Source organism: Enterobacter sp. BNK-29, from assembly GCF_048684785.1.
Taxonomy (GTDB): domain Bacteria; phylum Pseudomonadota; class Gammaproteobacteria; order Enterobacterales; family Enterobacteriaceae; genus Enterobacter; species Enterobacter cloacae_M.
Genome location: NZ_JBLQTU010000004.1, coordinates 1 through 55,769, shown reverse-complemented (window position 1 = coordinate 55,769; position 55,769 = coordinate 1). Strand labels below are relative to the sequence as shown.

Annotated in this window: 58 protein-coding genes and 5 pseudogenes (1 of these 63 running past the window's edge); 22 read left to right on the top strand and 41 right to left on the bottom strand. The window is 53.0% G+C overall.

The genetic code is table 11. The annotated features are described in order from the left end of the window. Window positions 1-39, bottom strand: partial view of a LysR family transcriptional regulator gene (locus tag ACMGGX_RS19900; protein ID WP_420298823.1) — the 5' portion only. Its footprint begins 846 nt before the window's first position; the window shows 39 of its 885 coding nt (coding positions 1-39); it begins with the start codon at window positions 37-39; its stop codon lies beyond the left edge, outside the window. 135 nt (window positions 40-174) lie between these two features. Between ACMGGX_RS19900 and ACMGGX_RS19895 the strand changes: the two genes are divergently transcribed. Continuing rightward, window positions 175-1,155: an NAD(P)H-dependent flavin oxidoreductase gene (locus ACMGGX_RS19895; RefSeq protein ID WP_420298822.1), complete on the top strand. Its 981-nt coding sequence runs from the start codon at window positions 175-177 to the stop codon at window positions 1,153-1,155. 40 nt (window positions 1,156-1,195) lie between these two features. Here ACMGGX_RS19895 and ACMGGX_RS19890 read toward each other — a convergent pair whose 3' ends face one another. Continuing rightward, window positions 1,196-2,251, bottom strand: a complete 1,056-nt coding sequence (locus tag ACMGGX_RS19890) for an SDR family oxidoreductase (protein ID WP_348561015.1) — start codon at window positions 2,249-2,251, stop codon at window positions 1,196-1,198. A gap of 97 nt (window positions 2,252-2,348) precedes the next feature. On the opposite strand from ACMGGX_RS19890, the gene ACMGGX_RS19885 reads away from it, so the two are divergent. Then, complete coding sequence (locus ACMGGX_RS19885; protein ID WP_420298821.1) at window positions 2,349-3,236, top strand: LysR family transcriptional regulator; 888 nt, start codon at window positions 2,349-2,351, stop codon at window positions 3,234-3,236. A gap of 83 nt (window positions 3,237-3,319) precedes the next feature. Then, a complete protein-coding gene (locus ACMGGX_RS19880) occupies window positions 3,320-3,589 on the top strand; it encodes a hypothetical protein (RefSeq protein ID WP_029740278.1) in 270 nt (89 codons plus the stop codon). A gap of 12 nt (window positions 3,590-3,601) precedes the next feature. Here ACMGGX_RS19880 and umuC read toward each other — a convergent pair whose 3' ends face one another. Together umuC and umuD are read right to left on the bottom strand one after the other, a co-directional pair. Next, window positions 3,602-4,864 carry a translesion error-prone DNA polymerase V subunit UmuC gene (umuC, locus tag ACMGGX_RS19875; RefSeq protein WP_085841737.1) on the bottom strand — a complete coding sequence of 421 codons (1,263 nt, stop codon included), beginning with the start codon at window positions 4,862-4,864 and terminating at the stop codon, window positions 3,602-3,604. Continuing rightward, complete coding sequence (gene umuD / locus ACMGGX_RS19870) at window positions 4,848-5,282, bottom strand: translesion error-prone DNA polymerase V autoproteolytic subunit (protein ID WP_023311486.1); 435 nt, start codon at window positions 5,280-5,282, stop codon at window positions 4,848-4,850. The genes umuC and umuD overlap by 17 nt, the downstream gene beginning before the upstream one ends. 330 nt (window positions 5,283-5,612) lie before the next feature. Here umuD and ACMGGX_RS19865 point away from each other — a divergent pair, with 330 nt between their 5' ends. Next, the gene (locus ACMGGX_RS19865) at window positions 5,613-5,813 is read left to right on the top strand and encodes a hypothetical protein (protein WP_023311485.1); all 201 of its coding nucleotides are present in this window, start codon (window positions 5,613-5,615) and stop codon (window positions 5,811-5,813) included. 45 nt (window positions 5,814-5,858) lie between these two features. On the opposite strand, the gene ACMGGX_RS19860 is transcribed toward ACMGGX_RS19865, so the two are convergent. Next, window positions 5,859-6,725 (bottom strand): aldo/keto reductase family oxidoreductase, encoded by an 867-nt coding sequence (locus tag ACMGGX_RS19860; RefSeq protein ID WP_039262712.1) that lies wholly within the window; start codon window positions 6,723-6,725, stop codon window positions 5,859-5,861. Between the two features lie 144 nt (window positions 6,726-6,869). On the opposite strand from ACMGGX_RS19860, the gene tcp reads away from it, so the two are divergent. Continuing rightward, entirely contained in the window at window positions 6,870-8,531 is a 1,662-nt protein-coding gene (tcp, locus tag ACMGGX_RS19855) for a methyl-accepting chemotaxis citrate transducer (RefSeq protein ID WP_420298820.1), read from the top strand. A gap of 27 nt (window positions 8,532-8,558) precedes the next feature. Here tcp and smrA read toward each other — a convergent pair whose 3' ends face one another. Both smrA and ACMGGX_RS19845 read right to left on the bottom strand, forming a co-directional pair. Further along, a complete protein-coding gene (gene smrA / locus ACMGGX_RS19850) occupies window positions 8,559-9,122 on the bottom strand; it encodes a DNA endonuclease SmrA (protein ID WP_023311482.1) in 564 nt (187 codons plus the stop codon). Between the two features lie 354 nt (window positions 9,123-9,476). Continuing rightward, window positions 9,477-10,388 (bottom strand): LysR family transcriptional regulator, encoded by a 912-nt coding sequence (locus tag ACMGGX_RS19845; RefSeq protein ID WP_420298819.1) that lies wholly within the window; start codon window positions 10,386-10,388, stop codon window positions 9,477-9,479. A 175-nt stretch (window positions 10,389-10,563) separates the two neighbouring features. Here ACMGGX_RS19845 and ACMGGX_RS19840 point away from each other — a divergent pair, with 175 nt between their 5' ends. The 7 genes from ACMGGX_RS19840 (at window position 10,564) to uspE (ending at window position 17,733) form a co-directional block, all read left to right on the top strand. Further along, on the top strand, window positions 10,564-11,874 hold the full coding sequence (locus tag ACMGGX_RS19840; RefSeq protein WP_420298818.1) for a M20 family metallo-hydrolase: 1,311 nt from the start codon (window positions 10,564-10,566) through the stop codon (window positions 11,872-11,874). Then, window positions 11,874-13,319: a M20 family metallopeptidase gene (locus ACMGGX_RS19835; RefSeq protein ID WP_420298817.1), complete on the top strand. Its 1,446-nt coding sequence runs from the start codon at window positions 11,874-11,876 to the stop codon at window positions 13,317-13,319. Before ACMGGX_RS19840 ends, ACMGGX_RS19835 begins: the two co-directional genes overlap by 1 nt. Window positions 13,320-13,355: 36 nt before the next feature. Next, on the top strand, window positions 13,356-14,882 hold the full coding sequence (gene abgT, locus ACMGGX_RS19830) for a p-aminobenzoyl-glutamate transporter (RefSeq protein ID WP_420298816.1): 1,527 nt from the start codon (window positions 13,356-13,358) through the stop codon (window positions 14,880-14,882). Between the two features lie 10 nt (window positions 14,883-14,892). Beyond that, complete coding sequence (gene ogt, locus ACMGGX_RS19825; RefSeq protein ID WP_193804490.1) at window positions 14,893-15,408, top strand: methylated-DNA--[protein]-cysteine S-methyltransferase; 516 nt, start codon at window positions 14,893-14,895, stop codon at window positions 15,406-15,408. Between the two features lie 183 nt (window positions 15,409-15,591). Continuing rightward, complete coding sequence (fnr, locus tag ACMGGX_RS19820; protein WP_006174991.1) at window positions 15,592-16,344, top strand: fumarate/nitrate reduction transcriptional regulator Fnr; 753 nt, start codon at window positions 15,592-15,594, stop codon at window positions 16,342-16,344. A gap of 146 nt (window positions 16,345-16,490) precedes the next feature. Beyond that, window positions 16,491-16,673, top strand: a complete 183-nt coding sequence (locus ACMGGX_RS19815; RefSeq protein ID WP_014883604.1) for a hypothetical protein — start codon at window positions 16,491-16,493, stop codon at window positions 16,671-16,673. 109 nt (window positions 16,674-16,782) lie between these two features. Beyond that, on the top strand, window positions 16,783-17,733 hold the full coding sequence (gene uspE / locus ACMGGX_RS19810) for a universal stress protein UspE (protein ID WP_063440042.1): 951 nt from the start codon (window positions 16,783-16,785) through the stop codon (window positions 17,731-17,733). A 120-nt stretch (window positions 17,734-17,853) separates the two neighbouring features. On the opposite strand, the gene pntB is transcribed toward uspE, so the two are convergent. Then, complete coding sequence (pntB, locus tag ACMGGX_RS19805; protein WP_024909329.1) at window positions 17,854-19,242, bottom strand: Re/Si-specific NAD(P)(+) transhydrogenase subunit beta; 1,389 nt, start codon at window positions 19,240-19,242, stop codon at window positions 17,854-17,856. 10 nt (window positions 19,243-19,252) lie between these two features. Continuing rightward, window positions 19,253-20,782: a Re/Si-specific NAD(P)(+) transhydrogenase subunit alpha gene (pntA, locus tag ACMGGX_RS19800; RefSeq protein WP_023311474.1), complete on the bottom strand. Its 1,530-nt coding sequence runs from the start codon at window positions 20,780-20,782 to the stop codon at window positions 19,253-19,255. A gap of 535 nt (window positions 20,783-21,317) precedes the next feature. Between pntA and ydgH the strand changes: the two genes are divergently transcribed. From ydgH to folM, 3 genes are all read left to right on the top strand, one after another. After that, window positions 21,318-22,262, top strand: coding sequence for a DUF1471 family protein YdgH (ydgH, locus tag ACMGGX_RS19795; protein ID WP_045356963.1), 945 nt, complete (start codon window positions 21,318-21,320; stop codon window positions 22,260-22,262). A gap of 185 nt (window positions 22,263-22,447) precedes the next feature. Next, window positions 22,448-23,830: an amino acid permease gene (locus ACMGGX_RS19790; RefSeq protein ID WP_063440040.1), complete on the top strand. Its 1,383-nt coding sequence runs from the start codon at window positions 22,448-22,450 to the stop codon at window positions 23,828-23,830. Window positions 23,831-23,869: 39 nt separating this feature from the next. Continuing rightward, the gene (folM, locus tag ACMGGX_RS19785; protein WP_063440033.1) at window positions 23,870-24,592 is read left to right on the top strand and encodes a dihydromonapterin reductase; all 723 of its coding nucleotides are present in this window, start codon (window positions 23,870-23,872) and stop codon (window positions 24,590-24,592) included. Here folM and ACMGGX_RS19780 read toward each other — a convergent pair. Further along, the gene (locus tag ACMGGX_RS19780; RefSeq protein ID WP_023311470.1) at window positions 24,589-24,924 is read right to left on the bottom strand and encodes a GlpM family protein; all 336 of its coding nucleotides are present in this window, start codon (window positions 24,922-24,924) and stop codon (window positions 24,589-24,591) included. The genes folM and ACMGGX_RS19780 overlap by 4 nt on opposite strands. 128 nt (window positions 24,925-25,052) lie before the next feature. Here ACMGGX_RS19780 and rstA point away from each other — a divergent pair, with 128 nt between their 5' ends. The 3 genes from rstA (at window position 25,053) to ACMGGX_RS19765 (ending at window position 27,378) form a co-directional block, all read left to right on the top strand. Continuing rightward, window positions 25,053-25,769 (top strand): two-component system response regulator RstA, encoded by a 717-nt coding sequence (gene rstA, locus ACMGGX_RS19775; protein WP_021241154.1) that lies wholly within the window; start codon window positions 25,053-25,055, stop codon window positions 25,767-25,769. Window positions 25,770-26,020: 251 nt separating this feature from the next. After that, a complete protein-coding gene (locus ACMGGX_RS19770; RefSeq protein WP_202769918.1) occupies window positions 26,021-26,281 on the top strand; it encodes a hypothetical protein in 261 nt (86 codons plus the stop codon). A 422-nt stretch (window positions 26,282-26,703) separates the two neighbouring features. Further along, the gene (locus tag ACMGGX_RS19765) at window positions 26,704-27,378 is read left to right on the top strand and encodes an SOS response-associated peptidase (protein ID WP_400453925.1); all 675 of its coding nucleotides are present in this window, start codon (window positions 26,704-26,706) and stop codon (window positions 27,376-27,378) included. A gap of 51 nt (window positions 27,379-27,429) precedes the next feature. Here the strand turns inward: ACMGGX_RS19765 and cspF are convergent, their stop codons facing one another. After that, on the bottom strand, window positions 27,430-27,642 hold the full coding sequence (cspF, locus tag ACMGGX_RS19760) for a cold shock-like protein CspF (RefSeq protein ID WP_400454406.1): 213 nt from the start codon (window positions 27,640-27,642) through the stop codon (window positions 27,430-27,432). A gap of 287 nt (window positions 27,643-27,929) precedes the next feature. On the opposite strand from cspF, the gene ACMGGX_RS19755 reads away from it, so the two are divergent. Further along, complete coding sequence (locus tag ACMGGX_RS19755) at window positions 27,930-28,148, top strand: cold shock domain-containing protein (RefSeq protein WP_042719078.1); 219 nt, start codon at window positions 27,930-27,932, stop codon at window positions 28,146-28,148. Window positions 28,149-28,389: 241 nt separating this feature from the next. Here ACMGGX_RS19755 and ACMGGX_RS19750 read toward each other — a convergent pair whose 3' ends face one another. Further along, window positions 28,390-28,554 carry a YnfU family zinc-binding protein gene (locus tag ACMGGX_RS19750; RefSeq protein WP_213729873.1) on the bottom strand — a complete coding sequence of 55 codons (165 nt, stop codon included), beginning with the start codon at window positions 28,552-28,554 and terminating at the stop codon, window positions 28,390-28,392. Window positions 28,555-28,701: 147 nt separating this feature from the next. Here ACMGGX_RS19750 and ACMGGX_RS19745 point away from each other — a divergent pair, with 147 nt between their 5' ends. Next, window positions 28,702-28,929: a phage protein gene (locus ACMGGX_RS19745; protein WP_047652164.1), complete on the top strand. Its 228-nt coding sequence runs from the start codon at window positions 28,702-28,704 to the stop codon at window positions 28,927-28,929. 172 nt (window positions 28,930-29,101) lie between these two features. Next, a complete protein-coding gene (locus ACMGGX_RS19740) occupies window positions 29,102-29,440 on the top strand; it encodes a hypothetical protein (RefSeq protein WP_420298815.1) in 339 nt (112 codons plus the stop codon). A 373-nt stretch (window positions 29,441-29,813) separates the two neighbouring features. On the opposite strand, the gene ACMGGX_RS19735 is transcribed toward ACMGGX_RS19740, so the two are convergent. Both ACMGGX_RS19735 and ACMGGX_RS19730 read right to left on the bottom strand, forming a co-directional pair. Continuing rightward, window positions 29,814-31,082: a Y-family DNA polymerase gene (locus tag ACMGGX_RS19735; protein WP_420298814.1), complete on the bottom strand. Its 1,269-nt coding sequence runs from the start codon at window positions 31,080-31,082 to the stop codon at window positions 29,814-29,816. A 2-nt stretch (window positions 31,083-31,084) separates the two neighbouring features. Then, entirely contained in the window at window positions 31,085-31,504 is a 420-nt protein-coding gene (locus tag ACMGGX_RS19730) for a translesion error-prone DNA polymerase V autoproteolytic subunit (protein ID WP_063440027.1), read from the bottom strand. A gap of 354 nt (window positions 31,505-31,858) precedes the next feature. Here ACMGGX_RS19730 and ACMGGX_RS19725 point away from each other — a divergent pair, with 354 nt between their 5' ends. Further along, window positions 31,859-32,392, top strand: a complete 534-nt coding sequence (locus ACMGGX_RS19725; RefSeq protein ID WP_063440026.1) for a DUF2778 domain-containing protein — start codon at window positions 31,859-31,861, stop codon at window positions 32,390-32,392. Window positions 32,393-32,678: 286 nt separating this feature from the next. Here ACMGGX_RS19725 and ACMGGX_RS19720 read toward each other — a convergent pair whose 3' ends face one another. The 27 genes and pseudogenes from ACMGGX_RS19720 to ACMGGX_RS19590 form a co-directional block, all read right to left on the bottom strand. Further along, the gene (locus ACMGGX_RS19720; RefSeq protein WP_420298796.1) at window positions 32,679-34,082 is read right to left on the bottom strand and encodes a tail fiber domain-containing protein; all 1,404 of its coding nucleotides are present in this window, start codon (window positions 34,080-34,082) and stop codon (window positions 32,679-32,681) included. A gap of 56 nt (window positions 34,083-34,138) precedes the next feature. Continuing rightward, the gene (gene cor, locus ACMGGX_RS19715; protein WP_074166715.1) at window positions 34,139-34,378 is read right to left on the bottom strand and encodes a phage exclusion lipoprotein Cor; all 240 of its coding nucleotides are present in this window, start codon (window positions 34,376-34,378) and stop codon (window positions 34,139-34,141) included. 104 nt (window positions 34,379-34,482) lie between these two features. Continuing rightward, on the bottom strand, window positions 34,483-35,160 hold the full coding sequence (locus ACMGGX_RS19710) for a hypothetical protein (RefSeq protein WP_074166714.1): 678 nt from the start codon (window positions 35,158-35,160) through the stop codon (window positions 34,483-34,485). Continuing rightward, entirely contained in the window at window positions 35,160-35,462 is a 303-nt protein-coding gene (locus tag ACMGGX_RS19705; protein ID WP_063440020.1) for a hypothetical protein, read from the bottom strand. The genes ACMGGX_RS19710 and ACMGGX_RS19705 overlap by 1 nt, the downstream gene beginning before the upstream one ends. After that, entirely contained in the window at window positions 35,462-38,647 is a 3,186-nt protein-coding gene (locus ACMGGX_RS19700; protein WP_420298795.1) for a host specificity protein J, read from the bottom strand. Before ACMGGX_RS19700 ends, ACMGGX_RS19705 begins: the two co-directional genes overlap by 1 nt. Window positions 38,648-38,709: 62 nt before the next feature. Then, window positions 38,710-39,276 (bottom strand): hypothetical protein, encoded by a 567-nt coding sequence (locus ACMGGX_RS19695; RefSeq protein WP_420298794.1) that lies wholly within the window; start codon window positions 39,274-39,276, stop codon window positions 38,710-38,712. A 60-nt stretch (window positions 39,277-39,336) separates the two neighbouring features. Beyond that, window positions 39,337-39,927 carry a tail assembly protein gene (locus tag ACMGGX_RS19690; RefSeq protein ID WP_063440014.1) on the bottom strand — a complete coding sequence of 197 codons (591 nt, stop codon included), beginning with the start codon at window positions 39,925-39,927 and terminating at the stop codon, window positions 39,337-39,339. Further along, entirely contained in the window at window positions 39,927-40,649 is a 723-nt protein-coding gene (locus ACMGGX_RS19685; RefSeq protein WP_088205518.1) for a C40 family peptidase, read from the bottom strand. The genes ACMGGX_RS19690 and ACMGGX_RS19685 overlap by 1 nt, the downstream gene beginning before the upstream one ends. Window position 40,650: 1 nt before the next feature. Continuing rightward, window positions 40,651-41,406 (bottom strand): phage minor tail protein L, encoded by a 756-nt coding sequence (locus tag ACMGGX_RS19680; RefSeq protein ID WP_317454781.1) that lies wholly within the window; start codon window positions 41,404-41,406, stop codon window positions 40,651-40,653. Next, window positions 41,403-41,750 (bottom strand): phage tail protein, encoded by a 348-nt coding sequence (locus ACMGGX_RS19675; protein WP_420298793.1) that lies wholly within the window; start codon window positions 41,748-41,750, stop codon window positions 41,403-41,405. The genes ACMGGX_RS19680 and ACMGGX_RS19675 overlap by 4 nt, the downstream gene beginning before the upstream one ends. Window positions 41,751-41,805: 55 nt before the next feature. After that, window positions 41,806-42,609: a DUF6694 family lipoprotein gene (locus ACMGGX_RS19670; RefSeq protein WP_313148659.1), complete on the bottom strand. Its 804-nt coding sequence runs from the start codon at window positions 42,607-42,609 to the stop codon at window positions 41,806-41,808. Between the two features lie 75 nt (window positions 42,610-42,684). After that, window positions 42,685-45,597 carry a phage tail tape measure protein gene (locus ACMGGX_RS19665; protein WP_420298792.1) on the bottom strand — a complete coding sequence of 971 codons (2,913 nt, stop codon included), beginning with the start codon at window positions 45,595-45,597 and terminating at the stop codon, window positions 42,685-42,687. Further along, window positions 45,594-45,857: a DUF1799 domain-containing protein gene (locus ACMGGX_RS19660; protein ID WP_370552061.1), complete on the bottom strand. Its 264-nt coding sequence runs from the start codon at window positions 45,855-45,857 to the stop codon at window positions 45,594-45,596. Before ACMGGX_RS19660 ends, ACMGGX_RS19665 begins: the two co-directional genes overlap by 4 nt. 47 nt (window positions 45,858-45,904) lie before the next feature. Then, window positions 45,905-46,216, bottom strand: coding sequence for a phage tail assembly chaperone (locus tag ACMGGX_RS19655; RefSeq protein WP_420298813.1), 312 nt, complete (start codon window positions 46,214-46,216; stop codon window positions 45,905-45,907). Between the two features lie 64 nt (window positions 46,217-46,280). Further along, entirely contained in the window at window positions 46,281-46,952 is a 672-nt protein-coding gene (locus ACMGGX_RS19650) for a phage tail protein (RefSeq protein WP_025913016.1), read from the bottom strand. Between the two features lie 66 nt (window positions 46,953-47,018). Beyond that, window positions 47,019-47,429: a DUF4128 domain-containing protein gene (locus ACMGGX_RS19645; protein WP_063944176.1), complete on the bottom strand. Its 411-nt coding sequence runs from the start codon at window positions 47,427-47,429 to the stop codon at window positions 47,019-47,021. Continuing rightward, window positions 47,426-48,010, bottom strand: coding sequence for a hypothetical protein (locus tag ACMGGX_RS19640; protein ID WP_420298791.1), 585 nt, complete (start codon window positions 48,008-48,010; stop codon window positions 47,426-47,428). Before ACMGGX_RS19640 ends, ACMGGX_RS19645 begins: the two co-directional genes overlap by 4 nt. 1 nt (window position 48,011) lies before the next feature. Further along, window positions 48,012-48,395, bottom strand: a pseudogene (locus ACMGGX_RS19635) (hypothetical protein). Window positions 48,396-48,467: 72 nt separating this feature from the next. Then, window positions 48,468-48,857, bottom strand: a pseudogene (locus tag ACMGGX_RS19630) (DnaT-like ssDNA-binding protein); the annotation flags it as partial. A 36-nt stretch (window positions 48,858-48,893) separates the two neighbouring features. Further along, window positions 48,894-49,103, bottom strand: a complete 210-nt coding sequence (locus tag ACMGGX_RS19625; protein ID WP_420298812.1) for a hypothetical protein — start codon at window positions 49,101-49,103, stop codon at window positions 48,894-48,896. A gap of 75 nt (window positions 49,104-49,178) precedes the next feature. Then, complete coding sequence (locus ACMGGX_RS19620; protein ID WP_420298811.1) at window positions 49,179-49,463, bottom strand: major capsid protein; 285 nt, start codon at window positions 49,461-49,463, stop codon at window positions 49,179-49,181. Then, window positions 49,420-50,139, bottom strand: a complete 720-nt coding sequence (locus ACMGGX_RS19615; protein WP_420298810.1) for a major capsid protein — start codon at window positions 50,137-50,139, stop codon at window positions 49,420-49,422. Before ACMGGX_RS19615 ends, ACMGGX_RS19620 begins: the two co-directional genes overlap by 44 nt. 11 nt (window positions 50,140-50,150) lie before the next feature. Further along, window positions 50,151-50,927, bottom strand: a pseudogene (locus ACMGGX_RS19610) (hypothetical protein). Window positions 50,928-51,007: 80 nt separating this feature from the next. Beyond that, window positions 51,008-52,102 (bottom strand): annotated as a pseudogene (locus tag ACMGGX_RS19605) (phage minor head protein). Between the two features lies 1 nt (window position 52,103). Next, window positions 52,104-53,491: pseudogene (locus ACMGGX_RS19600) on the bottom strand (DUF4055 domain-containing protein). Between the two features lies 1 nt (window position 53,492). Next, window positions 53,493-54,800: a terminase large subunit domain-containing protein gene (locus ACMGGX_RS19595; protein ID WP_420298787.1), complete on the bottom strand. Its 1,308-nt coding sequence runs from the start codon at window positions 54,798-54,800 to the stop codon at window positions 53,493-53,495. Continuing rightward, window positions 54,778-55,769: terminase small subunit (locus ACMGGX_RS19590; RefSeq protein ID WP_420298809.1), on the bottom strand; the 992-nt coding region annotated here is incomplete at its 5' end. The genes ACMGGX_RS19595 and ACMGGX_RS19590, both read right to left, overlap by 23 nt.

Here is a 55,769-nt window from a genome sequence, read left to right as displayed (position 1 = left end):
AATAAAAATTCGAATAGATTCAAAGAGGTTTATTTGCATAAGGAATGCTTTTGCCGCGAGCAGGATAATGTGATTGTTATTAATTTTATAACAGTGATGAATATTTTTAGCTATTTTTCCTAACAATCCTGCGCCCTACACTCTTCCCCATTCAAACGTAAGGGAGAGTCTGCTATGAAAAATAACCGTATTTGTCAGATCCTGGGCATCGAAAAACCTGTTATTCAGGGGCCGTTATCCTGGCTCACGGATGCCCGTTTAGTTGCTGCGGTCAGCAATGCCGGAGGGCTCGGCGTGCTGGGGCCCAATGCCGGTTTAACCGCCGACACCGCGGTCTCCACGCCGGAAGAGACCGCCGAAAAAATGCGCGAAGAAATTCGTAAAACCAAACGGCTGACCGAGAAACCGTTTGGCGTGAACCTGATCCCCACGGCCGTTAATGACGTCTGGACAGGGCCTATTCTTCAGGTGGTGAAAGACGAAGGCGTCAGGGCCGTGGTGTATACGGGCTACGGGGAAGGCAGCATTATTCCCGCCCTGTTCAGCGAGTTAAAAGAGGCGGGTATCGCCATTATCTACCGCGACATCAACCCAACGCCGGAGAACACCCGCCTCGCAGAAGAAATGGGGGCTGACATTATCGTCGCCACCGGTTTTGATGAGGGTGGAACGTTACCCGCAACGGCGCTTGGCACCTTTTCCATCGTGCCGCTGATTGCCGATGCCGTGAAGCACATTCCGGTGATGGCCGCGGGCGGCATTACCGATAACCGCACCGCCAGAGCGGCGCATGCATTGGGCGCGGAAGGCGTGTTTGCCGGTTCAGTGTTTATCAGCACGGAAGAAAGCCGCGTGCCGCAGGGCGTCAAAGAGAAAATCGTTGCCGCCAACGGCCTCGATTTGCTGCTTTTCCGCACTGTGCCCCATTACTACCGCTCTCTTCCCGGCAAGCTGGCGGAAAAACTGGCGGCGATGGATAAAGCAGGCGCAAGCAACGACGCGCTGGGCAAGGCGATGGGGGGATTACGGGGCCTGCGTCTGGGCATGCTCGAAGGCAACACCGATGAGGGCTATATCGCGCTCGGCACGGGGATTGGGAATATTCACAGCGTGAAAAGCGTGGCCGAGGTTGTGAATGCGTTAACGGTTGAGTAAGCACCCGGCGTCCTGGGCTGCCCCAGGACGCCCAGGCTCATCAGGGAATAATCCGCGCGGCTCTCAGCTGCGCGAACAGGCTGAAAAACATCTCATCGGTCGCCTGCATTTGCGTAAAGCCCGCCCTGCGCAGCTTGCTCCCGTCACCAAACATGTCGTAATTCCAGCCAAAGACAAAATCGGCAAAATGGCCGTCGCTCAGCTGCAAAATATCCGCTTCTACCAGCCCTTCCCCGGCAAGCTCGCGCCATACGCCGCGATAGTCGTTAAACAGCTGATGAAATGACAGCCTCACCGGCGGCGCAGAGTCCAGTTCAAACCAGCGTGCGATGCGCGGCCACAGCTCGCTCCAGCGCCAGATATCGCCATTGTTTACGTTGAAGGCCTGATTCTGTGCCGCAGGTGACGCGGCGGCCCACAGCGTGGCCTCGGCCAGCAGCCCGGCGTCGGTATGGTCAACGATGCTGTGCCAGGCCTGTTCCGAACCGGGAAAACGCAGCGGTAACCCCAGCGCCCTGCACAGGGAGGCGTACAGGGCGATGCTGAGCGCAAGGTTCATGGCATTACCCGGTACCGGGCTCCCCACCACGCCCGGCCTGATGGCATTCCAGTGCCAGCCTTTCCCCCGCTGAAACTGGCTGAGCCACGCGAGCTGCGCGGCGTTAAATTCGGCACCCGGCACGCCGGGATCGCTTTCCCGCGCCGGGGTTTTAAACGGTCCCAGATGCGCACCATAGACTTTGTACCCCTGCATCAGGCTTACCGTCTGCAAAGGCGCTGTTTTTTCGAGGGTGCTGACCAGATTACGCAGCATGGTGACGTTCGGCTCAACCATGTCCGTCCAGTTCGCCGCATTCGCCCAGGCGCTGTAAAAGATGTGGGTGACACCGTTCAGGGCGTGCAGCGCCCGCGCGGTGTCCTGCGCGTCCAGTAAATCGACGTTCACCACGGGAATGCCGTCCGGGTGGGTTACCTCGCGGCGACTGAGGCCAATCACCTCCCACTGATGGTGCAGGAGCGTATTGACCAGCTGTCTGCCGACAATGCCGCTGGCGCCCGCGACCAGGGCGACGTTGTGTTGCTGCATCTTATTCATGGTGTTTCTCCGGAAAGGGTGACAGACGCAGTGTGATCTATTATTTTTTCTGGAGATATCCCCTGAAACCGATGGCACTTATAAGCAGAATCATTAAATGAATAATAAGCTCACCGCCATTTCGACCTTTCTACGCGTCGCTGAAGCGGGCTCGTTTTCAGCGGCCGCCCGTCAGACCGGCATTAAGCAGTCCGCCGTCAGTCAACAGATCGCGGCGCTTGAGGATGAGCTTGGCGTGGTGCTGCTGCACCGTACGACGCGTACGATGAAGCTGACCGAACAGGGTGAACGTTACCGGCGAGATATGCAGCTTGTTCTGGACGCTATGGGGGAAGCGGAAAGGCGTTTACATCCTGCCGATCATCGCGTTCAGGGACGCGTCCATGTCCAGTTGCCGAGCGGCCTGGGGCAGATCATTTTGCCGCATCTGCTGGCGCTACAGCGCCTGCATCCCGAACTGCAGCTGATGATTTCCCTGGATGACCGCCTTGCCGATCTGGTGACGGAGGGCGTGGATGTCGCGATACGGCTGAGCAGTGAGCCTCCGCAGGCGCACGCGGCTCGCGTGCTGGCGCGTATTGAAGCCGCGCTGTTTGCCGCTCCCGGTTTTCAGGCGGTACACGCCGTCAGCGAGCTGGCGACGCTGCCACACGTACGGTTCAGCGGTATTCCGCTGGATGCCCCCCTGCGCCTGATTTCCGACGAGGAAACGGTTGAGATCAATGTGAATACCGTTTTCCGTGCCAACACCAGCGACGCGCTGCTGCAGGCGCTGGAGTCAGGCATCGGTATCGGCGGCATGCAGCGACCGCTCGTGGCCAGGGCGCTGCAGGCGGGCACGCTGATACCGGTGCTGCCCGAGTGGCGGTTACCCGATCGCTACCTCTATGCCGTCTACCCTGACGCCCGCTTTATTCCGCAGCGCGTCAGAAAGGTCGTTAGCGTGATTGAGCAGTTGTTGCCTGAAATACTGAAGAAAAACTGATTGTTTCCGCCGTAAATGACGTGCATTTTTTAACCGCCAGGAATAGAGTGTTTTTACCGTATCCTCCTCTTTCTGGAGCACTTATGCCGGATTACTGTTTTTTTCAAAAAGGCCCGAACCTCATTGCGATCGAGAGCGCAAACACCGATGCGGCCGCTCAGCTCATCGCTCAGGGGTTTGAAAAACAGTTTGAGGAGATTGGCGCCGCGGATGAAAAAGAGGCGCTTACCCGCCTTGCGGATATCCGTAAAAATAATGAGATCGATCGCTATAACTTCCTGGCCGGAGCGGGCGAAATGCCGCTGATCGGCGCGCTGGCGGCTGCGGCAACCTGGTTGGTGCAAAAGAAATAACGCAACCATCTTCTACTTCGCCACCGGCAAATCGGCGTACCGCGTCGTATAGGCCGGTGACAGCATCTCACGCTTCATCGCCCAGGATTTCTCAATACCCTGCCCGGCGAACCATATCTTCCCTTTACCGGAATGATTTACGCTGTCCATCATCTCCATCAGCGCCGCGCTGTTGGCGCGCAGGCGATTATCGTCAAACAAATTAAGCTGGGCCACGCCGCTGCTGAAAAAGTCCGCCAGCATGACCCCGGCTTTCATATAGCGATAGCCGTCGAGCCATATACGCCCCAGCGCCTCCGTGGCGGCGCGGATGATATCGCGCGAGTCATTGGTAGGCGTCATCAGGGTGACAGAAGCCTGATTGCCGTAATAAATTTCATTGTCCGCGTGCGGACTGGTGCGCACAAACACGCTGATAAAACGACAGTATTGATGCTCGCCGCGCAGTTTTTCCGCAGCGCGTTCCGCGTAGGCGCAAATAGCCTGGTGCATCTCTTCATATTGGGTAATACGGTGTCCAAACGAACGGCTACAGATGATTTGCTGCTTGGTGGGGGTGAACTCCTCCAGATCAAGACAGGGCTCACCGCGCAGCTCGCGGGCCGTACGCTCCAGTACCACGTTGAAATGTTTGCGGATGACCCAGGACGACGCTTCCGCCAGCTCCAGCGCCGTGGTGATCCCCATAGCGTTGAGCTTTTTCGTGATGCGCCGCCCTACCCCCCACACCTCCTCTACCGGAACCTTTTCCAGCAGCTTACGCTGCCGCTCGCGGCCTGAGAGATCGACCACGCCGCCAGTGCCGGACCACCGTTTCGCCGCATAGTTGGCCAGCTTCGCCAGCGTTTTGGTCGGAGCAATACCGACGCCAACGGTTAGGCCCGTATTTTTAAAGACCTCTGTGCGCATCTGGTGACCGAACGCTTCCAGCGACAGGCAGTGGCTGACCCCTGAAACGTTCACGAACGCCTCATCAATGGAGTAAATCTCGATTGCCGGGGCGAGATCGGTCAGCGTCTGCATGACCCGACTGCTGAGATCGGCATACAGCGCATAGTTCGAGCTAAATACGTAAACTTTTGAAGGATATAGCTTTTCTTTGAATTTAAAATACGGCTCACCCATTTTTATGCCGAACTGCTTTGCCTCCCGCGACAGCGAAATAATGCAGCCGTCGTTATTGGACACCACCACGATGGGTTTCCCCTGCAGATCGGGGCGGAAGACCCGCTCGCAGGAGGCGTAAAAGCTATTCACATCAACCAGCGCGAACATGTTTATGCGTTTTGAGAGTGTGGGTGACGACGCCGAAGATCTGCAGCTCCTCTTCGGACTGAAAGGTAATCGGCTGATAGCGGGCATTATGCGGCAGAAGTCTCAGAACCGGGCGGGTCTGTAGCTCTTTCACCGTAAACTCACCGGCGACCGACGCCACGACGATATCCCCGTGTTCGGCATTTAACGAACGATCGACCACCAGCAGATCGCCGTCGCCGATCCCCGCTCCAATCATGGAGTCTCCACTCACCTTGATAAAATAGGTCGCACTGGGGTGTCTGACTGCCAGCCGGTTAAGATCGAGACGATCCTCCACATAATCCTGCGCCGGGCTGGGAAAACCACAGGCAACGCGTTCTAAAAACAAAGGTAATTCAATGTTTTGTTTTGGGTGATAAGAAAAGAGAGTGTCCATAATGCCTTTCTCGCCAGATACTGTATATAAATACAGTATTACGAATTATGGACAAGGATCAAGGTCATTTCCAAAGGCGAACCCAAACGCGTTGAAGTTTGAGCGGTTTTAATTTAGCAACGTTGCCCGCCGATAACCCGCCCCACGGTTCTCCCCGGAATGCGTTAAGAGACGCGCCAATATAAGTCATGAAAAAGTCATATAGCAAATACTTCACAATGACTTATTTGGAAATTGAATCACTATCCAATCACTGCATATTGACTTTTAAGTCAGATAAAAGCATATTTTACCGAACGAATTAACAAGACTTACTGGAGAATATTTTCAATGCCAGCCCGTGACTATCCAGACAAGCGTGTTGCACGCGGTCTGGCAAAGGAGGCCGATCTCAGGATGTTGAGCGCCCGCATCGATCCCGATCTGATGGAGTACATCAGAACCACCGCCTTTGAGACGCGTAAGAGCAAGCAGGAGATTGTGGCGGAAGCATTAGCGCTGCACAGGCAGAAAAGTCAGACAGGAGCCTAAGCGCGCAAAGCCGGAAGCATCCTTCAGGCTTTGCGCGTGTCACTTTTAATCCCTCAGCGAATTCAGCGTTTCCAGCGCTTCAGGCGGCAAACGCAGCTCCCCCGCCGCGAGGTTTTGCCGTAAATGCGCTACGGAAGAGGTGCCAGGGATCAGCAGAATATTCGGGGAACGTTGCAGCAGCCATGCCAGCGCAACCTGCATTGGCGTGGCGCCAAGTGAATCCGCGACGGTCTTCAGCCCGGAAGATTGCAGTGGCGTAAAGCCGCCCAGCGGGAAGAACGGCACATACGCGATCCCCTGCTGCGCCAGCAGATCCACCAGCGCGTCGTCACCCCGGTTCACAATGTTGTACATGTTCTGCACGCACACCACCGGAACCATCTTCTGGGCTTCCGCAACCTGAGTGGCCGTGACGTTGCTCAGGCCAATATGACGCACCAGACCCTGCTGCTGTAATTCGGCCAGGGTGGAGAGCGGTTCAGCAATTGACCCTTCCGCCGGCCCGTGTGCGCTAAACATGATCCGCAGATTCACCACGTCCAGCACGTCCAGCTGCAGATTACGCAGGTTGTCATGCACCGCCTGAGTCAGTTCCTGCGCGGAAAAGGCCGGCAGCCAGGCACCTTTGTCGTTGCGGCGGGCGCCAATCTTGGTGACGAGCGTCAGATCGTCCCGGTACGGGTGAAGCGCCTCGCGGATCAGCTGGTTAGTGACATGAGGACCATAAAAATCACTGGTATCAATGTGGTTCACCCCCGCCGCCACCGCTTCGCGCAGCACGTCCAGCGCGGCCTGCTTATCCTTCGGTGGACCAAAGACGCCCGGCCCGGCGAGCTGCATCGCACCGTAGCCCAGTCGTTTTACCGTCCGCGTCCCGAGCGCGTACGTCCCGCTTTTATCAATGCTGCTCATGTTAACCTTCCTCATAAAAATGATCCGGATTTACAACAGGTTCCTCACCGGAGCCCTTAGTTAAGCGCGAGTTAAATTAAAGTTTAAATTCTATACGACGATAGTATTGGTGTACCTCTGCATCCTTTCTAACGGACGACCGCTATGCTGAAAAATTTGCACGTGATTACCGGTATTATCTTTGCCCTCACCATATTCTGTCTGCTGCAAGTTGTCACGGGAGGGTTGTTCTACTCTGCCGTCAGCAACGATCGCCATAACTTCCAGAATTCCGGCGTACTCAATGCCCAGCAGGAGAGCCTGAGCGACAGCGTGAACACGCTGGTGAAAACGCGCGTCACCGTCACCCGCGTGGCGATCCGCTACCTGAAAAACCAGCGCGACCCGGCTTCCCTTGCGGCGATCAATAAACTGCTTGGCACCGCAGCCGACTCGCTGGCAAAAGCCGAAGCCTATAACAAAGAGTGGCAGAAGCTGCCGCAGGTTAACGGCCAGGAGGCGGCATTAACCGACGAGATGCAGAAGTCCTGGAACCAGATGCACGAAGTGATGCGCTTATCGATTGAGTATCTGCGTGCCGACAACTACCAGGCCTATGGCGATCTGGACGCGCAGCAGGCGCAGGACGAGATGGAAGCGGTCTACAACCGCTGGCGCGCCGAAAACAACACCCTGCTGAAGGCCGCAACCGAAGAGAACCAGAGCAGCTTCACGCAGATGCAGTGGACCCTGGCGGCTATTCTGCTGGCCGTTATCGCGGTTCTGGTGGTCATCTGGCAGGGTTTACAACATCTTCTGTTAAAACCCCTCCACTCCATTATGGACCATATTCGCGCCATTGCAGGGGGCGACCTGACGCAGGAGATCGCTATCTCCGGTCGCAATGAGATGGGCCAGCTGGCCGCGGGCCTGCATGAGATGCAGCAGTCGCTGGTGACCACCGTCAGCGCCGTACGGGGAAGTACGGATTCCATCTACACCGGCGCAGGCGAAATTGCCGCAGGGAGCAACGATCTTTCCGCCCGCACCGAGCAGCAGGCCGCCTCGCTCGAAGAGACCGCCGCCAGCATGGAAGAGCTGACCGCGACGGTTAAACAGAACTCCGATAATGCCCGTCAGGCCACGCTGCTGGCGAAAAACGCCTCTGAGACGGCCGCTCGCGGCGGTCACGTCGTGGATAACGTGGTTCGCACCATGAACGAAATCGCCGACAGTTCGCAGCAAATTGCGCATATTACCGGCGTGATCGACAGCATCGCGTTCCAGACCAACATTCTGGCGCTTAACGCAGCGGTGGAAGCGGCACGCGCCGGGGAACAGGGCCGTGGTTTTGCGGTTGTTGCAGGTGAAGTCCGTACGCTGGCGAGCCGCAGCGCGCAGGCGGCGAAAGAGATCAAAGGGCTTATCGAGAACTCCGTCAGCCGGGTGAATACCGGTTCTGAGCAGGTCAGCGAGGCTGGCACCACCATGAAAGAAATTGTCGCCGCCGTGACCCGCGTGACCGATATTATGGGTGAGATTTCATCTGCCTCTGACGAGCAGAGCCGCGGTATTGAGCAGGTGAGCCTGGCCGTTTCGCAGATGGACAGCGTGACGCAGCAAAACGCCGCGCTGGTGCAGGAGTCCGCCACGGCGGCTGCGGCACTGGAAGATCAGTCCGAGCAGCTGCGCCAGGCGGTAGCGGCGTTTCGCCTGAACGGCAAAGAAAAAGCGGTCGCCCCTCGCCCCGCCAGTCTGAAAACGCCACAGCTGCTGCGCCCGGCGACGACTACCGCCTCCACCGACAGCAACTGGGAAACGTTCTGAGTCACCGGCGGGCGAGGAGATCGCCCGCTAGCGGCTGCGCTTGGCGTGCCGCTCCCAGTTTTCCTGTTTTGCCTCATCCGATTTTCGCAGTGAAACATAACATGCCCCGCTGCCGCCGTGATGCGGCAGCGCCACGCAGAAGGCCTGCACTTCCTCGAACTCGGTTAACCAGCGCGCAAGATAGCTGCGCACCACATTGGGATGCGAGTTCTGCTCGCGCCCTTTCCCGTGAATGATAATCAGATTGCGTAACCCGTCTCGTCCGGCCTGGCGAATAAAAGAATAGAGCATCTGACGGCAGCGTTCGGCGGGCTGGCGCAGGAGGTTTAAGCTGGCCTGGCGGGCGTATTTACCCGTGCGCAGCTTATCAATAACGCCCTGCTGTACCCCTTCGCGCTGGAACGCCAGCGGTTCTTCCAGGGGAAGCACGTCAAGAAAATCCAGCGTCAGGAAGTTATCCAGCTGTTCGCTATCCACTTCCTCGCGCGTCCGCGTATTGCGGCTGGGCTGCCAGTGAATATCCGCGCAGCGCTTCAGGGGCTGGACATCTTCCATGGCGTCAAGAAAAAATGATTTGTCGTCAGGGTTCATGGACATCCTCCGGCTACATCTGAGGACTGTACTATACCTGCGCCAGAGACCGGCCTCAATCACCGTTACAGGGCGATGCGTGGCAATAATATTAACCTGATGAATATATATAGTAATTATTAAATAAACTTAAATCAGACTTAACTAAAATTTCAGCAAAGGTAAAATACGTGATTTATGTTAAAATTTCATGAAATCAATCACTCGCCCGCCTTTCATTTTTCGGGAAAGGTGTTATACATAAATATACCTGCCTCATGGAAATAATACTCAGGATTGGCGAAAGGACGTACTGCTGTGTGTACTATAGGGTCTGTCTGATGTCGGGCAGATCCTGTTTTTTTAATCTGTATTTCACGCGACGACTATTTTCCTCACCTCCCTTCTGAACTGCGTAATTAATGACTCAGCAAGGGGAGTCTGACGTGAATCACGGCGCTGAATTAAATAATAGGTTGCTTTAGGAAGCGATTCGACAACCGGCAGCATGACCAGACGGTGTGCCAGCAGCGGGTCACAGCCTAGCTCCTGCGGCAATATGCTTAAAAAATCACTTTGCGCGACCAGGCTAATACAGGAAGAAAATGTTTCGCAAACCACACCAATTCGCGGTATTTGCGAACGATCGCTAAATACCTCCTCTAATTGCTTATAATAACTTCCCCGCGGCGTCGGCATTGTCCAGTTATAATGCAGAAGTTCATTAATTGACGTTGCCCCCGTTGCCGGGTGACCTTCCCGACAAAATACCGCAAACGGTTTTTCGAAGAGCTTTTCAAACGTAAATTCCTGGTCGTAAGGCCCCTGATAATAGGTGTTGATGGTGAAGTCCAGCTCGCCCTGGCGTAATTCATTGATCATCGACACCAGCTGCCCTTCCATAATCCGCACCTTGACCTGCGGATGCTGCGCATGAAAGCGGGTGATAACGGCGGGCATCAGCGTGCGTGAAACGCTGGCCCCCATCCCGATGTTGATCTGCCCGGCCAGCTCCCCCTGCCGCTGACGGATATCATCCTGCGCCGCGCGCAGCTCTTCCAGAATCAACCTGGCGCGCTGGTAAAAGCCCTCACCGCATTCGGTCAACGCGACGCCCTTACTCCTGCGCACGAAAAGCTGCGCCGCCATGCCCTCCTCCAGCTCTTTGATGGATTTGGTCAGCGCCGGCTGGGAAAGATTCAGCGTCCTGCTGGCACCGCGAATGCTGCCCTGACGCGCAACCTCAACAAACGCCCGGATTTGATGAAATTTAATCTGGAATGTCATAGCCCGACCGATAACCGTTGTTTATCAGAGTAAAGAAACTGTCATCTACTTTAATGGAAAGGGATGTGCGAGGGTAATTCCTGAACGGTTAAAACTGTGAAAAATCGGTTAGTGATAAGTAAAAACTATCACAGCGTGAAGCAGTTCACATATTTTAATGATGACAGGAACAGATATGGACACACTGGCGCAGTACATCCAGACATTATCCCCGCAGCTGAGCGCATGGCGTCGCGATTTTCACCATTTCGCGGAATCCGGCTGGGTAGAGTTTCGAACGGCCGCGAAAGTCGCGGAAATCCTCGATTCGCTGGGTTACGAACTGGCGATGGGCCGCGACGTCGTCGATGCCGAAAGCCGGATGGGGTTGCCCGATGCCGCTACCCTGGCGCAAGAGTTTGCCCGCGCGCGGGCGCAGGGCGCGCCAGAGAAATGGCTGGCGCCGTTTGAAGGCGGGTTTACCGGCATTGTGGCGACCCTCAATACCGGCCGCCCTGGACCGACCCTGGCGTTTCGCGTCGACATGGATGCCCTTGATTTAAGCGAAGCGCTGGATGAAAGCCATCGCCCGTTCCGCGACGGGTTTGCCTCCTGCAACGCGGGCATGATGCACGCCTGCGCGCACGACGGCCACACCGCTATTGGTCTGGGGCTGGCGCAGGTGCTTAAGCAGAATGACGCGCAGCTCAACGGCACCATCAAGCTGATCTTCCAGCCAGCCGAAGAAGGCACCCGCGGGGCGCGCGCCATGGTTGCCGCCGGGGCGCTGGACGACGTGGACTATTTTACGGCCATCCATATTGGTACCGGCGTCCCTGCCGGAACGGCGATCTGCGGCAGCGATAACTTTATGGCCACCACCAAGTTCGACGTGAACTTTACCGGCGTTGCCGCACACGCGGGCGGTAAGCCGGAGGACGGACGTAACGCCCTGCTCGCCGCCGCGCAGGCCGCCCTCGCCCTGCACAGCATCGCTCCGCACAGCGACGGCGCCTCCCGGGTGAACGTCGGGGTGATGCAGGCGGGTAGCGGACGCAACGTGGTGCCCGCGAATGCCCTGATAAAGGTTGAAACGCGCGGCGAAAGCGAAGCGATTAATCAGTATGTCTTTGAACGCGCGCAGGCGGTTATTACCGGCGCAGCGGCGCTCTACGGCGTGCGCGCCGAGATGCGCCTGATGGGCGCCGCAACCTCCAGCGCGCCGACACCGGCGTGGGTTGATTACCTGCGCGAACAGGCGAGCCAGGTTTCCGGGGTTGTCCACGCCATCGATAAGGTGAAGGCGCCAGCGGGTTCCGAAGACGCCACGCTGATGATGGCCCGCGTGCAGGAGAACGGCGGCATGGCGTCCTATATGGTGTTCGGCACGGATTTGAGCGCCGGACATCACAACGAAAAATTCGACTTCGATGAGCAGGTCATGGCCATCGCCATTGAAACGCTGGCGCGAACTGCGCTCAATTTCCCGTGGACGCGAGGTGTGTAATGCAGGAGAACTACGCTTTTATTACCGATGCGATCGACACGCGATGTCGGACGTTAACCGATATTGCCGACGCGATCTGGGATCGTCCTGAAACCCGCTTTGAAGAGTTCTGGTCCGCCGAACGGCTGGCCAGCGAGCTGGAGGCCGAGGGCTTCACGCTGACGCGCGAGGCCGGCGGTATTCCAAATGCCTTTATCGCCAGCTTCGGCAGCGGGAAACCGGTCATCGCCCTGCTGGGCGAATACGACGCGCTGGCAGGATTAAGCCAGCAGGCGCACTGCGCGACGGCGCAATCCGCCACGCCGGGAGCCAACGGCCACGGCTGCGGGCATAACCTCTTAGGCACCGCGGCGCTTGCGGGCGCGGTGGCGGTGAAAAGCTGGCTGGAGCAGCACGGCGGCAGCGGAACGGTGCGTTTTTATGGCTGTCCCGGCGAGGAAGGTGGCTCCGGGAAAACCTTTATGGTGCGCGAAGGCCTGTTTGATGACGTTGATGCCGCCGTCACCTGGCACCCGGAAGCCTTCGCCGGGATGTTTAACGTCAGCACGCTGGCGAATATTCAGGCCGCCTGGCGTTTTCACGGCGTGGCGGCACACGCGGCCAACTCCCCCCATCTGGGACGCAGCGCGCTCGACGCCGTGACGCTGATGACCACCGGCACCAACTTCCTCAACGAACACATCATTGAGAAAGCGCGCGTCCATTACGCCATCACCGACACCGGCGGGATTTCGCCCAACGTGGTGCAGGCGCAGGCCGAGGTGCTGTACCTGATCCGCGCCCCGGAGATGGCCGATGCGCAGCAGATCTACGAACGCATCGAGAAAATTGCCCAGGGCGCGGCGATGATGACCGAAACCACCGTCGAGTGTCGCTTTGATAAAGCCTGCTCCAGCTACCTGCCGAACCGCACGCTTGAAGCGGCGATGTATCGCGCGTTGCAGCACTACGGCACGCCGCTCTGGACGGAGGAAGAACGCGCCTTCGCCCGCGAGATCCGCGCCACCCTGACGCCCAACGATCTGCAAAACAGCCTGAAAAATATTGCCGCGACGGGCGGTGATGCGGGTAAAGCCTTTGCCCGTCGTCATCAGGAGACGCTGCTGGTGGATGAAGTCGCGCCCTATGCCATCACCGACAACGTGCTGGCGGGTTCAACCGACGTGGGCGACGTCAGCTGGAAAATGCCGGTCGCCCAGTGCTTCAGCCCCTGCTTTACCGTCGGCACGCCGCTGCACACCTGGCAACTGGTGGCTCAGGGACGTACCTCCATTGCCCACAAAGGCATGCTGCTGGCCGGAAAAGTGATGGGAGCGACCGCACTCAATCTGCTGCAGGACGCGGCGCTGCTGAAAAAATGCCGTGAGGAGTTCGAACAACAAATACAAGAAAAACCGTACGTGTGTCCGATCCCACAGGGCGTGACACCGTCACCTTTAAAATAAAAAAACACAACAACACAACACTCCCGAGGAACGCCCATGAGTATGTCATCCATACCTTCGCATTCCCCATCCGGTAAGCTCTATGGCTGGGTTGAAAGGATCGGCAATAAAGTGCCGCACCCTTTCCTGCTGTTTATCTATCTGATTGTGATTTTAATGGTCGCCACCGCCGTGCTCTCCGCCTTTGACGTGAGCGTGCGCAGCCCGGCCGACGGCAGCCTGGTGGCGGTAAAAAACCTGCTCAGCGTTGACGGGCTGCACTGGTTTTTACCCAACGTCATCAAAAACTTCAGCGGCTTCGCCCCGCTGGGCGCCATTCTGGCGCTGGTTTTGGGTGCCGGACTGGCTGAACGCGTGGGCTTGCTGCCTGCATTAATGGTGAAGATGGCTTCCCACGTCAGCGCGCGTTACGCCAGCTATATGGTGCTGTTTATCGCCTTCTTCAGCCATATCTCCTCCGACGCCGCGCTGGTGATCATGCCGCCGATGGGGGCGCTGATTTTCCTCGCCGTCGGGCGTCATCCCGTGGCGGGCCTGCTGTCGGCGATTGCGGGCGTGGGCTGCGGATTTACCGCTAACCTGCTGATCGTCACCACCGACGTGCTGCTGTCCGGCATCAGCACGGAGGCGGCAAAGACCATCGATGCGGCAATGCACGTCAGCGTGATCGACAACTGGTACTTTATGGCCAGCTCGGTGATTGTCCTGACGATTGTTGGCGGGCTGATTACGGATAAAATCATCGAGCCGCGGCTGGGTAAATGGGAAGGCCGTAGCGATGAAAAGCTGGAGACCCTGAGCAAAGAGCAGCGCTGCGGCCTGCGCGTAGCGGGCGTTGTCTCGCTGGCCTTTATCGCGCTGGTGGCGCTGATGGTGGTGCCGGAAAACGGCATATTGCGCGATCCGGTTAAACATACCGTCCTGCCGTCGCCGTTTATTCAGGGCATCGTGCCGCTGATTATCCTCTTTTTCTTTGTCGTTTCGCTCGCCTACGGTATCGCTACCGGCAAAATCCGCCGCCAGGGCGATCTGCCGCAGCTGATGATCGAGCCGATGAAAGAGATGGCGGGCTTTATCGTGATGGTGTTCCCGCTGGCGCAGTTTGTGGCGATGTTTAACTGGAGCAACATGGGCAAGTTTATGGCCGTGGGCCTGACCGACGCGCTGGAGGCGGCCGGGCTAAGCGGCGTACCGGCGTTTGTCGGCCTGGCGCTGCTGTCATCCCTGCTGTGCATGTTTATCGCCAGCGGCTCCGCCATCTGGTCGATTCTGGCCCCGATCTTCGTACCGATGTTTATGATGCTGGGTTTTCATCCTGCGTTTGCCCAGATCCTGTTCCGCATCGCGGACTCCTCGGTGATTCCGCTGGCGCCGGTTTCGCCGTTTGTTCCGCTGTTTTTAGGCTTCCTGCAGCGCTATAAACCCGAGGCCAAACTGGGTACCTACTATTCGCTGGTTTTACCCTACCCGCTTATCTTTTTAGGGGTATGGCTAGTGATGCTGGTGGCATGGTATCTTGTCGGCCTGCCGATTGGGCCGGGGATATACCCGAGGCTGAACTAAAGGAATGAGGATGCTGAGATTACTCGAAGATAAGATTGCGACGCCGCTCGGGCCGCTGTGGGTGATCGCGGACGAGCAGTTCTGCCTGCGCGCCGTCGAATGGGAAGAGCACAGCGACCGGATGGAAGAACTGCTCAATGTTCACTACCGATCGCAGGGGTATGAACGTATCCGCGCCACCAACCCGGGCGGGCTGAGCGACAAGCTTGCGGCCTACTTCGAAGGCGATCTCAGCATCATCGATACTCTGCCGACCGCCACGGCAGGCACGCCTTTTCAGCGCCAAGTTTGGCAGGCGCTGCGGTCGATTCCGTGCGGGCAGGTGATGCATTACGGCCAGCTCGCGGAACAGCTAGGCCGCGCAGGCGCCGCACGCGCGGTGGGTGCCGCTAACGGCTCTAACCCGGTCAGCATCGTGGTGCCCTGCCATCGCGTCATTGGCCGCAACGGTACCATGACAGGCTATGCCGGCGGCGTGCAGCGCAAAGAGTGGTTGCTGCGTCACGAAGGGTATCTCCTGCTCTAGCTTCCAGGCTTTTTGTGCTTAATTTTCTTCCGGTTAGGCTAAAAATCCATAATCAAGCTGTGGAATTTCAAGAAGATGGCGACACATTGCCGTCTCTTGTCCTTATTGAGGGTTTGTCAGGCTTACGTACTTACCAAAAAGATGTTAAAATTGACCAATATCAATTAAGGCTTGAGCAAACCTATGATCCCGGAAAAGCGAATTATACGACGCATTCAGTCTGGCGGTTGTGCTATCCATTGCCAGGATTGCAGCATCAGCCAGCTCTGTATCCCGTTTACCCTGAATGAGCATGAACTCGATCAGCTTGATAATATCATCGAGCGCAAAAAGCCTATTCAGAAAGGGCAGACGCTGTTTAAAGCGGGAGACGAACTGAAATCGCTCTATGCTATCCGTTCTGGCACCATCAAGAGCTACACCATCACCGAACAGGGTGATGAGCAGATCACCGGCTTCCATCTGGCGGGCGACCTGGTGGGCTTTGATGCCATCGGCACGGGCCATCACCCGAGCTTTGCTCAGGCACTCGAAACCTCAATGGTTTGCGAAATCCCGTTTGAAACTCTGGACGATCTGTCCGGTAAGATGCCAAACCTGCGTCAGCAGATGATGCGTCTGATGAGCGGTGAGATCAAAGGCGATCAGGACATGATTCTGCTGCTTTCTAAAAAGAACGCAGAAGAGCGCCTGGCCGCGTTTATCTACAACCTCTCCCGCCGCTTCGCCGAGCGTGGCTTCTCGCCGCGTGAATTCCGTCTGACGATGACGCGTGGCGATATCGGCAACTACCTGGGCTTGACCGTGGAAACCATCAGCCGTCTGCTGGGCCGTTTCCAGAAAAGCGGGATGCTGGCCGTTAAAGGTAAATACATCACTATCGAAAACGGTGAAGCGCTTGCCGTTCTTGCCGGACACGCCCGCAACGTGGCGTAACTCTCCGCGTGTTGATGACCAGACTGATAAATTCTTGTGATTTATTGGTCTGGTATAATCACTTCCGTTTCAAGATATTTTCACCGTAGCACGTCCCCACACAGCGCCCGAAAGGTTCTCGTTGAGGTTATGAATTGAGAGAAAGTTTGTTTTTCGTTTCAGTCGTGATTGCCTCTGTGACCTTTATCTTCATCTGGATCATGCTCGTCGGCCCGATGAAGGGGGAAGAAAAAACCTACGTCCAGGACTCCACGACCTTTGCGATAGCGGTGATGGTGCTGCTGTTTATTGCGTTTATCGCGGTGACGACCACGGTACTTTTCCTCTGATAAATTTTCATGAAATATTGATCTGGCAAAACCTCCCCTCTGTTTCATTCAGGATATATAGGTTACTCTTTTAATTACAGACTGTGGTGACAGTAGTAAGGAGACCTGTATGGCCAAGTATCAAAACATGCTGGTAGCTATCGATCCGAATCAGGACGATCAGCCGGCATTACGACGTGCTGTGTATTTACATCAACGGATTGGTGGCAAAATCAAAGCGTTTTTGCCGATCTATGACTTCTCGTATGAGATGACCACCCTTCTGTCGCCTGACGAGCGCACCGCTATGCGTCAGGGCGTCATCAGCCAGCGTACCGCGTGGATCCGTGAACAGGCGAAGTATTATCTGGAAGCGGGTGTACCTATTGATATTAAAGTGGTCTGGCATAACCGACCTTTCGAAGCCATCATCCAGGAAATTGTCGCCGGCGGGCACGACCTGCTGCTGAAGATGGCGCACCAGCACGACAAGCTGGAGTCCGTGATTTTCACCCCGACCGACTGGCACCTGCTGCGCAAATGTCCTTGCCCGGTCTGGATGGTGAAAGACCAGCCGTGGCCTGAAGGCGGGAAAGCCGTTGTGGCGGTAAACCTCGCGAGCGAAGAGGATTACCACAATTCGCTGAACGAGAAGCTGGTGAAAGAGACCATCCAGCTTGCCGATCAGGTGAATCATACCGAAGTACATCTGGTTGGCGCCTATCCGGTCACCCCGATTAACATTGCCATTGAGCTGCCTGAATTTGACCCGAGCGTGTACAACGACGCGATCCGCGGTCAGCATCTGCTGGCCATGAAAACGCTGCGTCAGAAATTCAGCATCGATGAGAAAATGACCCACGTGGAAAAAGGGCTGCCTGAAGAGGTGATCCCGGACCTGGCGGAACACCTGCAGGCGGGGATTGTGGTGCTGGGCACCATTGGTCGAACAGGTATTTCTGCCGCGTTCCTCGGCAATACCGCCGAACAGGTGATCGACCATCTGCGCTGCGACCTGCTGGTCATTAAGCCGGATGAGTATCAGACGCCGGTTGAGCTGGACGATCCTGAAGACGATTAACGCCTGACGCCCGGCGGCGCAGGCTTGCCGGGCCTACAAAACCGTAGGCCGGGTAAGCGTCAGCGCCGTCCGGCAATAAAAAAACCGCCGAATTCGGCGGTTTTTTCGTTTCAACGCAACTTACAGTGATTTCAGAATCGCATCCACGCTGGCTTTGGCATCGCCAAACAGCATGTGGGTGTTCTCTTTGAAGAACAGCGGGTTCTGAACCCCGGCATAGCCGGTATTCATGGAGCGTTTAAACACAATCACGTTCTGCGCCTTCCACACTTCCAGAACAGGCATACCGGCGATTGGGCTACCCGGGTCGTCCTGTGCAGCAGGGTTAACGGTATCGTTGGCGCCAATGACCAGCACGGTGTCGGTGTCGGCGAAATCATCGTTGATCTCATCCATTTCCAGCACGATGTCGTAAGGCACTTTCGCTTCCGCCAGCAGCACGTTCATGTGGCCAGGCAGACGCCCTGCCACCGGGTGAATACCAAAGCGAACCTTGATGCCCCGCGCGCGCAGCTTCTCGGTGATTTCCGCAACCGGATACTGCGCCTGCGCCACCGCCATGCCGTAGCCCGGAGTGATGATCACGGAGTGCGAGTTTTTCAGCATGTCTGCGGTATCTTCCGCAGAAATTTCACGGTGCTCACCCACTTCTTCATCCGCACTGGAAGAAGACCCATCGGTCCCGAAACCACCGGCGATAACGCTGATAAACGAGCGGTTCATCGCCTTACACATGATGTAAGACAGGATCGCACCGGACGAGCCCACCAGCGCACCGGTGACGATCAGCAGGTCGTTACTCAGCATAAAGCCTGCCGCCGCTGCCGCCCAACCGGAGTAGGAGTTCAGCATGGAGACCACCACCGGCATATCCGCACCGCCGATGGACGCCACCAGGTGCCAGCCAAACGCCAGCGCGATGATGGTCATCACCAGCAACGCCAGTACCTGCAGGCCCACGCTTTCGGTACGCACGAAGACCACCAGCAGAACAAACGACACAACCAGCGCCGCGAGGTTCAGCTTGTGGCGGTTTGGCAGCATCAGCGGTTTAGAGGAGATCTTCCCGCGCAGCTTGCCGAACGCGACAATAGAGCCGGTGAAGGTCACCGCACCGATGAAGATACCGAGGAACACTTCCGTCAGGTGGATGTTCACCAGAATCGGTTCCAGACCCGGTTCGTGATACAGGTAGCTGTTGAAGCCCACCAGCACCGCGGCCAGACCCACGAAGCTGTGCAGAATGGCAACCAGCTCCGGCATCTCGGTCATTTCAACGCGTTTTGCCAGGCGAATACCAATTGCGCCGCCGATGATCATCGCCACCAGGATCCACGCCACGTTGCCGGTATCCGGCCCGAAGATGGTGGCAATCAGCGCAATCGCCATCCCGGCGATACCAAAGTTATTACCCTGCTGAGACGTTTCGTGTTTGGAAAGCCCCGCCAGACTGAAAATAAACAGGATTGCAGCAACAATGTATGCGGCTGTCACTAATCCTCCAGACATATGCTACCCCTTAGCCTTTACGAAACATTTTCAGCATGCGCTGAGTCACGGTGAAACCACCGAAAATATTGATACTGGCGATCAGCACCGCGATAAAGCTCAGGAAGCTGATCCAGCCGCCGTGACCAATCTGCAGTAACGCCCCCACCACGATGATCCCGGAGATGGCGTTGGTTACCGACATCAGCGGCGTATGCAGCGCATGGGAGACGTTCCACACCACGTAGTAGCCCACGACGCAGGAGAGCGCGAAGACGGTAAAGTGGCCGAGGAACTCTTTTGGTGCGACGTCAGCCAGCCAGCCGAACAGAATAATCACCAGCGCCATGATCGCGTATTTGCGCCACGGAGAAGCCGGTTTGGCGGGTTCTTTTGGCTCAGGTGCCGCTTTTGTTGCCGCCTGAGGCTGAGCAGAAACCTGAATAGGCGGCGCAGGCCAGGTAATTTCACCTTCACGAACCACCGTGACGCCGCGCACAACAACATCGTCGAAATCAACGGTGACGTTGCCGTCTTTCTCTTTGCAGAGCAGCTTCAGCAGGTTGACCAGGTTAGTGCCGTAGAGCTGAGAAGACTGCGTTGGCAAACGGCCCGGCAGATCGGTATAGCCGATCACCTTCACGCCGTTAGCGGTCGTGGTTACCTGATTTGGAACGGTATATTCACAGTTACCGCCGTTTTGGGCGGCCAGGTCGACAATCACGCTGCCCGGCTTCATGGAGTCAACCATCTCACGGGTAATCAGCTTCGGCGCCGGTTTACCCGGGATAAGCGCGGTGGTGACAATAATGTCGACATCTTTCGCCTGGGCGGCGAAGAGTTCCATTTCGGCTTTGATAAAGGCTTCGGACATCACCTTCGCGTAACCATCGCCGCTGCCTGCCTCTTCCTTGAAATCCAGCTCAAGGAATTCGGCGCCCATACTCTGGACCTGTTCCTTTACTTCAGGACGGGTGTCAAAGGCGCGTACGATAGCGCCCAGGCTGTTTGCCGCACCGATTGCGGCAAGGCCCGCTACGCCTGCGCCAATCACCATCACTTTCGCCGGAGGGACTTTACCCGCGGCGGTGATTTGACCGGTAAAGAAGCGACCAAACTCGTGGGCCGCTTCAACAATGGCGCGATAGCCGGCAATGTTTGCCATGGAGCTTAAGGCATCCAGCGACTGCGCGCGCGAAATGCGCGGCACGGAGTCCATCGCCATCACGGTCACGCCGCGGGCCGCCAGCTTCTCCATCAGCTCCGGGTTTTGCGCAGGCCAGATGAAGCTCACCAGGGTCGTTCCCGGATTCAGCAGCGCAATCTCACTCTCTTCCGGTGCGTTGACCTTCAGAATCACCGGCGACTGCCAGACGTCAGCACCGTCGACCACTTCCGCGCCGGCCTGGATAAAGGCCTCGTCATCGAAACTCGCCAGTTTGCCTGCGCCGCTTTCAACCGCGACCGTAAAACCCAGTTTAAGCAGTTGCTCCACCGTTTTCGGTGTTGCCGCTACGCGGGTTTCATTGGCTAACCGTTCTTTTGGTACCCCAATACGCATAGTTTTCCCTTCCATCGGTTTTTGATGATGGTTTATCGATAAATGCCCGCGGTTTGTATCAATTTTCGCCATCGCGCGAGCGACGAGAGATGATTAACCCCGGAAAATAAAACAGTAACAAACTGTCTATAACCTACTGAAAATAGCGCCCGTGATCTACCGCCAGAAAACACTATTTCTTACTTTATCTGTGAAAAATAAGCGATCGGCGTCACTGACAGTGATATTTACCTTAAATTCACTGCCAGAACCGATAAAACGCGCAAGCGAAGCGGTAAAAACATGATATAGCGCCATAAGAGAACAACTTGTTAACATTAAATTAACTTGTAAAAGTCATATGCTTTATCAGTTTTACTTGTCAAACGCGTGTTTTTTCAACATATCACTAAATGTTATCGAATTCGGTGATTCAGTAAGCACAGGCAGTGAAAAATGGCGCAGACAGCGACGGGTTTTAAATGCAATAATCGGGACCGTCTCAAATTAACAACAATACCAGTACATGGTTTGCGCAAGGCGAAGGATCATTTTTATGAAGCTTAAGAACACACTCCTGGCGTCCGCACTTCTTTCCGCGACCGCCCTGTCTGCGAATGCCGCAACAGAGTTAACGCCGGAGCAAGCGGCAGCGTTAAAACCTTTTGACCATACGGTCATTGTGGGTCGTTATAATTCTATTGGCGACGCCGTCGCCGCTGCATCAAAAGCCGCAGATAAAAACGGGGCGGCCTCGTTTTATGTCGTTGACCAGTCCGATTACGGCAACAGCGGTAACCAGCGCGTGACCATTGCGCTGTTCAAAGACAATGCGCCAAAAGCTGACGCACCAAAAAACCGCGTGATCAACGGTGTTGTTGAACTGCCGAAAGATCAGGCGATTGAGCTGGAACCTTACGACACCGTCACCGTTCAGGGCTTCTATCGCAGCCAGCCTGAAGTGAACGATGCCATCACCAAAGCCGCGAAAGAGAAAGGGGCCTACTCTTTCTTCATCGTGCGTCAGGTCGATGCTAACCAGGGTGGCAACCAGCGTATTACCGCGTTCATCTATAAAAAAGATGCGAAAAAACGTGTTCTGCAGAGCCCGGATGCCATCCCGGCGAATTCAGAAGCAGGTCGCGCGGCGCTAGCGAAAGGCGGCGAAGAAGCGAAGAAAGTTGAAATTCCAGGCGTAGCAACGACCGCTGCTCCAAGCGCTGAAGTGGGCCGTTTCTTCGAAACGCAGTCCACAAAAGGTGGCCGTTACTCCGTTACGCTGCCGGACGGTACCAAAATTGAAGAGTTGAACAACGCCACTGCAGCGCAGATGGTGCCGTTCGACAGCATTAAGTTTACCGGCAACTACGGCAACATGACGGAAGTCTCTTACCAGGTCGCGAAGCGTGCGGCGAAGAAAGGGGCGAAGTACTACCACATCACCCGCCAGTGGCAGGAACGTGGTAACAACGTGACCATCAGCGCCGATCTGTACAAGTAACAACATCGTTTACGAAAGGCGGCGCAATGCCGCCTTTTTTTGTTACTTTTTTTGAATTTCTGCCTCACGTCATTGCATGCATTCGTTACACTCCGTAAAATCCCGCGCCTTAGTGTGATCCACCATTTTTATGCGCCTGAGCGAAATAATTATTCTGGATTTTGACCTTTCATAACAGGAAGCCAATGGAAAAGAAACTTGGCCTGAGTGCTCTGACTGCACTCGTTTTAAGCTCAATGCTGGGTGCAGGCGTATTCAGTTTGCCGCAAAATATGGCCGCCGTCGCCAGCCCTTCCGCGCTCATCATTGGCTGGGGCATTACGGGTGTCGGCATACTGCTGCTGGCCTTCGCGATGCTGCTGCTCACCCGCATACGCCCGGATCTCGACGGCGGCATTTTCACCTATGCGCGTGAAGGTTTCGGCGAGCTGATTGGCTTCTGTTCCGCTTGGGGATACTGGCTGTGTGCCGTTATCGCCAACGTCTCTTATCTTGTAATCGTCTTCTCGGCGCTCAGTTTCTTTACCGATACGCCTGAGCTGCGCCTCTTTGGCGACGGGAATACCTGGCAGTCTATTGTGGGCGCCTCGGTGCTGCTGTGGTTCGTCCACTGGCTGGTGTTGCGTGGCGTACAAACGGCCGCCAGCATCAACCTGGTGGCGACGCTGGCGAAACTGGTTCCGCTCGGCCTGTTTATCGTTCTGGCCTTTGTTGCGTTCCGTATGGACGTTTTCAAGCTTGATTTCAGCGGCGTTGCGCTGGGCGTTCCCGTCTGGGAGCAGGTGAAAAACACGATGCTGATTACCCTGTGGGTGTTCATCGGCGTTGAAGGCGCGGTCGTAGTTTCTGCCCGGGCCAGGAATAAACGCGATGTGGGCCGCGCCACGCTGCTGGCCGTACTGGCCGCGCTGGGGGTCTATCTGCTGGTGACGCTGCTGTCGCTGGGCGTGGTGGCGCGTCCTGAGCTGGCTGAAATGCGTAACCCATCAATGGCAGGCCTGATGGTGAAAATGCTCGGTCCCTGGGGCGACGTGGTGATTGCCGCAGGGCTGATCGTCTCCGTCTGCGGCGCTTACCTGAGCTGGACCATCATGGCGGCTGAAGTGCCGTTCCTGGCCGCGACGCACAAGGCGTTTCCACGCCTGTTCGCCCGTCAAAACCAAAACAGCGCGCCGTCGGCATCGCTCTGGCTGACCAACATCAGCGTTCAGGTCTGTCTGGTGCTGATCTGGCTCACAGGTTCAGACTATAACACCCTGCTGACCATCGCCTCCGAGATGATTCTGGTACCCTATTTCCTAGTGGGTGCGTATCTGTTAAAAATTGCCACACGCCCGGCGCATTATGTCGTAGGTGTCGGAGCCTGTATTTACGGCCTGTGGTTGTTGTATGCTTCCGGGCCTATGCATCTGCTGCTGTCGGTAGTGCTGTACGCACCGGGTCTGCTGGTGTTTATCTACGCCCGCCGCACGCATCAGCTGGAGAACGCGCTGAAACGCCGTGAGATGGCATTAATTGGACTGTTACTGGTTGCTGCCCTGCCGGCAACCTGGATGTTAATGGGTTAGCATCGCCTTTCCCATTGTTGAACTGTAAAGGAGAATACGATGGGAAATGCACCGCTTCGCCCAATACTGATTACCGGTGGAGGCCGCCGTATCGGCCTCGCCCTCGCCCATCACTTTCTCAACCTTCGCCATCCGGTCATTGTCAGCTACCGTACGGAATACCCGTCGATTGAAGGGTTACGCAAAGCCGGGGCGGTCTGCATTCAGGCTGATTTTTCAACCGATGAAGGCATTCTGGACTTTGCCGACAAGGTAAAAGCCACCACGACGGGACTGCGCGCCGTGATCCATAACGCAAGCGCATGGTGTGCCGAAAAACCGGGTACGTCACTCAGCGACACGCTCTCCGCCATGCTGCAGATCCACGTCAATGCCCCTTATCTGCTTAACCACGCTCTGCAGGATCTGCTGCGCGGCCATGGGCACGCGGCGGGCGACATTATTCACTTCACCGATTATGTGGTGGAGCGAGGCAGCGACAAGCACATCGCCTACGCGGCCAGTAAAGCCGCACTGGATAATATGACACGCTCGTTCGCCCGCAAGCTCGCGCCCGAGGTGAAGGTAAACGCCATCGCCCCGGCGATGATTTTGTTTAACGAAAACGATGATGCGGAGTATCGCCAGCAGGCCCTGAATAAGTCGCTCATGAAAATCGCTCCGGGCGAGAAAGAGGTGATCGACCTTGTGGATTACCTGCTCACCAGCTGCTACGTCACGGGCAGAACCTTTGCCGTGGACGGCGGCCGCCCGCTGCGCTAGTGAAAGCGGCTCCAGAAGAAAATTAACACCCAGGCGCTGAGTCCCCAGCAGACCACCGCCCCGCTCAGCGCCAGGGGAAGACGCAGAAAACCGGTGAAATACCACAGCGAAAGCAGGTAGAGAAAATACGGAATGATAGACCACATGCCAAACACAATGGTCGTGCGTAACGCTTCCGTGCCCCGCTCAGAAGCCACGATATAGTGGGCAATCAGCGCAAAGGTCGGGAACAGCGGGATTAGCCCGGCAATGTAGTAGTTTTTCGTTTTTGCCAGAATGCCAATCAGTAACACCACCAGCGCGCCCAGTGCGGCTTTGATCGCCAGCCCCATACTTTTCCCTATAACAATCAAATAAAAATAAGAGCCAGAATAACGGAACCGGCGTTAATTTTGAAAGATTAATGGAAGGTTAAGGTTCCGCGGTGTATGTTGGCTTTTTTCACGAAAACAGACGCTGTATGAATAAGATTGTTTATGTTGAAGACGAACCCGAGGTCGGGCAGCTGATCGCCGCCTATCTGGGTAAACATGATATGGACGTCATTGTTGAACCTCGCGGCGATCGTGCCGAAGAGGTGGTCGTCCGTGAAAACCCGGATCTGGTACTGCTGGATATTATGTTGCCAGGCAAAGACGGCATGACGCTCTGCCGTGACCTGCGCGCCCGGTGGGAGGGCCCTATCGTCCTGCTCACCTCACTGGACAGCGATATGAACCACATTTTGTCGCTGGAGATGGGCGCAAATGACTACATTCTGAAAACCACACCGCCTGCCGTCCTGCTTGCCCGCCTGCGCCTGCATTTGCGCCAGCACGCCAGCATCGAACGCGAAGCACCCGCGCCGTCTCTGACGCCGCACAAAGCGATGCGCTTCGGTACGCTGTCTATTGACCCCATTAACCGCCAGGTGCTGCTCTCCGGCGAGCTTATCGCCCTCTCCACCGCAGACTTTGACCTTCTGTGGGAGCTGGCAACGCACGCCGGGCAAATCATGGACCGCGACGCGCTGCTGAAAAACCTGCGTGGCGTGAGCTATGACGGAATGGACCGCAGCGTTGACGTGGCGATTTCGCGTCTGCGCAAAAAGCTGCAGGATAACGCTACCGAGCCCTACCGCATTAAAACCGTGCGTAACAAGGGTTATCTGTTTGCCCCGCACGCCTGGGAAACCTGATTCCGTTATCTGGTTAGCATAACGTGCGCGAAATGAAGGCATTACACGGTGATGTCCTCTCTTTCGCGCGTTTATTTTTACGTTTGCGCAACAATTAACTTGCTAAGCACGCGAACTATTCCATAATTAAAACTACTCCTTCCTTTTCTTCGCCCGTACCGCCCCGGCTACATCCATATTTCTGTTCACCGTGAAGCTCTCACGAAACATCGCTCATAAAATCTTGAAATGAGGATTTAAGCTCATGCATTATGTATAGCTACTATGAAGTAGAGGCCATCAAAACCAATCTTGAATGGATTGTTAATCAGGCTGCGCTTAGCCATTCCTCCCCCTCACGCGCCGATCAAAAAGCGCTCTTTGATCTCCTTGAGCTCATCCAGACTTACGAAATACTTCTGGATTTGATTAACGAATTCGGTACCGATGTGATTGATATGCACATTGCGGAAGGACTGGCCGTAACGGAAACACTCATCGCTAAGGTAAAAAACAGCGCGAATGCCATGTAACGCGCTTCACAGACATGAAAATATCGACGGTTTTTCATGTATATTCTGCACAAAGCGTTTCTTCGGTGAGATCCAATGAAAAAGCTGTTTGTGCAGTTTTAGTGTGCAGAAAAAACCCAACTCATTGAAATGGATATACTTATTATTTTTTCAATAAGTTAGCCCGAAACGTTTAACGGACATCTACGGACATTCACGGTCTTTTTTGTGCCCCTTTTGGTGTCCCTTCCTTCAAAATGCCCCAAAATTTGCCCCCAAAATCCCCCTCTTTTGCATAGCTCCTTCCAGTTTCGTAACACACCGCTGTACGCACTCCATTCTCTTCAGGAGAATCGCCCCGAATACGTTTGTAAGACTTAACCAGCGCGCTACTTTTTCTCCCTGCCCTATAATACTTTCAGTATGACTAACTGGAGGTTTCTATGTGTGGACGTTTTGCACAAGCACAAACACGTGAAGAATATCTGGCTTACCTGGCCGACGAAGCCGATCGTGACATTGCCTATGACCCGGAACCTATTGGCCGGTACAACGTGGCGCCAGGTACTAAAGTCCTGCTGCTGAGCGAACGCGACGAGCAATTACACCTCGATCCGGTATTCTGGGGCTATGCGCCCGGGTGGTGGGATAAGCCGCCACTGATTAACGCGCGCGTCGAAACTGCGGCCACGAGTCGAATGTTTAAACCTTTGTGGGAACATGGCCGGGCGATCTGCTTTGCCGATGGGTGGTTTGAATGGAAGAAAGAAGGCGACAAGAAACAGCCCTACTTCATTCACCGGGCAGACGGTCAGCCTATTTTCATGGCTGCAATCGGCAGCACGCCGTTCGAGCGCGGCGATGAATCGGAAGGTTTCCTGATAGTGACATCTGCAGCTGACAAAGGCCTGGTGGATATTCATGACCGCCGGCCACTGGTTTTGTCAGCAGTAGCAGCAAGGGAATGGATGCGTCAGGACGTTGGAGGGAAAGAAGCTCAAGAGATAGCGGCCGACGGCGCTGTACCAACCGACAAGTTTATCTGGCATGCGGTGGCCCGTGATGTTGGAAATGGAAAAAATCAGGGGAGAAAATTGATAGAACAAACAGATATATAATCTGCAGTTCTTTTGATGCGCACTTTATATTTGGCTCAATATTATCTTACTTTAAGAAAGAAATATATTTGCAGCCATCGGACCACTAAGTCCATTTATACGATAAAATTCAACACGAACACCTGGCTTTAACGTTTGGCTTTCACTATTACTTATTGCAGAAACATGCAAAAAAACATCTTTTCTGCCATCTGATGGGATAATCAATCCCTTTCCGCTCTTGAAGTCAAAACTTTTGACAATTCCTGTCATTTTACGAGACAAATATTTTCCTAATGGTAATCCAGATTTCACTATACAGGATCAGTTAATAATAGCTAACACTATTTTAACGGCCTTCTAGAAGGCTAAGATAAAATTTGCTTAATCATTCAACACGTGCCTTAATGGTTTGGCTGATTCGGTGCGATGATGAATCTAACTTTTCCAAAAGCCGTTCTCATAACTAGGTGTTATCTCTGATATCCCTCCTCTTGAGTCCATACATATACCAGCATACGTTTCTTATCATGAGTTTGCTTGTCAGTTTGAAATGTTCAAACGGAGTTTGTATGTCATCTAAAATCATAGGTCTTGTTAAGTGGTTTAACGAAGATAAGGGGTTTGGCTTTATCTCCCCACTCGATGGAAGTAAAGATGTTCTTGTTCACACTTCTTCCCTGCTGGGAGAAACATTTAATACTCTTTTTGAAGGACAAAAAGTCAAATTCGCTATCATAGCTGGAACTAAAGGTCCAATCGCTGCCAATGTAACACTTTGCGATAGATAATTTTTAGATGGTTTGCTTAAGCCAGCATGACTTTATCAGTGAAAGGTGATGTTCGGTTACTCACATCATTACAACAGGCCAGCATATTTACTTACCATCAAGTTTGCTGACCGATGTGATGAAATGCAGGTCTGCTGCATGAACAGTCTCAAAGCAGAAGCTAACTGCTTATAAAATACTAAAGTGCGTAAGAGGTTAGGCAGCCTCCAAAAGCATCACTTCTTATTTTTTTTAATTTTTTTTAGAAGCGCTGGGAAGATTTGAACAAAGCACAGCAGTATGGGCACACCAACTGAGCCCCCTTTTGTACACGATTGTAACTATGTTCGGAATCTTTTGAGCAGTTTGGACAAGGGCATTTTACTAAATAATTTCGGCGGAATTGAGTGTTTTTACGTGCAGACATAGACTTCTCCAGTTCAAATGGACCGTTACAGTACACGTTAAGAAAGTATAATGCTTGTTTTAATTTCGAAAGAGGCAAAAAAATTAACAAACAGAACCCTTTCGACCACCTGCAGGGGCTAGAAACCCTCAAAATACATGGTGATATATGAAAAAAGTAATCATTTTTTTTAATGGTAAGCCAAGTAAAGTTATCACTGTGCTTAAAGGTGTGACATCAATACGCGAAGAATATCCTAATGGAGAAGTGATAAACCTTCAGATAATGTCAGCAGGTTTTCCCTCTTTAACAGGTGACCATGAAGTGGTCCATGTGGCATCAGATCGAGAGCTTACCTCTCAGGAAATATTAGATGCGGCGCAGAAGTATCTTTGACGCTAGGGATTCAACGCAGACATTCATGAAATCATTATTATAACTACGTTTAATTATTATAGCCTGCTTAACGCAAGCTTTTTTTTACCCCATACAGACATTTATAATTAAGATATGGACATTCAACACCATGGCAATATCACTCTATTGCTGAAGCAACCATAAGGCTTCCATGAAAATCCTACATTACACAGTATTAATAGTTGCTGAAGCCCAATCCTCAGATAATAATATCAACCCTCTCATCTTGGATCTCTTGCATGACCGAAACTATTCAAGTAAGTCAAACCGAGGCGTTAAACTTCCACCCCATGCATTCGTTGGTTCAGAGGGTCAGGCAGTTTTAGAGTGGGAGTCTGAAAAAGATGGAGCAGAAAAACTAAAAAAAAGACTCTACCAGATGCTGCATCGAATTATACGTCTAGAAGAATGTCGCACAGCAATTTTTCTAATGATTTGCCCAGAAGATAAAACATTAACATTTGTTTCAAGACTTAAAGTAAAAAAATGAACATCGATGTTTTAACCTTCACCATCTGAAAATACTTTGACCGCGCAAACCGCGAAAAATCATGAGACAAATCAGTAAATACTGTATCATTTGCTAAGCATTGCTGTTACATTCGGTTTAATGATGAATCCTCCTCAGCGGCAGGGCTAATTAACCTGATGATTTGTATATCAAGCGGCTCATCGTGAATTTCTGAAGCAGCGAGTCACGAGTGGTTAGTTCAATGACTCACCGGGAGGCACCCGGCATCATATCCGTGAGCCCCTGTATAATTACAGGGGCTTATTTACATTACAAAAGCATAGTCGTAGACATATTATTGTTAATACTCATAGCCGGTAATTAGGTTCGGATGAATGGACCGATTAAAGAATCATCTAACTTTTATTAGGTCTGAATACCTCGTAGTATATCGTGGAGATAACATATCCCGTTTCATCTGCCACTGCTGCTGTATGCCCTGCCCGGCAAAATAAAGCGTTCCCTTTCCATCTTTCGCGTTCAGATAATCCAGAACTTCCATCAACCTTTCGCTACCAGCACGCGGCGCGTTTTCGTCGAACAGGTTCAACTGAGCCACGCCTTGGCTGAAAAAATCCCCCAGCAAGATTCCAGCCTTTTGATAGCGATGGCCATCCTGCCAGATTTTGTCCAGGCACTTTACCGCGGCGTTGATGATGTCGCGGGAATCCTGAGTGGGTGTGAGAAGCTTCATGGACGCACTGTTACCGTAATAGGGCTCGTTAAGCGCAAAGGGAGAGGTTTTCACGAACGCAGAGATAAAGCGGCAGTACTGATGCTCACCCCGAAGTTTTTCAGCGCCACGGGCCGCATAGCTGCAAATAGCCTGGCGCATCTGCTCATAGTCCGTGACGCGTTCGCCGAATGACCGACTGCAGACGATTTCCTGCTTTGCTGGCGCAAACTCCTCCAGATCAAGACAAGGCTCGCCGCGCAACTCCCGGACCGTTCGCTCGAGTACCACGTTAAAGTGTTTACGTATAATCCATGTGCTTTGTTCTGAGAGGTCCAGAGCCGTTTTAATGCCCATGGCGTTAAGCTTCTTACTTATGCGGAGGCCAACGCCCCAGACGTCCTCTACGGGTACCAGGGCAAGGAGTCGGCGCTGGCGATCGATATTCGATAAATCAACTACTCCGCCAGTCTGCCGCTGCCATTTCTTTGCGGCGTGGTTGGCGAGTTTAGCGAGTGTTTTTGTCTGGGCAATGCCAACGCCAACGGTGAGGTGCGTACGCTTCAGAACCGTAGCGCGGATCTCCTTGCCGAACTCGGTCAGGTCCCGGCAGTTTCGCACTCCAGTAAGATCACAAAAAGCTTCATCGATACTGTAAATTTCGACGCGGGGGCTCATTTCCTCTAGCGTCGTCATTACCCGGTTCGACATATCAGCATACAGCTCGTAGTTACTGCTGAAGCAGACAACGCCAGCGCGCCGGAAAAGCTCCTTTTGCTTGAAGAAAGGCTCTCCCATGGTAATTCCAGCGGCCTTGGCCTCGGCACTGCGTGCGATTACACAGCCATCGTTATTCGAGAGAACGACAACCGGGCGCCCTCTCAGGTCAGGCCTGAATACGGTCTCGCATGAAGCGTAGAACGAATTCACATCACAGAGCGCAAACATACTCAGCTCGCCGATTTGACGATGAAAGTAACAACGCCGAACACATTAAGCGTGTCCTCGCTGCCGACAATAATCGGCGAGTAAGCGCTGTTCATAGGATTGAGCTGCACGGTCGGGCGCAGTTGCAGGCGCTTAACAGTGAACTCACCCTCCACCGCGGCGATGACAATGTCACCATGCTCAGCAGTGCGTGAGCTGTCCACCACCAGCAGATCACCATCGCTGATCCCGGCTTCGATCATTGAATCACCTGCGGCTTTGACGAAATAGGTGGAGCTCGGATGAGCGACAAGTAACTCATTGAGATCGATACGCTGTTCAACGTAATCAGCTGCGGGGCTTGGGAAACCACACTGAACTAAGTCACTGAATAGCGGGAGAGCGATAATTTCTCGCAGTTCTGTTGGCCTAATGAAGTCCATTGCGTACACCTCAAATACTGTTTTTATATACAGTAGTTTTCTTTTTGAGGGTTCGCAATACTGCGGATTCCTTATGGCTGTACAAAGCTTCACCGCTTCGCTTGTAAGTTTCTATCTCTCCTCGAATTATAACCTTTGTAAATTTTTCGAGTTCTGACTCAGATGCGTATATTTAGACCAACCCTGAGTGATCTCCGCCAGCAAAAGGCATTGGGCATTACCGGCATCACCGCTACTTACTACCAAACTGGTGTATAACTAACCTACCTTACACTGAAAAATTAGTAGGTTAACCAGCCGTTTATTATCTATTATCATTCCGGCGAATTGATAATCGAAAACAGGAGTAAGAGCTTGCAGATTTGCATGATGGATTATGGCCGGCTGTCGTCAGATGGGAAAACGCTCAAGCTGGACTGTTATGGTATTGGATCATTTGACGTTCTGTCAGGGATCGAACGATATATCAACAATCCTAACTGCTCAGATATTGAAAAAGCCGCGATTCCACCCGGTACTTACTGGATTGTTGATCGACCCACTGGTAGTTTCGTTAACCAGGCGAGAGCTGAAATAATTGATCTGGCACACCTGTATAAAAACCATCACTCTGAATGGTTCGGTTTGTACAGTGCGCAAACCATGAGCGATTACGTCTATGTTAACGGTACGAAACGTGGCAGTTTCAGACTCCATCCTCTCAATACTGATGGTTCTGGTGTATCGTGGGGCTGCATCACCCTTTACAGAGCAGCCGATTTCCAGATTCTTCGTAATGCATTACTCAAACGGAAAAAAGTGACTGTACCCGGCGGAAAAGGATTAATGGCATACGGGCGTATTGATGTACGTGGTGTTCCTGACTTCAGTAAATGTGGTGTGAGATGAAAATCATAATATTCGTTACTTTGCTTATCGTCTGTTTTATCCTCATCCCAGATAGCTGGATTAATGATGTTTTCATGCAACATATTCGGATATCAGGTGATGGAGAAGAGGCCATGAATAACTATGATTTCACAATAATTTTGATTAAATTTTCTCTGTCCGCATTAATAGCGTTCTTGCTGATAAGACTGAAGAAACTTCTGAAGAAATAATTTTTGGTCATCAGAATTATCGATGCCGCCGCTGCTTGTTCTTTCGATTGGGCCGCGGCGCTAAACTTCCATGACTAAGAAAATTTTTTCTTAAACTCATCAAGTCCTTTCTGTGTTTTTTCCAACTGCTTAATGACGTAATTGAGAGCCAGTGCTGTATCGAGCATGATAACGTTGTTATCCAGTGCCAACGTATCATCAGCATCAACTCTGTTTCCTTCGCTATCAAACTTTGGCGCGGCAGGGACCAGCTTTACGTACTCACTATCAATCTTCATGACGTCCTGAGCGATTACACCCCGGCGAACTCTCTTACGAGGGTCATCGTTGTAGACGTAAGTTGCTGGCAGGAATTTCTTGATATTCTCGTATGACTGATAACCATCATCATATTTAATATCGTGCTTCAGCGTAATGTCACAGTTAGGCTGCTTCTGGAAAATATAGTTACCGGAAAGATTTCCACCAGCGTTGGCGTATATATCACCGTTTGCTGTCGTGAATTGAAATATACGTTGCCCGGCAGAACCACCATCCCCGAGTGTTGTTATTGCTACATCCGCCCACGAACTAGGCCCGGTAGCTATAGAACCAAGCCCTACTGTTGAAGAGTATCCACCACTGCATTGACTATGCCAACGGGCAAAAGGGATAAACCCTGCATCATTATTAACGGACACGTTACCTCGGAAAAAAGAGATATTTCTTTGCCATGTGTTAATGTCTGACCATGAGCCACCATAACCAGCCCCATCAGCTCCACACGAAGATGATTTGAATCTCTCATCGGGGTAAAACAAAAATGAACCCGCCGTACCAGTTCCGCTATTAACATTTAACTGCGCTCTGTCTAAATTAGTCCCGCTCCCCCGAACACCGCCCAGAGACCAGTTCCCGTTATACCAGGCCCCTCCCACAGCGTTTACATAACCTCCTACACTCCCATCCCCTGTGATGTTGTATAGCTTTACAGTCTTATCACCACCTTCCTGAGTAGATACGCCAATGCTGCTACCCTGAGTTACCATTAAATTCCCGGTTACTGTTCCACCCGTTTTCCCGTTCAACGAGCTTGTCTGGCTGATTACATACGGCCATGATGGTCCCGTAAACGTTGTACCGTCTGGTAGCTTCACAGTAATGTTACCAGCAGCACTAAAAACCTGTTGCCAGTTCTGTTTGTCGTAATTCAGTCCACGCAGTGCTTCAGCGCTTTGCGCCACCAGCGCGGCAGTTACCATATTCAGCGCCACACGGGGGACGGCTGACCAGGCCGCACCAGATTGCGTTGGCCCGGTGAAGTTGCTGACCAGTATCAGTTGGGTATCACTATCTACCGTTTTTACTGGTAACGTGTACGGAACGCCGCCCACAGTAGAGACAATGAAGTCACCTGCGGCAAGTTCGGTAGTAAAAGAGGTTCCGGAACCGCCAACAATAGCGGATCCATTTGTCAGGGTGAGGGTACCTGCCGACATAAAAGACTCCTGAGTGCAGATAATAAAAAACCCGCCGAAGCGGGTTCTTGTTTTGTTCACTTTGAACAGGTCGACCTGGTGAAGTTATTTTTGCTCACCCATCGCCAATTGAAGGGGTAGCCTGCCCTATATTCTGTCTGATTGGCTACTTTGCGCACATCGTAAATCTGTACCGACAGAACCTGACCTCCAATAAGTGCGTCTGCCTCGCATAATGGCTTTTGCTTTTGCAGAACTGAACCAGAGCAAGCAGAAAGAAACAGGCAAAATGCCATCGCTAACATTATTTTCGTCATTTCACACCTTGATTAGTTTTTATTAAGTGAAAACTAACGCAGCGGTACTGAAATATAAAATAGATATGACAGATCAATTAAATGAATTTGATCGCTTAAAACGATCAATCATAGGCGGCGGTGTTGATAGCCGTCAAAGCTATTCCAGTCGTTGTCCCACCCGCAGCAGAACCGGTAGCCGTGGTCGAGGGCGCGGCATTAATTCTGGTTGATGAACCATTAAACCGACATCCTGAGTAGGCTGTGATATTCACAATAGTGGGTGGTTTAGTGTTATTGTTCTGGATGATCTGGGAGCCAAGAATAGCGGGTGCCACCGCATAACTACCAGGCAAAGTGACGTCAATATTAATTCCACCTGTCGTAGCTCCAGGCGTCCCAACAGTCACAAGGTCACTCAATATCCGACTCTCGTTTGTCAGAACCAACTTCCCGGTGGCATCCCAGATAGCAAATCCCCATTTTGGCAATGTCTGAGGATAAATAGCAAAGATGTAAGCCGTTAATGTATGTGCCTGTCCATAGGCATTGCTTGATCCAACAAGAATATTTCCTCCTGATCTGGCTGCAGTAACCATAGTAGGCTGAGCAGTATCACTCGTTTTGCAAAAAACCATCGCCGGATAAGAAACGTCCAGAGCTATTGTTGCAGATGCACCGTGATATGCCCCGCTTGCTACTGAGTTAACCACTACCCTCCTGTAGAGACAAAATGGCGTGGACTGAGGCGTAATAAAGGGATTTCCATTATCCAGAGCTATCAGTGCGCCATAATCTGCCATTATGCTTTCTCCACAAAAACTACGAGCTCACATTCAGAGGCTGGATAATTTCCAATCCCAACGCTGTTTGCCGCGCCAAGAGTTATCGTATTTCCGCTGGCGACGATACTGCGCCCTACCGAGACCGCCCCCTTATCCAGAGAAACGACAAACCCGACCTTCATTCCTGCCGGAATGGTAAACGACCAGCTTCCAGAGTTTTGTCCCTCAGAAAGTTGAATACGTCCGACCACTGAAACTGGCTTAATACCATAATTGTTCGGATTGCCATTGGCATCCCATGTCTGAATGCCCCACGTCATTAAAATACTCCTGTAAGTTTACCAATCTGTACGCGGAGGACACCGTTCGCATCCCTGATGCTGTCAGTAACGTTCGTGGTCTTTCTTGCGCCCTGCCCATCGCTGCCGTAGTTTTCCCAGGTACCGCCTTTGTCCAGTTTCCACCCGGACTGCCCTGGTACGTAATTGTTGGACTGGATGAAGTTGCCAATTTTAGCATTGGTGATCGTGCCATCCTGAATAAATGCTGAGCTCATAAAGACCTGACCATTAACCACCGCGAACGGTGAATACTGGGCGTCACCACTGCCACTCATCAGTACAAACTGATTAGCGTTGAACCCAATACGGGTAACTACCGGTTTCCCGGCCTCAGCAAGCACAGCAATCGACATCCCAGCGTTGTACATCACGCCGTTTATCCTCACGCCTGTTTTGAGGGTGTAGATTGCCGAAGCACCGGAGGCATCGACGACGGCTGTGAGCTTGTCTTCTAGGGAAGCGGTGACGTTGTCGATCTGCGCCTGCACCTGTGTCGACATTTCGGCCATTGCCCTATCCACCTCAGCAATAGTAGTTTTCACAACGAGGATATCGGCGCGTACCTCTCCGTATTGCGCCCATTGATGTTCAACTGTTCTGTGGTTGGCCAGCGCGTTCTGCATTGCAGCTTCAAGATTGGTATCAATATCACTGGTCAGGCGGTCGCCGTCGGCCGAGGTAAGGAAATCATCTGCGATTTCACCCAGATAATCATCAGCATTATCGTTAGACATTCCCCTGATCCAGTCGGTATAGCCGGACTCGTTACCCGTTCTGTCGACCAGCTGGGCGCGATACCAGAATTCCTGCCCGGCTTTCAGCCCGAGCTGGGTATATTCAGCAGATGGATAAGGTACGTCCGATAGCAGCAACGGATCGGAAAAATCGCTGTTGGCCGTGTACTGGATTTCTGTTTTGAGGGTATCGCCGGTGTTTTCCGGGAACCCCCAGTTCAGACGAATACCCCAGTTAATGCCCGTAGCCATAAAGCCCACTGGCTTGGGAGGATTGCCAACTTTGCCGGTCAACGTCTTCTCTTCTGAATATCCCCATCCGGAAGAAATTTCCGCTGCGTTGATAGCACGCACGCGCACCAGATAGCGTCCGGCGTAAATCCCCGGGACGTCGAATGACGTGGTGGAACTGCGAGGCACGTTAACCCAGTTTCCGTCGTTGCGGCGCCATTGCGCCTCATAGGCGATGGCATTTTGTGCCTGGCCCCAGCTTACGCGCATGGTTTCGACGCTGATATTTTGCTGAATCACCGAAAACGAGCTGATCGCGATGTTGACTGGCGGCGACTGATTACCTGGAAGGATGACACTTACCGGCCGCTGATCTATAACGGCACCTGTATCGATACGGGCATATTTATCCGGATCGTGATTTGCCCCCGTGATGGTATATGTCCCGTCATTGTTATCGGTGACACTAATTACCCTGTACTGCTGCGCATAAAGTTCATCAGATTCAATAACCCATACAGCCTCAGTCTGCGGAAATTCGCTAAAGGCGGTTGTCACGGTAACCATTCCACCTGACAGGGACTGAATCGTCCGGGATTGGGTAATACCCGACGGCAGGTTTACCATTATCCTGTCACCGGCCTTAGCACTTGGCACCCGGTCAAGTTTGAGTACACGACCATTAACCGCGGATAATCGACCGCCTAAATCTCGACCAGAGAGATTGCGATCAGAAACAGCAATTATGTAGCCCGGCTGAGGAATATTACCGTCCAGACCAACGTCAAACGTTACAATCCTATCTTTATTGTTGGTCAGGATTCCCCAGCGCCCTTTTCTGTTAGCCTCAGACTGCCGGGTGCAACCGATGGCGGTGATCTCAAGCTGGTTGAAACCATAGCGCGCCACCAAAGCCTGCTCGAAGACGGGCTCCATTGCATCAGCATAGCCATTTGCCGGATCTGACCAGGAAACAAGAGCATTTGTGTAGCGACTTTTGGTTGTGCTGCTGGAATAAACAAATTTGCCGTCGACTACGTTAGCGTGCGTGTAGGTAAAATCGACATCTCTGGGCATGTCTGCAAGGGCAACAATCTGCTCGTCTCCCCAGTAGGTCATGCCTCGAAAAATGGCAGCAAAGTCACGCAGGACAGTGTAAGCGTCATTTCGATCCTGAATGTAAACGTTGCAGGTGTAACGCGGTTCAGTTCCGCTACCACCCTTACCGTCCGGTACCGATTGATCACAATATTGAGCGACCTGATAAAGAGTCCATTTGTCGATGTTGGCTGCCGTTAGCCGATTACCAAGGCCGAAGCGGTCAGTGACCACCAGATCGTAAAATATCCACGCAGGGTTATCCGTCCATGCCCACTTAAATGCGCCCGTCCAGGTGCCGCTGTACGTTCGTGTTTCCGGGTCATAGGTATCGGGCACACGAATAACACGTCCGCGAGGCTCGCAGGAAATTTGCGGAATTGAGCCATTGAACTGGCTCGAGTCAAATTCAATGTACAAAAGCGCAGAGTTCGGATATCGAAGTTTGGCGTCGATTACTTCTGTGAAGCTTTGCAGCGTCATCGTGTCGCCAATCTTCGCGCTATTGGCATCGGCTGTAATTTTGCGCAGCCTGATGGTCCAGGTGCTGCCCGCCTGAGGTAAATCAATACGGTGGCTGCGCTCGTAACCTGACGTCGTTTTCCCGGTCACGCTGGTATTCAGCACTGTCTGCCAGGAGCCGCCATCTGTCTGCAGGTCAATTGCATAGTTGACCGAATAGCCAACCAGATCGCCATCATCCTCCTGTTTGAAGAGAGAAGGCCATTTTAGACGCAGGCGAACAGCTGAAAGCTGCGTATTAGTGAACGTGCGCGTCCACGCTGTAGAGCTGGAAACTTCGGAGCCTACATTGATTTCATTTTCGGTACCCGGGATCCCTTGAATGTATTTTTGCGCCTGAGTTCCAGAACGAAACTCCCACGCCACACCGCTGAAGTTCTGTGAACCATCTGCGTTCTCAAGTGCGGTGCCATCGAGATAAATATCGCGCGCAGTAAGGCCACCAGCAAACTCCCCCTCTCCCAGCGCGAGAAGGATTTTTGCCTTGGCTACTGACTGCAGATCGTCTGGCTGTTCTGTAGGAGTTCTTGAGCTTGAACTGCCGCCCTTGCGGCCTTTAATAGCGGTTGCTATAGCCATATTGCGCCCATAAAAAAAGCCACCCGGAGGTGGCCATAATTAGAACAATGTTGAATTAAATATTATTTGATAAGCAAACCAAAATAATAGTGCTCATCGAAAATACGGAGAAAGCGAATTGCACAATTACGAACGTACTCTAATTGTTCCGAACGAGGAATGTCACCGTGTCGCGGATAGTTCAGGTAATAATACCCAACCTCATATTCATAATTATTTGTAAAATCATCATGCAATGCGCTCCAGTACGTCATTACTCTATATAAAAGGCCATTTGGCAAGTCATACCATTTAGCAAAAGTTCTAGTTAATTCACTCCAGACATCATCCTCAAGTTCAGAATAGGTGAGCTTTTTGAATGTTAGTCGCATTGCCAATATGAACGCGACTCGTTCAGTAGGCAACACTTCCCCAATCTCATCAACGTAGCCATCAAAGTAGCGAAATACCTCATCTTTCGAGATTTCCTTATCTAATCCCAAAGATGCCAAAATCAAAAGATTTGAAGACTCATTGCCAGCAGAAATCTGGTTTTCAGCCCAGTCTGTGAACGCCCTTCTGTCCAAACCAGGCTCGTTTAATTTTCTTAATCCAAGTAAATCTTGAAAGTCTATAGCATAACCATCCATAAGCATTTCCAGTCTTATAATGCGTTCTTTCAAGAAGATACTCTTAGCTTGGCACTATAGCTACTGCTGATCGTCAACATAAATGCCAGCAGAAATGATCGCACCACCGATTCGTCGCTTGCCGTAAAGAAGCGGTACCGGATTTCCTTGGGCTGTCGTATTGGTTACTCCACCAAATGCGTAGCTGGCCTTGTTGTCTGCCGATTGCTTGCTGGCAAGTCCGGTTGTCTGTGGAGAAAGCATTTGTACGACACCGCCAAGGGCCATCGCAGCGCCAAATTGCATTAGAGGAACGCCGACAGCACCACCGCCAAAGTATGACGCCACAGCACCAACTGCGACCAAAGCCACGCCTAAGATGGTCTGGAATACTCCACCACGTTTACTCCCGAGGATAACCGGCGCAATACGGATATCAGCACTACTCTGATCCATAGAGAGTTCGTCATCGTTCAGGTTACGCTTACCGCTGAAAACAGCGTAGGTTAGGCCGCGCTGCTTGCTGGTATTCAAAAAACGCTCGAAGCCTGGCACGATAACGCACAATGCGCGGATGGCTTCTTTTGGTGAGGCTACCGAAAGTTGGAATTCGCGGCCAAACGTAGTACCCAAAACACCATATAGACGAACAGTACGGACGGATTCGCACATTATCCCTCCTGCATGATTAGGCTTTTATGCCTGACAATTTTCATGGTTCTCTCCATCCAGTAACCTCCATATGGCACACGTTGACTGAGGTGACCATAAAGATGATGGAGAAGCATGTTCCCCTCCAGCAAGATCCCTGAATGGTTCCACTTATTCGATTCCACCTGCATGATGATCAAATCGCCCGGCATTGGTGATCCACTGAATTCTCGGAACCCACATTCGTACCAGCAATCCTGATAGAAATTATCCGGATAGGAGTCCTCCCACCACGGATAATCAACACGGTAATCCTGAAGTTCGACATCATGCTCCTGCCGGAAATAGCTCATCACCAGCCCCCAACAGTCGTAGTGTCCGAGCACAAACGGGCGCCCGAGCAACGGCAATTCACCTCGGGGAGTAATGGTACGAAAGTCTCCTTCAGGCCAACTGACAATATGCCAGGGCAGCAACGTTGCATCGCATTGAGCCTTGTCCAGTTCGCTTGGTTGGGTCGTCGCGTCAGGGTGACTATGTACGATTCCCGTTATCGTCCCCCAGTCTTCAGCAGCGGCGTAATCCTCTGGTGAAAGGTGAAACTGTTCCGTTGGTTCAGCAGCCAGATTACGGCATGGGAAATAGCGTTCCACCCGGCTTTTCTGCGCTATCACACCACAGCATTCGCGGGGATATTCTTTCGCAGCATGCGCCAGGATGGCCTGAATCGTTTTCTGACGCATATTAGCTCCTGATCAAAGATGTTCCCGGAAAACCACCGAAAGGAAGTTCATTGTGTTCACCAAACCGAAGCTTGCAGGCGGTGAGCGTGCCGTTGCATTGATCCAATGAGGGATCGCTTACCGGATTGTTGTTTCTGTCGAAGTAAAGCGTGCCGGCATAATCGCACCCATCGCCGGTGCGGTACCTATTCCGGATGCACCATGTGCAAAGGGAATGCAGCTGCCTGGTCGGGATCATTAACCCCTGCAGATCCATCGGGCTGGTAAGAACAAACTCGATACTTTCATCGGGAAGCTCGCTATTTTTACCGTCGATATAGAAAACCCGCTTTCTCACCTGCAAGGGATCTGCTGTTGGATTTCCATCCGGGAAATTGCGCGCATCCAGGTAATGCGCAAAAGTGTCATGAATCGTAACTTTGGCCTGCAGCATATCGTCATAGGCCAGACAGAGTGCAGTGATAGAGCTGTCAATGTTGGCAACGGTGAGCGTAGGCTGGGCGCTACTGCCATCGGTTGAAGCTTCCAGTCCCTCGAGCTTATATGGCCAGGCACCATACTCTTCGCCCTGCCACCAGATACTCTTCGCCTTTAACTTTGATTCGTCGCCACCAGCAGCCGCAATCTCTTCTTCAGTATGCGGGAGGTTATAAGCGTGAAAGCGCAGAACGTCCTCCAGGCCAAACGCAGAACCGTCTACCTCAAGAAGACGTATTTTTTCACCAGGTTCGAGGCGTTGATAATCTTCAGTAATCATGGTGCGTATGCCTGTTTGAAGGTTGCTTTTATGGTCATCACCTTGCTGGATAGCGGCTGGACTTTAATGGAATCAGCTTCAATCCGGTATAAACCGGTTTCGCCGACAGGAGACGTCCAGATAAAGGATTTTGTGATGTGTTTGCGGCAAAAACTCAGTGCATCGAGCATCTCTGCTTTTTTTCCCGTTAAGGTCATCGGCCATGACTGTTTTTCAGGGTTGATCCCTTCACCGGCGATCTGTTCAAAGCCGTCGCCAAAGGATGCAGAGCGTGTTGCGTAAGTGAACTCCCCTTCCATGCCCGCCTGAATCTGGGTTCGCCAGTTAAATATTTCGATCGCCATGTTTCCCCCGGGCATAAAAAAAACCCGCCGAAGCGGGTTAAGTTGATAAGTCAGCTCAAAGATATCTTTTCTTTAAATCTTCAAGCCTGCTGTTTTCTTTCTCTGTAAAGCCAGAAGCATCAAACATCGCTTCTTTATTTGCACCATTTACTCTCGTTACTGTAACTGTGAAGACCGCATCAGCTGGAGCATCAACCTGCCCCCATTCAGAAAACTTATTCGGAGCCAATGCCCAAGTAGCTTCTTCACCCGGTTCAAGCCCGCCAGCAATTTCGTAGTTAAAATCTTTTTCCAGCCATGGAACTGAACGTCCATCGCTGGCTATCACTCCATTGAAGTACACACGGGAAATAGCTTTATCAGTATTGTTTTTCACAACAAGGCGAATAATAGGTTGTGGCTTCCCATACTCTTCAGGTTCCAGGCTAAATCGAGATGATAGAACCTGTACTTTTTTGAGTTCTTCTTTGGCCTTCTCAGAGTCAGCTTTTTTCTGTTCAAGCTCTTTGATTTCCTGAATTGCCTGCTCTTTCTGCTTAAGTTCCCTCTCGGCAGTTACTTGCTGGGCATAAGAGATGATTTCCTCACCAGTTTTGCCAGACAGGGGCTCGCGCATCTTCTTGCTTAGATCTTCTTTGTCACTTTCTGACGATGCTCGCATCAGATCAGCCATATTAATGTTACTGAACGCTACGACCTTTAAAGCATTATCAAATTCCTCCCGTTTATTTTCCGGAAGTGATTCTCTGACCTTGGCTATAGATGATTTCATTGCGTCATCAGTTGATGAGTCAATTTTAGGTTTATCGCACCCGGCTAATAAGAAGGAAAGAAATAACACACCTACAATTTTTTTCATGTCCCTATTCCATCAGTAAAAATTGAGATTAATCCTATCAGGAATTGGCATAACGGCAAAATCTGCGGAGGCACTTTATCTTGATTTCGTTGCATTCCAGATGAGACCTCCAGGCTGGAGCTGTTTGGCTATACCTGCGCGTACTGACTGATCAATGGTCTGCTTGTAAGCCCGAGAAATTGCGTCACTGTCACCAGAAGTCTGCTGCTGAGTGTTCTGGTTATGAACGTTCACGGACGTTTGAACGGTTACGCCGCCAGTTGCCGAAGATTGCAGCCCATACATCGGGGCGCGGCCAACATAACCGCCGTTTGCATACCCCTGAGCTCCACGCATAAGCGCATACAGATTGCCGATACCCAGTGCACGGGTCGCTTCCTTCGTAAACACAAACTCACCGCCGTGTACAACGCCTTTCGGTTGGTATTTACCGCCATCTCCCGTGTAGCCGCCTCCATCAAAACCGGGGACCAAACCACCACCTGAGAAACCAAAGAACGCGCCGATACCGGTTCCACCAAACGCTGACTTCATTCCATTAACCAGAGCCAGTTGGGTCAGCATCTGGGCGATGCCCTTGAGGAAAGTAGAAAGGAAATCTGAGAAGTTAGATTTACCTGTGGTGAAGAAATCAGTCAGGGTGCTGGTCATGCCGGTGAACGCGTTACTAGTAACCGTCTGCACCTGGGAGTACACATTGGTCGCGCTGTCTTCGAAATCAACCCATCCCTTTTTCGCGCCGGTCAGCCAATCACCGCGTAGCTGATCCTCAGCATTATAGTAATCGTTAGCTGCCTTAAGCTGTTTCTGATATCCCTCTTCATCCAGCGAACCACCCGTATTTTTCCAGCCGGCGGCGAGCTGACTTTTTGCCAGCTCTCGCTGCGCCTGGCGGTCACTCATCCCCGCGCCACCCAGTAATGCGGCCTGTTTCTCAGCCATTTGCGTGACGTATTTCTGCGAGGTATCCATGCGCTTGTTCAGCAGTTCCTGCGCGGAAATCTGATCACCCAACAGGGCTTTCTGCCGCGCTAACTGTAGCACCTGGTCTTTACTCGCGAGCAGAGATTGCTCCTGCTTTGTCAGAGAGCGAGATCGGGAGGCCTCTTCCAGCACCTGAAATTTCGCTTCCGTAGTCCAAAGGGCTTTGCGCTGTTGGCTAATAGTATCGTTCAGCCCTTTATGCTGCTGCAGCGCGCGTAACTGTGCCTGAAGCGCCAGTAGCTCGGCCTGGGCAGCATCCGTACTGCGATCGCCAGCCGATAAAGTGCCCTGCTTTCCGGTTTTGGTCTTTTTACCAAAAGAAGCGACTCCTTCCCGATCCTTCTGGGTGGTTGCGGTACTTATCTTTCTGGTCGTATCGAGGTATTTACCTGCGCTGATATCAGCCGCATCCCAGTCTTTTTTCAGCTGAGAAACACTGTCTCCATAAGCACCGGCCATTTGTTCGTTATAGTCCTGCCATCCCTGCAAAGTATCCGTTTTCGCCCAGTCAGGAATGAGATTAATCGCAGCAGCGATAGAGGAAGAAATGATCTGGTTCAGTTTCTGGAAAACTATCGCAACGCTGTAATAAATTGCGTTGAATTCCTTCAGTGTGTTTGATGCCAGCTCAGCTACCCACTGACCGATATTCTGCATGGCCTCAGACGCCCAGTCTTTGATATCCAGCCACAGGCGACCAAACGGTGTCAGCGAGTCATAAGCCTGCTCTCCGCGTTCTGCCATCGTATCACCAAACAGGTCAATAGCCTGTGTAACGGCCGCGGTCTGGTCCTTCTGTTTCACCAGCTCATCAATATGCTTAAGCTGTGAAACAGTCAGGAAATTGTATTGTTCGTTTAGACTCTGAAGGGCTTTAACCGGATCCTTTTCTATATCCTGATATGCCTTGGTGATGTCCTGCGCCGAAACAATACCGGTTTGAACTGCAAGTGCCGTAGAGCCTGCCACTTTTTCAAGCTGCTGCTGTGTGAGCGATCCCATGCTAATCAGTTCAGTCATTAGACTCTGAACGGTTTCTACAGTAGCACCAGTAGAAGCAGCAATCGACTGGGAGGAAGCCATTACCTGGAGCGCTGACGTGCCAGCAATGTTGCCTGTCCTGATAATGGCCTTGTTAATTTCGTCGTAGGCGGTGAAGTAGTCCGCTCCCGCTTTTGCCGCAATCAGAACGGCACCAGCCAAGCCACCAATGGCCACTCGGGCAGGAGTCACCATCGACAACATCGCTTTCAGAGCATTGCCTACACCGCCAAACGAATCGCGCAGCTGGCCGCCCTGCTGAATGGCTACCATATAAACCGGCATACCGGACGCCAATGAAGTCACGATGTCGGTCATTTGCATCGGTAGATAACGCATCGCGTTGCGGTATTGCCCCGCGCTGATCGCTCCTGACTTCCAAGCTTCCTCCTGCTCTTTCAGTCGGGCGATCATCGGTGCAGCACGATCGGACACGCCAAGTTGGGATGCTTTTAGCTCTAACAATTCTACGCGCGTTTTTCCGATTGCTGTGACCTGCTCTTCCAGCGAATCGATAAAGGTCTTGCCCGCCGCAGCTGCACGCTGCGCTGCCTGTGCCTGTTTAATGCGAGCCCGCCCCTCTGCGGTCTCAGACTCCATGACCTGCGCCAGTTTAGCTCGGGTCGTCTCAAGCACGCTGTTGTAGCGAGTAAAGTCTTCATCCCCTAGCAGCCCTTTACCGCGAAACTTCGCCAGGCTCTCCTGGATAGTGTCCAGCTCATCCAGCGCCTTGTTTACCGGACTAATTTTATTCAGCAGGTTCTGCAGTTCCTGACGCTGCTGCTTCAGGCTTTCGCTGTTCTTCTTCTGGTTATCAATGCCGGTGCGGAACGTACTGTTCAGGTCATCCGCTTTACCTGCCGCGGCGGACGCGGTCTCCTGAAAGCGATCTAGTGCCTGGTTACCGCGCTCCAGCTCAGTGGTATTTACGCGCAGGGAAATCGTGGCGATGTCATTACTCATTCCGACCTCTCTTTATGCATAACTTTTAGTGCGGCGCTCTCCATGATTCGGATGTCCGAAAGCGCGGTTGCCTCGTCCTCAACGTGGTGCAGGCTCATCACCCAGGGCAGCACGTTATAATCAAGCCCTGATGCGCCTCCCATGCCCGTGCGCCACTGCGTGCTGACAGCCTGAAACACCAGGAATGAAGGCCATACATCTGGCCAGACGTCGATGTATTGATCGTCGTAGTCATCCGGCGAAAGACCATATGGCGCCAGGTCTGCCGGGGTGGGTTCAGGCGTATAGAACGCAGAGGCAACCGCTATCAGTTTTTTTCGCGCTGCCCCATCAGCTCGCGGTAGTAGGTTTCCGGGATTGCCTTCATTGCCGCCGGATAGTTTTCCAGCAGCACCGACAGGTTTTCCGCGTTGAATGCATCGGGAAGTGCCCAGCCAGAAATGATTTCCATCAGAAAATCAGTGGCGGTTTTGCCTTCGAGTTTTTCCAGGTCAGCCAGTTCTTTAAGTGGTTTGTGATTAAACGTGAACGTCAGCACGCCATCCTCATCGCCGGCTCGGGGGATCGAGACATTGGCCTTAAATGTTGGTTTGGGCTGAAAGGTGAATTTGGTCGCCATCGATACCTCTTAACAAAAAAAGCCTCCGTTATGGGAGGCATTGAATAGTGAAAGCTCTGACGGGTCAGGCGGCAGCGTCAGTCACCTTGTAGAACGTCATCGCCGGTGACTGCAGGTTCAGCACCACACTCACTGTCTCTACCTCGTTAACCGCAGTAGTTGGCGTATCGTCAAAGGACGCCGTGGCCGCCCAGTAACGGTTTTCCTTCGCCTTCGGCACGTACATGTAAGCCGCAACCGTCTCTTCGTCTTCGTCCAGTTGGCGCAGCAACGGATATACCGGGAGAGTTGAGTCGTGAGCGATCGAGTAGGTCTGGGAGACTGCGGATTTATAGGTATTCAGGTTGCGCTGGCGATCATCGCTGAGGAACTGAATCTGTGTAGTGTTCTGATCGCCACCTGATTTCGACACCTCAGTAATTTGCGGCAGCTCGGTCCATTCAAGCACCTTGCGGATCGAACCGGTACCGCCACCAGCGGCATATTTGTTTTTGTTGGTGGTATTGATGTTGCGAAGAGTTACGGCGCTTTCGGCAATCGCATCAATTTTTGCAATGACGTTATCAACACCGGACCAGTTGCAGTTCACATGAACAATATCACCCACCTTGAGTGCGTCCGCTTCACTCACGGTGATTACCATGTTTTCGGCGTTCGTCGCCCCGGTGAAAGAAATGGCTGGGCCATAGCCCGATGCCAGATAGACGTGGGCGCCATTAGGCAATGCAAAGCCCATATTGGTTACTCCTTTAGAAACGGGAAAACCGGCAAAGAGCCGGTCAGGTTTAGTAGGTTGTGAGGATTAGCTGGAGATATCAGCTCGATAATTGAGACTAACGGGAACGGTATAAGCGACAGATGTAGTGACCCCGCGGAAAACACCAGGCGTTTGATCTATCCAGCATGTAAAACCCCTGCCTTCAATCTCCTGCCCCTCGGGGAACAATTCAGCCACGCGATCAGCCAGGGCCACAACATCGCTACGGCCTGTGCCGGCTGGGGCCACAACGTTAATCTGGTATACACCTGAATAAATGCGGCAGCGCAATCCAAGGTCTACCGTACGCGGCGTGGCGGGCATGTCATGGACAGCAAGATAGAGCCCATCAGATGGCGGTGTGAAAGGCACGTTTTCCCATGCAACTGGGATCCCTTCAGCATCAGCCCACTCGCCGAGCCTGGCGGCCAGCGCCGCCGCGATATCGGGGATCATTTAGTCACCTCCCTTACTGCATCCTCAAAAAATCGCTGAAGCTCAGCAGCAGTAATGCGTACCATGCCTCCCGGAGCTTGGGAAGAGTGCCCCATCTCCAGTCGATACGCGTAAGGGACGTTGTTGCAGAAATAAATAGCCTTCATCCCGACTTTGAACAGCGACAGCGTGTAATTTCCTGCGGCTTTTGTCAGATTTCCGGTTTTATCGACACGTCCCGTTTCATCTGTGGTCGGTGCATCAAAAGACACCTGCCAGTTGCCCCGAAACCGTCCACCGGTATATCCGGGCGGCGCTTTGATATCCATCCCATCCACCAGTCGAGCCTTCTTCTTGAGTCGCCCGGTTTTAGTCAGATTATTAGGGTCCGATTTTTGCGCTTCGTTATGGTCGTATACCGCCTGATTGTAAGAGGCTGCCGTCTGGTTGATGCCCCAGAGTTCGGGGTTGCCGACAGGTGACATCATCACCAGTTGATTAAGGATCCGAATGCAGACAGCACGTACGACCTCTTCCTGATTCGCTTTGGCTTTGTCCACGAACGCGGTGATGGCAGCCATGAACGCCTTATTATCGTCCACGTTATGCCCTCAACTGAGCTTTGTAGCAGATCACCACAGGGCCCGGTTTCACGGGGTTGGCGTCCAACCACGCGGTGGCTTACGCCGTCCACGACGATCAGATCGCCGATTTTAATGTCCTTCGCAGCAGTGAAGACAATCCGTACATCGCCGTTTTCTATGACCGTTCCGTCAATTTCTCCAGGTACGTAATCCGTCTTCACTCCTGTGGCGGTGAACTGGATATCCTCGCAACGATGCTCCACACCACCGATGGTCGATTAACGCTGCCCTCGCGCGTGATGCGTCCGGATGCAATGCCGCTTCTGCTTGATGCAAATCGAGTCGTTGTCGCCTGCATTCGCCGATAGTTCGACTGGCCATTACGAGCGCTCCGCGAAACCATTGATCCGCATATCCCACGCCCACCAGCCAGGTCGCCGAGAATAGCCATTACCGCCGGGTAAGAAGGTGTAAACGCCTCACCATCGGCAACCGCATAGGTCATGGTAACGGCGCCTTCGACACGTTCGGTTTTAACCGCGGCCTCACGAACGCTTGAAAGCAAATCGCCATCAATTGCCTCGATAGCCAGCATGCATTGTGCGGTGATAACCTGCCGCGGCACCTGGTCGGGTGGGAAGTCGTGTCCATCCAGAATGACATTTGCGCGTGGCCAGGCCAGCGGCTGTCGAGGGTCTGCTTTGGAACCTACCCAATCAAGCCCTTCCAGGTAGTCCATTGACTTAATCAGCAAAGGTGTAATCTTGTCAGGCAGTTCAATGCCGCGTATTTCCGCAAATGACGCCAGTTCATCTTCGCTGGCGTAACTGTTAACGTCAGCGGCGGTGATATCGGTATTAATCATCTGAGCTTCCATAGAATGGGGCTTACGCCCCATCGGTTAGCCTGCAGCAGGTGCGGTGAAGGTGATTTTCTCACTGGATTTAGCAATACCATCAACAGTACCGGTGACGGTAAAGGTGCCTGCTGTATCAGAGGTGAGTTTGACTGGCGTCGCCCCACCAGCAGAACCGGTCTGAGAACTGGCCGTGCTTAGCGTACCGCCCGTTGAACTCCAGGCAACAGTTTTGCTGGAAAACACCTGCGCCATTTAGCGTGTACTTCAGGGAAATGGTGACCGCATCTGTGCTGTCAGCGGTTGCGGACGTTTTATCCGCTGACAGCGTTACTCCCCCACTGCGGATCCCAGCTTAATCAGCACGCCTGCCGTAGATTTGTTGCTGGTAAAGTGCTTCTTCCAGTTTCCCGCAGTTCCAATGGCGGTCAGGTCAGGGTTATCACCTTTTGCGGTATCCCAGCTGTAGCCCAGCAGTTTCTCAACGTTCACGGTACCTTCAGCGCGATAGCCAACCGCAAGGTTTTCCTGATCGTTGATATCGTAGGAACGGAATCCCGGCGCCTGAGACTCAGTGACTGTAACAGCCCCAGCCACCAGCCCGAAGGATCGCATCAGCGTCCATGGTGTCGGTCACCAGCACAGGTTTACCAAGCGTGCCCGGCTGCCCGCCGTAAACCACCACGCCTGCTTCTTCGTAGATTTTGTTGGCAATCGCCTCATCGACAATGTCGAAATAGGTCGCAGAGTGCATCACGAACAGAGCCACGCGGTTAAACTTGTCACCATATTTGCGCAGGCCACGCGTCAGGGTCTTTTTACCGTCGGTCTCAATGTCGGCAGTTACGACCATGTCGGTGTTAGCACCAATCGCCGCAGTCAGTGCTTTCAGGCCATATTTCACGTAGCCTTCCAGCGTGGCATCTGCCACATCAACGCCGATCACTTCGGGAGAATTCGTCGACAGAGCGGCCGCGGCGTTTGAATGCCTCTTCGGTGGTTTCATACGGGCCATATTTCCACGGTGCTTTGAGACGGATACGGATTCGCCGGCGCCAATCTTCTTGCCCGTCACTTTATCGGTGGAGTTCGTGTCACGCGATTCGATAGAACCGCCCACTTTGTAGAAGGCTCGCTTGCGGAAATCGCCTTCAATCAGCTCGTTATCCAGCAGGATCGCACCGTTGGAAGAGGCGTTGAAGATCGCGAGGTTATCCTGTCGTCGCTCAAGGAAAGCGGTCTGCGCCAGGTCGTCATAAATGATCAGGTCACTATTAACAGTGGTAGACATGGGTTAATCCCTTATTTTGGAAGTTTGAGGAAGGCCTGCTGGCCATGCTTGCGGATATAGTCCGCTTTGTCGCTGGCGCTCATTTCGGAACGTTTGAGGCTTCCACCACCGTTTGGTTTGTGTCCGCCCGCGCCGGTGCCTTCCGCGCGTGGGAACAGATGCGGAGCCGTCTCCTTAAAGAGACTCCGCCCACTCAAGCGGGCTTAGTGGGGTTTTGCCGTCTTTACCGAATAGAACATCGCCATTTGCATCAACTGCTACGGCCTCGCCTTCGTCGTTGAGCTGGAACGTGCCTTTGGCACGCAGAATCGGATCGTCCGCATGCACTTCCGGCAGCGCGCCAGCTTTTGAGTGGCTGCTGCACGGATTGCATCGCCCAGAACTCGATCCCGGAATTTGTTGGAGAACGCTTCGGCTTTGTCCGCGCGCTCGTTTGCGGCTTTAATTTGCTTGTCGACGTCAGCACGCAGACGCTCGGTGCGCTTATCGAGCACCTCATCGATTTTTCCGGCGGCAATCAGCTTTGCCTCTTCGTCGTCGGAAACACGCTGGAGAATGCCGCGCACAGCGTCTGGATCGATACCTTCAAAGCGGGACAGGTTTTCTTTCTGCTGCTTAATTGTGCCCAGCAGCTCAGAGTTTTTCGATTTCAGGCCAGTGACTTCGCTGGTCACACGCTCATCAATAAGCTTCTGGATTTCAGGGGTGATTTCGATACCACCGCCACCGCTGCCCTCGCCGCCGCTTTCTGGTGCATAGAATTTCAGAAGCATGTTTCGAATTAACATATTTTCCCCTCGGGATTTTGCCGGGCCTCGCCCATAAAAAAGCCCCGGCAGATGCCAGGGCGTGAAGTAAGAAGTGGTTGTTAGTTGTCAGTGCCTGAGAGCTGCTTCAAGCGTTCCAGGCTGATCCATTCGCCTTTGTCAGTGAACATATCAGCCAGGTTGATTTCACCGGCTCGGAACAGACGGCCACGCTCGGCACCCAAAACCTGATCCTGCCGTTGAGCTGGCTGACGCCCGAGCCATTCCAGATACGTGGTTTTAGCTGGCACCTGGCCATCCATGCTGGCACGAGTGCCCTCGTCCATCTCATCAATATCAATGCCGAGTTCGCGCCAGGACTTGAGAATCAGGGTTTCAGTAGAACGACAGCAGAAATGAATCTTCCCGGGTCCCTGCAGGTAAGGCACCTTATGCCCGACCGGTTTGTTATCCAGGGGTAACGCAGCAGGTCACGAATAATGCAGTCGTGGCTGGTTTTATTGTCCAGCGTAGACAGCCACTGTTTGCCTTTCACGATATCGCTATTGGCGCTGGTGAAGCTGTTGCGCGCTGTGGCAGCCAGATGATTCACAGCTGTTTTAGCGATGCTGGCGGCATTTGCCCTGCTCATCTGCAGCGCGCCGTCGCGATAGTCTTTGTTGGCGTGGCCACGAACATTGCGGGCTATAGTTTCTACCGTGTCGCCGGCAAGATAGCCCCTGCGGACGGCGTTCACGATACGCGCCAGCCTGTCCGATTCCAGATTATCCGCCCACTCACTCAGCAGCCGCCCCTGAAAGGGCTGCGCCATCGCCGCGGCATACACCATATCGGCGGTGATGCCCTGCAGCGGATAGTGAGACAAGACCTGTGATGGCAAAAGGGAATCGAACAGGCTCAGCTGATAACTGGCTTCGTTCTTTGCCAGCGCCACCAACTCAGTCCAGCCCTGCCTGCATGGTGGCTACGGCCTGATGGTTAAGATCGCGCACGCTGCCCAGTAAACTCTGCAGACGGCTAACGGTGAAGCTCTCAGGAGGCAATCTGTCCAGCGCATCCAGTAGACGTGCCAACAGGTCAGCATCCGTCTCGTTAAGCAACTTCACCATCCGGTTTGCCACGCCGGTGGCGTAGCGGCTTAACCAGACGGAATGTGCGATCGACTCATCGCGCAGACTTTCGTTAATGGTGGGCATATCAGCCTCCCGTCAACGTTGGTGCCTGATTGCGAAGTGCATCAATAACCTCGTCCGGACTGTCGGCCGGGTCAATGAGATCAAGCTTCTGCAGCGCGCGAATCATATCGCTATCGCGCAGCGCACCGGACTGCCAGGCATTGACGATTGCCGTCACCATGCCCGACCAGCAACCTTCGCGATGAATTCCTGATTGATGGTGTAACTCGTCGTTTCGCCCTTGATGCCGAGGTATTTCGCACACCAGCCAAGCGCCAGTGTATAGGCCTCAGAAACGTTTGAAACACAGATACCGAGCACTGATGTTGATGATGTTTGCTCACCGCTCGCCTGGGTTGCCGTCTTCGCCGTGGCGTTCTGCTCAATCAGTCGGGCGCCCAGCTGCACCATGTAATCGCGCTTACTGTCCATGGCCTCTTTAGCCAGCATGTTCGGCTGCGCCTGGGCATAGCCAAACGAGCCCTCCTTGGGAAGCAAAAGCGGTGATCGGGAACCAATTTTCACGCCCTTCTTCTCGAGGTGATCGCGCCAGCCGGTATCGAGCCCAGTCATGTACGGCTGCACCTGGCCACAGAACCACACGCTGTCTTCATAGTCAGCACTGTTACGGTAATGTCCGTGGTTTATCTCCACCAGCGCGGCCAGGGGTGAATCATCGATAGTGGGATCGTTGTTCTGAGCGCCGACAAAAGTGAACGGGATTTCGTCCCAGTAGTCCTTTCCTTTCGGCTTAGGGTGGTACTCACTATCAACGGTGTAGGTTCCGCTTGCGGTGCCACCAGCCCGGCGCCATACCCGGCAGATGAACCGCCCTTCTTCCAGCGCCAGCTCGCGGTACTGGATTTCATCCTTGTAAGCGTAACCATCCGGCTCTTCTACGCATTCGCGCAGCACCACCAGCACCAGTTGATCGCGCCCGTTAATGCGCTTTGTTCTCCAGTTGATGATGTTCTCTGCCGGATAGCGGAGAATGATCGCCTCATCGGAGGCTTCTGCATAGTCGACATAAAGCCCCTCTCGCGCGACCTCCAGCACGTTCTCAGCCACCAGCTGAGACTGCTGATAGATGCTGGTACCGGCCCCGTCAGCATTGTCCAGCAGGTATTTCAGCTTCTCAGGACCATTAAAGGTAGGATCCTTTCGATATGCCATGCCAAGCATGCCGATTTTCGTGTTGCCAGCAATTGAGTAGAACACCGCACGGCTTAGATAGTCCTCATTACGCTTACGGTTGCGCGTGGATTTATCAGTTGGGTCGAGATAAGGCAGGTACTTATTACCCGCTGCCTTTACCGCCTCAGATCCTTTGCAGAAGTCCCTGTATTTCCTCCAGGCAGCAGAAGCCGCCCGGTGTTCTGGTCGAACCCAGGTGATGTCGTCGTTTGCCATATCAGAAAGTGGTGTCCATGGTGATTGAGTATGCCGGTTTTACGATCGGGTAATCCTTCACGATGAAGTACCCACCAGCATCATTGGGGTGATCGTTATCTGCTGATTTGTCCGGTTCGCCATTTGCCGCCCAGATTTGCTGCTCGAGGCTTTCGGTGTAAACCGGGCAGTTCTGAACGTTAACCAGATAGCGGCGTTCACCGTTGGCATTGCAGAACATGGCGTTCATCGAGTTGATGCGGTCTTTAACCGGCGGGTTGGCGTCATCAACAATGACGCTGAATCCGGCATCGTTGAGCTGAGCAATATCGGTCTTGCTGGCGTTCTGGGACTTGCGGGAGTCGCCAGAGGCATCCGGATAGATGTAAATCTCCCGGCTTTTAACGTATCGGCCATCCTCGTAGCGCCAGAACTCTTCCTGGATACGCTTAATCATCGCTGGCGTGTCGTAGATCTTCACCAGCTCACGGACCGCGCGCGGCAGGCCATTACGCTTAACGTGAACAATCGCGGCCATTTTTCCAACGTTGAAGTCCATACCGATAAACAGCGGATCACCGTCCTGAATCTCGTCAGAACAGTTATTCAGCTTGCGGTTAAAGGTGTGGTAAATCGTCCCGCTGTTAAGGTTGGTGAACTTCCCGCGCAGATAGGCCTGAATCAGTTCGTCAGGGTAAGAACTAAGCAGCGATGGAATGTAATCAGGCGGTAGATTCTTCGCATTGTCGAATGTGCTGGCCTGAATCAGCCCATACAGGGCTGCCAGTTGGGGCTTTTCACGTACCGCCTTCACGAACTGCTGATAGACGAATTTGAAACCTTCCGGTGTGGTCGTTACATCGATGCCATTACGTAGCCCATCAACCTTGTAACGCATACGAGCGATGATTTTTCGCCAGGCCTGCTGCGCTTTAGCAGCCGCCATGACGTCCAGCTCATCAACCATCGCATTACCGATTTTAAAGCCGACTATTGAGCCTGGTTTCTCCATCGAGCGGCAGATAGTTGTCCCGCGGTACCGTCGCCCCTCATAGAAGTGAACCTCTTTGTTACCCTCGTTGATTTTGACGGTTAACCCCCAGTCGAAGGCCACCTCTTCAATCGTCGGGTAGAAGATGTCACGGATCTGCGGATATGTTGGCGCAAAATAGCCCTGGTTAATCTTCGGGTGCTCCCACATCCCTTTGCAGATGCCACCACACCCCACCCACGTCTTACCTGAACCGAACCCGGCAACATAGGCTTTGAATTTGTGCTGCATCGCGAGGAAGCGCGCCTGAGGAATGTTAAGTGTCGGGCTGATCCCCATCGTCTGCCCTCGCATCCACTACGTTGATATTGATCTGCACTGGGGTCGGTTCGTCATCATCACCATCACCGGCCAGCTCCTTGCGGAGTTTCTCGACCTCAAGCTGCCGGCGTTCGATTTCAATCTGCTGCAGGCGCTGCGCAAACTCGCTATCAGCCAGGCCAAGGCGTTTCATCACCGCTTCGAACATTTTTTCACGGCTGATGGCTGCGATTTCGACGCTATTTTTGCCAACCTTCACGCCTGAATAGGCGAGCCTGGAAGAGGCCGGGAGTTTGCGTGTATCAGGGAAGTAAGGCTGGCCAATGCCGTCACCATTACAGCGCGGGCATTCAGGGTTAGGTTCTCGGTTGTGATCGTAACCGTAGCCGCCAGTGTCCTCGGGTGGTCTTACACCCTCTTTGCCTTCAGTTTTTGCGAGTGCTTCGTCGAACTCAACTGCATCGCGCCACTGGTAGTGATGGCCAAAGCCCCAGCAATAACGACAAGCGCCGCGGCGATACTGCGAAAGCTGGTTTGCATCGAAGGTGGCAAGCTGCCACATCTGCGCGAGGACTTCATCGGCACTGCCAAGCGTGCGCGCAATCGAGGCTTTCTGCTGCTGCGCAATGGCTTGCGCAACTGAAGTTTTCTGAAGGAGTTGATAGCCGATTTGTTCAGCTGATTTTTTACTGTAGCCAGCCCGGATACCTGCCTGTGTGGCATTGCCATCCTTCAGGTACTCCGCGACAAATAAGCGCTGCTGAGCAGTAAGTCCATCATCATCCACCAGCTCTTTTGCGCTTTGTTCTTTCTGCGCAGTGCGCACTTTTTTTAGCGCAGGTTTTTGCGCAGAAGGTTTTTTGATATATCGACGGGCGGTAGCGTAGTTCAGTCCCTGCGCTTCACACCATTCCTTTGGTGATACGCCGGTTGCGGCATGTTCGGACAGGAACCGTTGCTGTAGCTCGCCCCAGTCCGGTTTTGCCA

Excerpts from the sequence above, each read along its gene's own strand:
- ACMGGX_RS19895 (WP_420298822.1), top strand. The coding sequence starts at position 175 with ATGAAAAATAACCGTATTTGTCAGATCCTGGGCATCGAAAAACCTGTT.
- ACMGGX_RS19890 (WP_348561015.1), bottom strand. The coding sequence starts at position 2,251 with ATGAATAAGATGCAGCAACACAACGTCGCCCTGGTCGCGGGCGCCAGC.
- ACMGGX_RS19885 (WP_420298821.1), top strand. The coding sequence starts at position 2,349 with ATGAATAATAAGCTCACCGCCATTTCGACCTTTCTACGCGTCGCTGAA.
- ACMGGX_RS19880 (WP_029740278.1), top strand. The coding sequence starts at position 3,320 with ATGCCGGATTACTGTTTTTTTCAAAAAGGCCCGAACCTCATTGCGATC.
- umuC (WP_085841737.1), bottom strand. The coding sequence starts at position 4,864 with ATGTTCGCGCTGGTTGATGTGAATAGCTTTTACGCCTCCTGCGAGCGG.
- umuD (WP_023311486.1), bottom strand. The coding sequence starts at position 5,282 with ATGGACACTCTCTTTTCTTATCACCCAAAACAAAACATTGAATTACCT.
- ACMGGX_RS19865 (WP_023311485.1), top strand. The coding sequence starts at position 5,613 with ATGCCAGCCCGTGACTATCCAGACAAGCGTGTTGCACGCGGTCTGGCA.
- ACMGGX_RS19860 (WP_039262712.1), bottom strand. The coding sequence starts at position 6,725 with ATGAGCAGCATTGATAAAAGCGGGACGTACGCGCTCGGGACGCGGACG.
- tcp (WP_420298820.1), top strand. The coding sequence starts at position 6,870 with ATGCTGAAAAATTTGCACGTGATTACCGGTATTATCTTTGCCCTCACC.
- smrA (WP_023311482.1), bottom strand. The coding sequence starts at position 9,122 with ATGAACCCTGACGACAAATCATTTTTTCTTGACGCCATGGAAGATGTC.
- ACMGGX_RS19845 (WP_420298819.1), bottom strand. The coding sequence starts at position 10,388 with ATGACATTCCAGATTAAATTTCATCAAATCCGGGCGTTTGTTGAGGTT.
- ACMGGX_RS19840 (WP_420298818.1), top strand. The coding sequence starts at position 10,564 with ATGGACACACTGGCGCAGTACATCCAGACATTATCCCCGCAGCTGAGC.
- ACMGGX_RS19835 (WP_420298817.1), top strand. The coding sequence starts at position 11,874 with ATGCAGGAGAACTACGCTTTTATTACCGATGCGATCGACACGCGATGT.
- abgT (WP_420298816.1), top strand. The coding sequence starts at position 13,356 with ATGAGTATGTCATCCATACCTTCGCATTCCCCATCCGGTAAGCTCTAT.
- ogt (WP_193804490.1), top strand. The coding sequence starts at position 14,893 with ATGCTGAGATTACTCGAAGATAAGATTGCGACGCCGCTCGGGCCGCTG.
- fnr (WP_006174991.1), top strand. The coding sequence starts at position 15,592 with ATGATCCCGGAAAAGCGAATTATACGACGCATTCAGTCTGGCGGTTGT.
- uspE (WP_063440042.1), top strand. The coding sequence starts at position 16,783 with ATGGCCAAGTATCAAAACATGCTGGTAGCTATCGATCCGAATCAGGAC.
- pntB (WP_024909329.1), bottom strand. The coding sequence starts at position 19,242 with ATGTCTGGAGGATTAGTGACAGCCGCATACATTGTTGCTGCAATCCTG.
- pntA (WP_023311474.1), bottom strand. The coding sequence starts at position 20,782 with ATGCGTATTGGGGTACCAAAAGAACGGTTAGCCAATGAAACCCGCGTA.
- ydgH (WP_045356963.1), top strand. The coding sequence starts at position 21,318 with ATGAAGCTTAAGAACACACTCCTGGCGTCCGCACTTCTTTCCGCGACC.
- ACMGGX_RS19790 (WP_063440040.1), top strand. The coding sequence starts at position 22,448 with ATGGAAAAGAAACTTGGCCTGAGTGCTCTGACTGCACTCGTTTTAAGC.
- folM (WP_063440033.1), top strand. The coding sequence starts at position 23,870 with ATGGGAAATGCACCGCTTCGCCCAATACTGATTACCGGTGGAGGCCGC.
- ACMGGX_RS19780 (WP_023311470.1), bottom strand. The coding sequence starts at position 24,924 with ATGGGGCTGGCGATCAAAGCCGCACTGGGCGCGCTGGTGGTGTTACTG.
- rstA (WP_021241154.1), top strand. The coding sequence starts at position 25,053 with ATGAATAAGATTGTTTATGTTGAAGACGAACCCGAGGTCGGGCAGCTG.
- ACMGGX_RS19770 (WP_202769918.1), top strand. The coding sequence starts at position 26,021 with ATGTATAGCTACTATGAAGTAGAGGCCATCAAAACCAATCTTGAATGG.
- ACMGGX_RS19765 (WP_400453925.1), top strand. The coding sequence starts at position 26,704 with ATGTGTGGACGTTTTGCACAAGCACAAACACGTGAAGAATATCTGGCT.
- ACMGGX_RS19755 (WP_042719078.1), top strand. The coding sequence starts at position 27,930 with ATGTCATCTAAAATCATAGGTCTTGTTAAGTGGTTTAACGAAGATAAG.
- ACMGGX_RS19750 (WP_213729873.1), bottom strand. The coding sequence starts at position 28,554 with ATGTCTGCACGTAAAAACACTCAATTCCGCCGAAATTATTTAGTAAAA.
- ACMGGX_RS19745 (WP_047652164.1), top strand. The coding sequence starts at position 28,702 with ATGAAAAAAGTAATCATTTTTTTTAATGGTAAGCCAAGTAAAGTTATC.
- ACMGGX_RS19740 (WP_420298815.1), top strand. The coding sequence starts at position 29,102 with ATGAAAATCCTACATTACACAGTATTAATAGTTGCTGAAGCCCAATCC.
- ACMGGX_RS19735 (WP_420298814.1), bottom strand. The coding sequence starts at position 31,082 with ATGTTTGCGCTCTGTGATGTGAATTCGTTCTACGCTTCATGCGAGACC.
- ACMGGX_RS19730 (WP_063440027.1), bottom strand. The coding sequence starts at position 31,504 with ATGGACTTCATTAGGCCAACAGAACTGCGAGAAATTATCGCTCTCCCG.
- ACMGGX_RS19720 (WP_420298796.1), bottom strand. The coding sequence starts at position 34,082 with ATGTCGGCAGGTACCCTCACCCTGACAAATGGATCCGCTATTGTTGGC.
- cor (WP_074166715.1), bottom strand. The coding sequence starts at position 34,378 with ATGACGAAAATAATGTTAGCGATGGCATTTTGCCTGTTTCTTTCTGCT.
- ACMGGX_RS19710 (WP_074166714.1), bottom strand. The coding sequence starts at position 35,160 with ATGGCAGATTATGGCGCACTGATAGCTCTGGATAATGGAAATCCCTTT.
- ACMGGX_RS19705 (WP_063440020.1), bottom strand. The coding sequence starts at position 35,462 with ATGACGTGGGGCATTCAGACATGGGATGCCAATGGCAATCCGAACAAT.
- ACMGGX_RS19700 (WP_420298795.1), bottom strand. The coding sequence starts at position 38,647 with ATGGCTATAGCAACCGCTATTAAAGGCCGCAAGGGCGGCAGTTCAAGC.
- ACMGGX_RS19695 (WP_420298794.1), bottom strand. The coding sequence starts at position 39,276 with ATGGATGGTTATGCTATAGACTTTCAAGATTTACTTGGATTAAGAAAA.
- ACMGGX_RS19690 (WP_063440014.1), bottom strand. The coding sequence starts at position 39,927 with ATGTGCGAATCCGTCCGTACTGTTCGTCTATATGGTGTTTTGGGTACT.
- ACMGGX_RS19685 (WP_088205518.1), bottom strand. The coding sequence starts at position 40,649 with ATGCGTCAGAAAACGATTCAGGCCATCCTGGCGCATGCTGCGAAAGAA.
- ACMGGX_RS19680 (WP_317454781.1), bottom strand. The coding sequence starts at position 41,406 with ATGATTACTGAAGATTATCAACGCCTCGAACCTGGTGAAAAAATACGT.
- ACMGGX_RS19675 (WP_420298793.1), bottom strand. The coding sequence starts at position 41,750 with ATGGCGATCGAAATATTTAACTGGCGAACCCAGATTCAGGCGGGCATG.
- ACMGGX_RS19670 (WP_313148659.1), bottom strand. The coding sequence starts at position 42,609 with ATGAAAAAAATTGTAGGTGTGTTATTTCTTTCCTTCTTATTAGCCGGG.
- ACMGGX_RS19665 (WP_420298792.1), bottom strand. The coding sequence starts at position 45,597 with ATGAGTAATGACATCGCCACGATTTCCCTGCGCGTAAATACCACTGAG.
- ACMGGX_RS19655 (WP_420298813.1), bottom strand. The coding sequence starts at position 46,216 with ATGGCGACCAAATTCACCTTTCAGCCCAAACCAACATTTAAGGCCAAT.
- ACMGGX_RS19650 (WP_025913016.1), bottom strand. The coding sequence starts at position 46,952 with ATGGGCTTTGCATTGCCTAATGGCGCCCACGTCTATCTGGCATCGGGC.
- ACMGGX_RS19645 (WP_063944176.1), bottom strand. The coding sequence starts at position 47,429 with ATGATCCCCGATATCGCGGCGGCGCTGGCCGCCAGGCTCGGCGAGTGG.
- ACMGGX_RS19625 (WP_420298812.1), bottom strand. The coding sequence starts at position 49,103 with ATGGCGCAGGTGTTTTCCAGCAAAACTGTTGCCTGGAGTTCAACGGGC.
- ACMGGX_RS19620 (WP_420298811.1), bottom strand. The coding sequence starts at position 49,463 with ATGCGATCCTTCGGGCTGGTGGCTGGGGCTGTTACAGTCACTGAGTCT.
- ACMGGX_RS19615 (WP_420298810.1), bottom strand. The coding sequence starts at position 50,139 with ATGTCTACCACTGTTAATAGTGACCTGATCATTTATGACGACCTGGCG.
- ACMGGX_RS19595 (WP_420298787.1), bottom strand. The coding sequence starts at position 54,800 with ATGGGGATCAGCCCGACACTTAACATTCCTCAGGCGCGCTTCCTCGCG.